Below are 56,782 nucleotides of genomic sequence, written 5' to 3' on the forward strand. Positions count from 1 at the left end.
GCCTGTCCACCGGTGATGGCAGCGACCTGAAGAAGTACCTCAAGGCACTGTCCGAGCAGAAGTTCCTGAGTGGCAACGCGCGTTCTGCATTTGCGAACCTGCTGTCGCAGGCCGATGAAACCTTCGCCTCGATCATGGGCACGTTCAAGGAGCCGCTGAACGCCTGGATCAACCCGGTACTGGACAAGGCCACCAGCGCCAACGATTTCCTGCTGACGGACCTGCGCAAGAAGAAGATGACCATCTACATCGGCATCCAGCCCAACAAGCTGGCCGAAAGCCGACTGATCATCAACCTCTTCTTCAGCCAGATCATCAACCTCAACACCAAGGAACTGCCCAAGTCCAATCCGGACCTGAAGTACCAGTGCCTGCTGTTGATGGACGAATTCACCGCCATTGGCAAGGTGGACATCATCGCCTCTGCGGTGTCCTACATGGCCGGCTACAACGTGCGCCTGCTGCCCATCATCCAGAGCATGGCCCAGCTGGACGCCACGTACGGCAAGGACGTTTCACGCACCATCATCACCAACCACGCGCTGCAGATCCTCTACGCGCCCCGTGAGCAGCAGGACGCCAACGACTATTCGGAGATGCTCGGTTACACCACCGTGCGCAGGAAGAACGTCACCCACGCCCGAGAGAAGACCCACAGCTTCACTGAGGAGCGGCGCGCTTTGATGCTGCCGCAGGAGCTCAAGGCGATGGGCAGCGACCACGAAGTGTTCCTCTACGAAGGCATTCCGCATCCGGTGAAGTGCGACAAGATCAAGTATTACCAGGACCGCTATTTCACGTCGCGTCTGCTGCCAAAGACGTCGGTGCCACTGCTGGATCTGTAACCGTTGTGTGTGAACGGATGTGACGCGCGTCAAAAAAAGACCCCATCGACGTTAAAAAATTGTCGCTTTTGACGTTGATTTGACGCGGATGTGTGGCATCGTATTTGTGATGGACGTTCTGTACGTCATGAATTTGTTGTGTAGACCAGTGCTGGAAGACATGCATTGGAGTAGTCAAGAGGAACAGGGATGGCTTTTCTCGGGTTGGGTGTGCGGGCGCAGGGGCCGGACAGGCGTTCGGGGCGTTCACACACCAGACGGGGCGGGGGCCCGGTTGCACCGGTGAACGGTGTTGCTGCTTGCATCCAACGTCGCCACATCCAGCCTGGCACCAGGCCGGGATGCGCCGAAGCATTGCCGTTTTTTCCGGGTTAAAGCCGCAATTCCGTACGTCATAGGGAAGTCCGTATGAAGCAAGCGTTTCTGTCAAAGGGATCCATCAGCGCCGCTACCGCTGTTGCCGTGTTGCTGCTCGCTGGCTGCGCCACGCCGCCGGCACCGGATTTCGGCGGTCGCTGGAAGCCGGTGAACCGCTTCGCCAGCACCACCATGGAAATACCGCTGTACACCAGCTACGTGTACCAGGCCTCGCCCATGGACGGGACCTTGAAGACCATGCTCGAGCGCTGGGCCAAGGATTCGGGGATGACGCTGGATTACCGCATCAGCTCCGATTACACGCTGTATGGGGCGGTTTCCACGATCGGCACCACCAATCCGCAACAGGCCATGATCGACCTCACTGCCGCGTATGCAGGGCAGGGTGTGTCCGTGTCCATCGTTGGCAACCAGATCGTCGTGCAGTCCGCCTCCGCTTCTTCGCCGACCGCTGCCGCCGGCAGTGTCGACGGGTCCAGCGGCAGCTGAGTCCCGCGCCCCCTTGATGTTCCAGCAGTACGGATAACCCCATGTTCCGAAAGAAGGACACAGGCAATACCCCCAAGGTCGACCAGGCAGTCGCCAAAGCGGTGAGCTACGAGTTGACCGTTGCCGATATGGCCCGCCGCAGCGAGCGTCGTGCCTGGTGGGTGGCGACCGGTTCGCTGGTGATGTCGCTGGCGTTGGCCGGCGGCTATTACTACATGCTGCCGCTGAAGGAGAAGGTGCCGTTCCTGGTGATGGCCGATGCCTACACCGGCAACGCTACGGTGGCCAGGCTGAGCGGCAATTTCGGCGCCGAATCGATCACCGCCAACGAAGCCATCAACCGCAGCAACGTCGCCCAGTATGTGATGGCGCGTGAGTCGTTCGATTCGGCGGTGATGGGCCTGCGTGACTGGGACCTGGTGTTCACCATGTCCTCCGAGCCGGTGGCCGCTACCCAGCGCCAGCGCTATGCGAACAACAATCCGCAGAACCCGGTGTACGTCTACGGCACCAACAAGGCGATCCGGATCAAGATTCTGAGCATCACGCCGCTCGCGGTGGAAGGCAATGGCAGCTTCCGCGGTGCCTCGGTGCGGATCCAGCGCAGCCTGCTCGACAAGACCACCGGCACCACGCAGTTCCTGGACAACAAACTGGTCACGATGCGCTTTGACTACCGGACCGATCTGGCGTTGAGCGAACAGGATCGCATCCTCAACCCGCTGGCCTTCCAGGTCACCGAGTACCGCGTCGACAACGACTATGCCCGTGGCGTGCCGGCCCCCGACGATGCCGACCTGGCCAGGCAGGCGAACCAGGCTGCGGCGGCGCAGGCGGCCCAGGCGGCAGCGGCAGGTCCGGTGTACGACCCGAACAATCCGGCCGCCGCCACCATGATTGATCCGGCTACCGGCCAGCCGGTCGCGGTTCCGGCCCAGGCAGTACCTGGTCAGATGACGGTGCCGGGCCAGCAGGTTCCGGGCCAGATGACGGTTCCGGGCCAGGCCGTTCCGGGACAGGTTCCCGGGCAGCCGATGCAGCAGATGCCCGGGCAGGCCGTGCCCGGCCAGGCGATACCAGGACAAGTCGCGCCGCGGCAACCGGCCACCGTGCCGGCACAGAACGTTTCCACCGGAACTGCTGAGGGAGCAAGCAACCGATGAGTAGTAGCAAATTTTGGTGGGCCGCATTGGCCTTGGCGCCGATGGTGTCTCTGGTCTCCGCGCCTGCGAAGGCCCAGGTGGTCGACCACTACGAATACGAGCAGGACCGCATCTATCCGGTGCGTACCGGCCTGGGTCTGACCACCCAGATCGAACTCAGCCCCAACGAGAAGATCCTGGATTACAGCACCGGCTTCAGCAGTGGCTGGGAGCTGACCCGGCGCGAGAACGTGTTCTACCTCAAGCCGAAGAATGTCGACGTTGACACCAACATGATGGTGCGCACGGAGACCCATTCCTACATCTTCGAACTGAAGGTGGTGGCTACCGACTGGCGCCAGCTCGAACAGGCGCGCCGTGCTGGCGTGCAGTACAAGATCGCCTTCAGCTACCCCAGCGATACCGAGTTCGGCACGGCCCAGCAGGCCGTGGATGAAGAGGTCAAGCCGCTGCTCAGCTCGGAGCTGGCCAAGGACCGCCAGTACAACTTCGATTACTCGTACTCCACCCGGCGCGCGAAGAAGATGGGCTGGCTGATTCCGGTCAACGCCTACGATGATGGACGTTTCACCTACCTGAAACTGCCGGCGTCTCCGGAGTACAAGACGGGAATTTTCCCGGCGGTATTCGGTCGAGAGAGCGAATACGGTGAGGATTTCGTGGTCAACACGACGGTGGAAGGCAATTCCCTCATCGTGCATGGCACCTATCCCTACCTGGTCATCCGTCACGGTGACAACGTCGTTGGTCTGCGAAGGAACGTGAAGAAATGAGCCAGCACAACACACCCGAGAACGAGCCGAACAACGGCCGCGACGACGGCGGCGCGCCGAGCAACCCGTACTACGGGCAGAACGTGGCCGACAACAATCCCAATCTCGATGCCGCCGCGCCCCGGCTGCGGTCGGCCGAGGAACAGCGCCTGAACCGCAAGGCGCTGGCCTTCCTGGGCGGCATCCTGGTGCTGATCATCGCCATGGGCTTCCTGTTGCTGCGCAAGAGCAGCGACGATCAGGACGGCCCGGCGAAGGTCAACGAGCAGGCCCGCGTGTCCACCCCGGAACTGCCGACCGCGCCGCCGGTGATGCCCCAGGCCCCGGTGGCCGACGCCCAGCCGATCGAGATGCTGCCCCCGCTGCCGCCTCCGGAGCAGGACAATCCGTATCGCACGCCGCCGGCCATCCCCAATGACGTGGGCATGTCCAACGAGCCGCGCCAGCCCTCGCTGCTGGATCGTCGCATGGCGTCCGGGAATGGCGTGGGCGGCACGGGTGGATCAGGTGGTGCCGAGGCACAGAGCGGTTTTGGCGGTCGCCCGGATGATGAGTACACCCGTGCCATGATGGCGCAGCTCCCGGGCGCGCAGCAGCCGGCGCCGGCCAAGGTCCGCCGCGGTCCCGATGTCGAAGACGTCTCCAGTGCTGCCTTCATCCGCAGCCCCGACGCCCTGCTCGTACGCGGCACCTACCTGCGCTGCGTTCTGGAAACCCGCATCATCACCGACGTTGCAGGCTTCACCTCGTGCCTGCTGACCGAGCCGGTGTATTCGATCAACGGCCGCAGCCTGCTGCTGCCGAAGGGCTCGAAGATCTACGGTGCCTACGGCGGCGGTCCGACCGGCCAGCGCGTGGAAGTGATCTGGGATCGCATCACCACGCCCAACGGCATCGATGTGGCCATGTCCAGCCCGGGCATCGACCAGCTCGGTGGCGCCGGACATCCGGGTGACTACAGCGCCCACTGGGGCAGCCGTATCGCATCGGCATTGATGATCAGCCTGATTGCGGACGCCTTCAAGTACGCAGCGGCCGAACACGGCCCGGAAACGACCACCGTCGCCAGCAATGGCTTTGCCGTGCAGTCGCCCTATGAAAGCGCGACCGCGCGGAGCATGGAGCGCCTGGCCAACGAAGCGTTGAGCGAGCGTCGCCCGCCCACCGTCACCATCAACCAAGGCACCGTGGTCAGTGTCTACGTGGCCAAGGACGTCGATTTCAGCGACGTGCTGCCGCGCCGCCGCTGACCGCCTGGACAGAACATGGACGCCGAAGTGGCCCCTGTAGCCGACGTTTCCAGTGAGTTCCTCAGGTACCAGTACGAGGTCCTGGGAATCCACCAGTACATGACATCGCCAGACGTGACGGAAATCTGCATCAACCGTCCTGGCGAGGTGTACCTGGAAACCCGCGACGGATGGCAGCGTGTGGAAGTGCCCTCGCTGACCTTCGAGCGCGCGCGTCAGTTCTGTACCGCCGTGGTCAACGAAAGCAACACCGGCCAGCGCATCACCGACGTCGATCCGGTGGTGTCGCTGACCTTCCCGACCGGCCAGCGCGCCCAGTTCGTCATCCCGCCGGCGTGCGACGCCGGCAAGGTGTCGATCACCATCCGTCTGCCGTCCAAGCACACAAAGACCCTGGAGCAGTACCAGACCGATGGGTTCTTCAACCAGATCCTGGAGCAGGGCCACACGCTGAGCGACCAGGACCAGGAACTGCTGGCGCTGCGCCAGAACCGCGATTACGCCGAGTTCTTCCGCAAGGCCGTGCAGTACCGCAAGAACATCGTGGTGTCCGGTGCCACCGGCAGCGGCAAGACCACCTTCATGAAGTCGCTGGTCAACCACATCCCGGCCAACGAGCGGTTGGTGACCATCGAAGATGCGCGCGAGCTGTTCATCAGCCAGCCCAATGTCGTGCACCTGCTGTATTCCAAGGGCGGGCAGAGTGCCAGCAACGTCACCGCCAAGAGCTGCATGGAAGCGTGCCTGCGCATGAAGCCGGACCGCATCATCCTGGCCGAGCTGCGTGGCGATGAGGCGTTCTACTTCATCCGCAACTGCGCCTCCGGCCACCCCGGCTCGATCACCAGCTGCCACGCCGGCAGCCCGGAACAGACCTGGGACCAGCTGGGCCTGATGGTGAAAGCCTCGGCCGAAGGCTCCGGCCTCGAGTTCTCGGTGATCAAGCGCCTGCTGAAGATGACCATCGACGTGGTCGTGCACATCAAGGCGCATGCCGGCAGCCGTTACATCACCGGCATCGATTTCAGCCCCGAACGTGCATTGGCTGCGGGGAGTGACGCCTGATGCTGCCCGGTCTTGAAGCGATGGTGTGTCCGGAAATGGCGGTGTCCATGGACGTGATGCAGCACGTGATCAACGTTGAATCCTCGCGCAACCCCTACGCGATCGGCGTGGTCGGCGGCGCGCTGGTGCGCCAGCCCAAGCAGCTGGACGAGGCCCTGGCCACGGTCCGCATGCTGGAAGAGAAGGGCTACAACTTCTCGGTGGGCCTGGCCCAGGTCAACCGCTACAACCTGGCCAAGTACGGGCTGGACTCGTACGAGAAGGCCTTCCAGCAATGCCCGAACCTGCAGGCCGCCTCACGCATCCTGGCCGAGTGCTATGGCCGCTCGGGCAAGGATTGGGGCAAGTCCTTCAGCTGCTATTACTCGGGGAACTTCACCACCGGCTTCCGGCACGGTTACGTGCAGAAAGTGTTCGCATCCATTGCGCGCCAGCGCGGCAGCATGGTTGCCGCCAACGGTGCCGCGCCGATCGACGTGGTCAGCCGTGCCCAGCGCCGTGTGGTCGATGTCGCCCACCACCCGCAGTTCAGTGGCCAGCCCCAGGGCGTGGCCGAAGCCCGCGTGCAGGCGATGCAGGCGCTGGCGCCCAGTTACGCGCAGGCCGCCGTGCCAGTGGATCCGGCGCGTGCCTACGAGGTGTACCCCTCCACCGGCGCGATGGTGCGCGGTGGCCTGGTCCGCACCGCCGACGCGGCGCTGTCGCGCGTGGTCATGGGTGCCATGGACCAGGTGATGCCGCAGCCACAGGGCACGCAGATGTCCGCGCCGCCGCCCGTCCCGCAACCGGTCGCACCGCAGCCCCTGCCGGCGAACAACAACGCCGGCCCGGTGGTGGTGCGCGCATGGAGTGAACGCAATGCCCCGGTGGCACTGCCCGCGCAGGCGATGCCTGCCCAGGCGGTGCCGGTACAGAACATCCCCGCTGGGGATGAAGCCTTCGTGTTCTGAAGGACCGATCCAGTCGTGTTAGACCATCCACAAGGAAAACCCACCATGAAGCGTAACAATCTCGATATCGCCAACGCCCAGCGCTCGCTGAAGACCGTCCTGATGGCCGTTGCCTTCGTTGCCGCGGTCTTCGTGCCGGACGTGTTCGCCCAGACCAACTTCGGCGGCACCGACAAGAAGGTCTGCGGCTTCTTCGACAACATCAACGGCCTGCTGAACATCACCTCGATCGCCGTGGTTACCATCGCGGTCATCTTTGCCGGCTACCAGATCGCCTTCGCCCACAAGCGCATCGGCGACGTCGCCCCGATCCTGATTGGTGGTCTGCTGATCGGCGCGGCCGGCCAGATCGCCAAGATGCTGCTCGGCGACGGCAATGCCAGCTCCTGCTCGGGCAGCGCCACCGCCGCCATCATGAATGCCGTCCAGTACTACAGTGCATAAGAACGTCCTGTTCCGTGGCTGCACGCGGCCAGCGATGTTCCTGGGCGTGCCATACGTCCCGTTCTTCCTGGTCGCAGGCGGCTTGTTGCTGTTGAGCATGTACATCGACATGCGGTTGTTGATCACCATCCCGATTGCCATCTTCATCCTGCGTCACATGGCCAAGCGCGATGAAATGATCTTCCGCCTGATCGGGTTGCGCCTGCAGTTCAAGTTCCGCGCGCGCAACCTGCAGCAGCACGACGGGATGTGGGTGTTCACGCCCAACCATTACCGCGACAAGCCGCCGCCGTCGGCCTGACCACGGCACGCTACAGGCCGGGCAGGCGATCACATCGCCTGCCCGGTGCAGGCACCGCACCATCCCCGCAGCACCCATTGGAAGCGCTCATGTTCAGTCCCGATACCTCGATCAGCGAATTCATTCCCCTGTCGTCCCACGTGGCGCCGACGGTCGTCAAGACCACGGGTGGAGATTTCCTGCTGACCTGGCACCTGGAAGGACTGCCGTTCGTGGGTCGTGAGGATTGGGAGCTCGAGCACCGCCACAACACTTTCAATCGACTGCTGCAGACCCTGCGCGCGCCGGATTTCGTCAATGTCGCCTTCTGGGTGCACGACGTCCGCCGTCGCCGCCAGCTCAAGGGCAGCAGCAAGTTCAGCCAGCGCTTCAACCAGGACGTGTCCGACCAGTACATGGGCATGTTGTCCTCGCAGCGCATCATGCAGAACGAGCTGTACCTGACCATGATCTACCGCCCGGTCGTGTCCGGTAAGCGCTTCATGGACAAGTCCTCCAGCATCAGCCAGCTGCAGGCCGAGCAGGACCAGTCCGTGGCCAAGCTGCTGGAAATGGCCGGGAATGTGGAAGCGGTCATCCGCGATTACTCGCCGTACCGCATGGGCATGTACGAAGCCAAGAACGGCATGGTCTTCTCCGAGACCCTGGAATTCTTCGGCTACCTGCTCAACCGGGTCGACGAGCCGGTGCCGGTGTTGTCCGCTCCGGTCAAGGACTACCTGCCGATCAGCCGCCACATGTTCTCGGCCAAGACCGGTGATTTCGTGATCAGCACGCCCAACGGCGTCAATCACTTCGGCGCCATCCTCAACATCAAGGAATATGCCGAGGGCACCTATCCGGGTGTGCTCAATGGCCTGAAGTACCTCGACTTCGAATACGTCATCACCCATTCGTTCAGCCCGATGGGGCGCCAGGACGCGCTCAAGGTGCTGGACCGTACCAAGGGCATGATGATCTCCTCCGGCGACAAGGCGGTCAGCCAGATCGTCGAGCTGGACCAGGCGATGGACCAGCTGTCCTCCGGCAACTTCGTGCTGGGCGAGTACCACTTCATCATGGCCGTCTATGCCGACAGCCAGGAAAAGCTGTCTCAGAACATCGCCACCACCCGCGCCGAGCTGTCCAACGCCGGGTTCGTCTCGACCAAGGAAGACCTGGCCGTCACCGCCTCGTTCTACTCGCAGTTCCCGGCCAACTGGCGCTACCGCACGCGCCTGGCCAACATCAGCTCGCTCAACTTCCTGGGCCTGTCGCCGCTGCACAACTTCGCCACCGGCAAGCAGCACAACAACCCGTGGGGCGACTGCGTGACCACGCTGCAGACCACCAACGGCCAGCCGTACTACTTCAACTTCCACGCCACCCACCCGTCGGAGAACTCGCTGGGCGAAAAGGCCATCGCCAATACCATGGTGATCGGCAAGTCCGGTACCGGTAAGACGGCGCTGATCAACTTCCTGCTCAGCCAGGTGCAGAAGTACGACCCGTCGCCGACCATCTTCTTCTTCGACAAGGACCGTGGTGCGGAGATCTTCGTGCGCGCCTGCGGCGGTAACTACCTGGCGCTGGAGAACGGCCAGGCCACCGGCTTCAACCCGTTCCAGTGCGAGAACAACGAAGCCAACGTGCAGTTCCTGGCCGATCTGATCAAGGTGCTGGCCAACAAGCACGAGTACAGCGCCCGCGAGGAAGAGGACATCTTCCGCGGTGTCGAGAACATGCTCGACACCCCCATGCACCTGCGCAGCATGACCAACTTCCAGAAGAGCCTGCCCAACATGGGCGACGATGGCCTGTATGCGCGCCTGCGCAAGTGGACCTCGGGCAACTCGCTGGGCTGGGTGTTCGACAACCCGGTGGACACCGTGGACCTGAGCCGCGCCAACATCATCGGCTTCGACTACACCGACATCATCGACAACCCCGAAGTGCGCGTGCCGGTCATCAATTACCTGCTGCACCGCCTGGAATCGCTGATCGACGGCCGGCCGCTGATCTACGTGATGGACGAATTCTGGAAGATCCTGGACGGCGAGGGCGGCCTGAAGGAATTTGCCAAGAACAAGCAGAAAACCATCCGTAAGCAGAACGGCATGGGCATCTTCGCGACCCAGAGCCCGGAAGATGCGCTCAAGAGCGACATCGCTGCGGCGCTGATCGAGCAGACCGCCACGCTGATCCTGCTGCCCAACCCCAATGCCAGCCGTGCGGATTACATCGACGGCCTGAAGCTGACCGAGTCCGAGTTCAAGGTCGTCACCGCCCTGGATGAGCGCTCACGCTGCTTCCTGGTCAAGCAGGGCCACGCTGCCAGCGTGTGCCAGCTCAACCTGCGTGGCATGGATGACATCCTGTCGGTGATTTCGGCCTCCACCGACAATATCGACGTGATGCACCGCGTCCTGCTCGACGCCGCCCAGCGCGAGAAGGTGTCGCCGGCCGACCTCACCCCGGACCAGTGGCTCAGTGAGTTCTACAGGAAGCGCAAGGGCTCTGGAAAGCCCGCCGGGACACGACAGGACGCCGTTGCCTGACGGTCCCCCGGCCGATCAGGGAGTGGCAATGCCCGCATTCGATGGAGAAAAATATGGATACCGCGATGAACCCGAAGAAGACGCGCCGCAGTCATTTCAGCTTCCGCCTGGCGGCCCTGTCGCTGGTGACCGTGCTGATGTGCAACGCGCCCGCACCGGCCTACACGATGCCCGTGGTCGAAGTTGGCCCGAGCGTCTACCAGCAGATCATGAACCAGATCAACACGTATAAGGCCGAGATCACCGCCTACGCCTCCAAGGCGCAGGACGCGGCCGAGTATGTGGAACAGCGCACCCGTTGGATCCGCACCCTGCAGCAGTATGCGCAGGCGCTGGTGGAGGTGCAGGCGGTACTGAACGACTTCGGTATGCCCCAGGGTGTTGAGCTGACCCCCGTAGGCGAGAACTATCTGGTGCGGGAATCCTGCGGAGGATCGACGGACTTCAGCCCCATGGGGCTGTTCAAGACCTTCGTGTTCAATCCGCAGGCCGACTTCAAGGAGCAGCAGACCCAGATCTGCGTGAACATCCGCATGATGCAGAACCGCAAGTACAACGAAGCGGTGATGTTCATGACCTACTCGGTGCCGAAGATGGAGTCCTCGCTGAACCGCATCTTCAAGCTGCGCATCCTGAACAACAACCAGGGCAACGTTCAGGGCACTGACAGCGAATCGCTGCGCATGGCCAACGATCTGGCCGTCCAGGCACAGATCTGGCAGTCGCGGATGCGCTCCTACGATGCCTACATCGAGGTGATGGAGGCCAACCAGAAGGTGGTGGCGCAGAACGCGCTGAAGGGCGACACCACCAAGAACATCATCGGCGACCTGGTCAAGACCGCCGCGTTGAAGGGCGCACTCAGCGTCAAGTAAGCACCCACGCAGGTACAGCGGGGCGGCAAGGTACTGCCGGACCCAATGCAGTAGCAGCATCACCAAGGGATTGTGGAAATGTCGATCAGGTCGATTGCCAACGTTTTTGATTTCTCAGGCGGATTGCAGGATCTGCTGGGCTACGCGGTGCGTGTCCAGTCGATCGGTGATTTCGTCTTCTTCAAACTGATTCTTGATTACCTGCGCGATCGCATCAACGACTTCGGCATCGAGATGATGGGCCGGATGATGGCCTGGGTAGGTGGCATCGCCCTGATCCTGATGACGCTGTGGGTGCTGATCCAGGGCTACCGTATCGTCACCGGCCAGAGCCGGGATTCGATGATGGTGCTGGTCACCAACATGGCCCGTGCGGCGCTGATCATCAGCGTTGCGACCTCGATGGCGATGTTTGGCAGCAGCGTCAGCGATTTCCTGACCAAGGATGTCGGCGGCCTGATCACCCGCGTTGTAACCGGCGAGGGCGGCACCGCTGAAGATCAGATCGACAAGAGCCTGGCTTGGATGCAGGTGGCGTTGTCCAGTATCGATGCGATCAAGGTGCTGGACGATGGCGGCCTCCGCGAAGAAAAGACGCGTGCCATGTGGTTCATCGGCATCGGAACCGGCGGTCCGGCGGTGACCGCTGGCGCGATGCTGCTGCTCTATCAGGTCGCCATTGCGCTGTTCATCGGTTTTGGACCACTGTTCATTCTGTGTCTGCTGTTTGACCAGACCAAGCAGTTCTTCCAGAAGTGGCTGTTCTACGGCATAGGCACGATGTTCTCGATGGCGGTGCTGTCGGCGATGGTATCGATCGCGCTGGACATGGTCATACGTGTTTCGGCCGCATTCTGGACCTCGTCGTTGATCAACAGCTTCTTCCTGAAAGACGCGATGAGCGACGGCATGACCAGTCAGGCCATGCAGCAGGGCGGCATGGGCTTGATCCTCACGACGCTGATCCTGACTGCGCCCCCAATGGCGGCGATGTTCTTCCAGGGGACCTTGGGCAGCTTCATGGCATATTCCCAGATAGGTGGCTCGGCAGCCGCCGGCCCGCAGGGCCAGCCGCCGGGTTCGTATACTCCACCGCCGCCAGCGCCTGCACGATCTGCAGAGAGTGATGGAGCAGGAACGCGGGTTTCAGCGCCGGTCTACGCCGGCTCAGGCGACGCGGGACCCACTCCAGGCAAACTTGGTGCAGCGAAATCAGAATGAGGATCAGACAATGCGCAGCTTCTGGGCAGGTCAGTTGAAAAGCCGCCTTGGAGAATCAATCCGGTCTCTGGCCTTTTTGATTCTGCTTGGCCCCGCGGGCTATGCGCTAGCGGAGGGCGCATGCCCTCCCGGTCAATATCCGATTGGAGGGCAGGGCGTTCAGGGATGTGCGCCAATCCCCAGTTCCGGATCAGGGTCCGGTTCGGGGTCTCCACGCCCCACTGGTGTCTGGCACAAGACGTGGGGCGCAATTGCGATCTCGACCGATGGCGCGGCGGGTGCGTCGACGGGCAAGCTCAGCAAATCTGACGCGGCGAAGGAGTCTGAGGCTAACTGCGCGAAGAGTGGGGGTCGTTCCTGCAAGGTCGCTTTCACATTCAAAAATCAGTGCGGTGCAGCGACGGTGCCAACTTCAGGGGATGGTGGCACAAGTTTCGGCCGCGCCGAAACCAAGGAGAAGGCCGAAAAGGTCGCGATGGACCGCTGCGCTTCCGATGGTGGTATTGGATGCAATGTGATCTACGCAGCGTGTGCGAAACCTGAGTTCGAGTCGTATTGACATTGCTCTGCGCGAACAATCGAGTGATCTCGCATTGAGTCAGGATTTTTCAGCGAGCTTCCAGGTCTTCTTCGATGCGCGCCTTCGGGCCCTTCGTCAGATAGGGAGCATGGAGTTCGGTAAGAATCGAGCCTTAGCTGTTCTGATTCTTGTGTTGATGGCTATTCCAACAACCTCGCTTGCAGAAGGTCGATGCCCTCCCGGCCAGTATCCGGTTGGCGGGCAAGGGACAGGTGGCTGCGCCCCCATCCCTTCGACGGGTGGTGCCGATGCGCGAGGGCCCGTTCCGACTGGTAAGTGGGAGACGCGTTGGGGGGCTATTTCGGAAGACCTGAACACGCTTGCTACTGGAGCAGCGGTTTCCATGAAGTCGAAGCGGCAGGCAATCGCAGCTGCTACCGCTGAGTGCGAAAAGTTGGGCGGGAAAGCGTGTAAGACGCGTTTGACCTACTTCAATCAGTGCGCGGCACTTGCCGATGCAACTGCGGAGAGCTTGAACGGCGGAACAGGAACTTCGATTGCTGCGCATGCAGAGACGGAGGATCAAGCGAAGAACCTGGCTCTCGCCCAGTGCGGCAGCGCCCAAGGTGGTCAAAAGTGCAGCATTGTCTACTCTGCTTGCAGCATGTCTGAGTTCAGATCATTCAGGTGAGGGGATGACTAGGTGGTCCGGACGCATAACCGAGCGATAGGGTTCATGTTGTTGGTAATCGTGCTTTCCACGGGCGTCGTTGGACGCTCAGTTGCCGAGGGACGATGCCCTCCAGGGCAGTATCCGATCGGCGGACAGGGGGTAGGGGGCTGTGCACCAACCGGTGCCGGTTCCGGCGGGAGTGGCGATCCGTTGCCGACAGGCCGATGGCACAAGACCTGGGGAGCGGTTGCCTTTTCCAAGTCCGGGGATGCTGGGGCAGTCGTCGGAAAGATGTCAAAGGCGGAAGCTGTCGCGGGTGCCGTCGAGAAGTGCTCTCAATGGGGGGGCTACTGACTGCAAGGAGGGGCTGACATTCAAGAACCAGTGCGCAGCGCTGATTCAGACGGACAAGTCGCTTGGGACACGACTCGATACGGGGCGGCGAAGGAGATCGCGCTTGAGCGCGCGACAGCGGCATGCAGGAACTCCGGCAGCGATAGCTGTACGACGATCTACGCTGAGTGCAGCATGCCGTATTTTGAGAGGTTCTGATTTATTGCCATTCGCGGAACGTAGTCGTCGAAACACGGCGCCCCTGCGGAGAGTGCAACGTGGCTGCTTGTGACGGAGTTCGCGTAATTGAAAGGCGCGGAGCGCGAACATGGTGGTATGCCGCAACGTCGAATCGTTGCGGTGTAGGCCTGACCTCTACAGTTCATTCATTAGTTCAAGGACGACATGATGCGTAAGAATTTGGTTATCTCCTGTAGCTTGGAAGTGGGCTTTTCGGCATCGCTTCTGCTGCTGTTGCCGCTTGCCACATTCACTGTGCAAGCTCAGGCGACACCAGAGGTTGTACCTCCCGCATCGGCGGTTAGCGAGGCAGTAGGTGTCGCCAGTCCGTCCAATGCGCCCGCAACAGCTGCTTCGATGAGTGATCACGAAGCGACGACTGTGTCTGGCCCTGCCTTGGTCAATCTGCCAGCGACTGTGACCCCGGGTATTGAGCCTCGGCCGGTTGAACCGGTTGAACCGGTTGAACCGCTGAGTCGAAGTCCTTCCGCTACGGTTGAGAAGATTGATGATGTGGCACAGACCGCCGGCGTTGAAGGCACAGTCGAGGCGCCGACGGCGGTGCCTGCAGCCACAGTCGATCCCGCGCCCGCCGTGGCGGCACGTTTCTCGGCTGCGGCGGCGCAACGTCCTGTGGTCCCTTCTGCTTCCGTGGATGCGGCGGCCTCAGCTGCAGCTGCATCGATGGAAACACCGTCGGTGAGCAGTCCGTCAGCCGGACCAGAAGCTCCTTCCGAACCGGTACCCGTCGCGCCACGGCCGCTGGTTATCCCCACGCTCGCCAATGACAACAACCAGATCGAGCGTCAGCTCGGTGCGCGTTGTCCGAACGACCTGGCAGCGCGTCTAGCCACCCAGGCGGACCTGCTGATCGGTGCCTGCCAGGGAACGCTGCCGGCGCACCTGTCGGCGTTGCTGGTGGCCATTCCGGAGCAGCAACTGCTTCTCCCGCGCGCCTGGCGCGAGCGCCAGGTCTCTCAGAAGGGCTGGTTCAAGGCCGTGCCCGGCTACGGGCTTCGCCCGGACTTCCTGGCGGTGCAGGGCGATGTCTGGGTGCGCTCGTTCGAAGGCGCCGACCCGTCCACCACGGTGTATCTGGTGTCCGGCCCATTCGCGTGTGCCGATAACCGCAGCCCCGACGCCGAGGCGGTCAAGACGGTGCGCCTGCCGGCCGGCAGCTGCCGCGAAGGGCTGGTGCAGCAGCGCGTCTATCGCGTGAGCGCGGGCGCGGCGCCGGTGGACATCACCCAGCAGGCGCTGCCGGCAGAGCCGCTGCTGTCGGATGCCGAACGGAAGCGTTATGGCGCCGACGGCGCACGCGTGCAGCTGGATGCGGGCAAACTTCAGTTTGGCCCGGCGGTGCGCTGGTACGTGGACGTCGGCACCACCGAGAAACCCGAGCCGCGCAGCTACGGCGAATGGGGCCGGTTGCACTTGGGCTTCGCGGTCTGGAATGGCGAGCGCTTCGAGCCACGCGATACCGTGCCGCGCGCGGTGTGGCCGTGCGATCCGGTCGCGCCGGGCGACCCCAGTTGCGGTGCCTACGCCGATGCCGGGCGCGACCCGTTCATCGTGGTCGGCGCCTCGGCCCAGGGTGTGACCGCGACACCTTGAGTCCCTGGCTTCGGCCGCGTAGCAAAAAAGCGCCCCCCCGGGGCGCTTTCTCTATGCGTGCGGCGGCGACTGCCCCTGCTTAGACTTGGTCCACCAACGCGAACCGTGGCCGCAGCACGCCATCGACCTCGACCTGCGCGGTGAACATGTCATACGGTCGCACCCACAGCCCCAGGTCCTCGTCCAACGGGCGATACAACACCATTGGCAGCAGGGTCTCGCTGTGGCGCACCACGTCGATCACCTGATAGTTGCCGCCCTTGAAGTGGCGGTAGTGGCCCGGGGCAAGGACGGGCAGGGGGGCAAGGTCGGACATGGGGGACGCAGGCGTTGGAAAGGTCGCATTATGGCAGCGACGGGGTGGACGCCGGACCTCAGGCGGTCATGCTGCGCGTGGCGGCCTGGCTTTCGGTCAGCTGACGGTTCTGCTGCTCCAACTGCTGGCTGGCGGCTGTGGCCTCCAGTTGGCGGCTGCTCTGCTCCAGCGGCGTGTTCATGGCAACCACGGTGTCGACGCTGACGCGCAGGTGGGCGGGGTCATCGGCATTGCCCTGCACGGCAAACGTGCGGGCCGCGTCGCCGCTCATCAGCACGGCATCGATGCGTGTGCCGCCGGCGGCATGCATTTCAGTGGCCAGACTGCCGGCAAGCTGGTCGCTGGCGTGATCAGGGGCGCGTCCTACGCGCGCGTCCTGGGCATGGACGCCACGTTGGGCATCCTGGAACAGGGAGTGCCCCGGGTGCCCAGCGTCATTCATGCGTGAACTGCTCTGGTCGTTGCGGTGTTGTTCCGTATCGCGGCGAGCAGGTTCGCCCGGTTCGAGCGGCCCGCGCAGTTTGTCGTAGGCATCCATCACGCCGCCCGGTGCACCCCGGGAGATCACGGTTGCACCGGTACGCAGGCCGTCAATGTCGCTGCGGTACTCCTGGATCATGCGCGCATTGCTGTCGGCCAGCTGCCGGGCACTGCCCATCGTGAGCACCGATCCGTCGCCGGTGAACTGGCCCATCTTGTGCGAGTCCAGCGAGGCTGCGGCGGCCATGAGAGGGTAGTCGGGAATCAGCAGATTCAGTGGGCTGTTGCTGTACTGGGCGTTGGCCAGCGTATCGATCTCCTGCTGCCGGGCATATACCCGCACCTCGCCAAAGTGAGGCGAGGCCGCGCTGACGGCATCGGCGGCCATGACGTGGTTGATCACACCGTGGCCACCTTCCGGAATGCGATAGCCGGTAAGGCTGACAGCGCCGTAGGCGTTGAAGGTCTCGCCCCTGAGCCCGTAATGGTGTGCGGAGATCTGGGCAAGCGATCCACCAAGAGAGTGGCCGGTGACCGTCACCGGGATGTCTCGCCCGGCGTTGTCGCTCAGGCGCTTGGCTTCGTCAACAGCGCGCTGGGTGAGGGTGATTGCCTGGACCGCTTGAGGGTTGCTGCGTGAAAGCACCATGGGTGCGTCGGTGAGTACCCCATCCTTGATCAACTCCGCCGTCCCGCGATGGGCAACGACGATTTCCTTGGAATCCACGCGCTGATAGATCGTTCCCTGATAGCCGGTTCGCGGATCGTTTACGTGCTCGCGAATCTTGTACTGATGGCCGTTGAGATAAACCTTTTCTTCCTGTCCAGCGTCCCGCCGTCCGACCTTTCTGTCGGTGTAGGCATCATCCGCAAGTGCGGCGTAGTCCTGGCTGGTGATGGTCACCGAGCTGTCTCAACCGCCGTAATCGAGATCGAGAAGAGCGAGTCGCGCAAACCTTCTCGATACTCCGTTGGGTTCTCTTCACCGCTGGACGCATAGTCGTCAATGGCAGGAACGTCCGATACGCCATCGACCTGGCCGGCCCGCGGATAGTCGCGCAGCGGGTAATACCGGGTGTACGTCTTCCCTGCCACCAGATCCGGCGCATCCACGAACGTCAGGAACCGCGTCTCCTCCTGTGCACCAGTGGCCTTCAGCAACGCACCTGCACCAGTGAACTCCCAGCGGCAGATGCCGCGTCCGTAGTAATCCTGGTCCTTCATGCGGTCCAGATACAGGGTGCCCTGGTACTCCTCGTCGGAGATGCGCGTTAGCTCCATCGGTTCCTGGCTGGTGATGCGCGACGCGGTTCCCGTGGCCGGTTCGATGTTGCCACACTGGTCTTCATTGATGACGTCGTACTGGGCCGTCCCACGCACAAGCTTGAACGCGCCAGGCGCTCCATGGATGCGCAGCGTGACCTGGTAGGCCTTGACCGGTTCGGGGTTGAGCGTGGCAAGGCCGCGCCCACCAGCTGCGACATCGGCTTCGGCGGTGGACAGGTCATGGCTCATGGCAGGCTCCAAACGGTTGCAGGCCGTCATCAGTACGGCGGTCAGGCAGAACAGGGTCAGTCGCTTCACGTTGGCACTCCAGCCGGGCGTTCGCGTACAGGGGCCGCGCAGCGCATCATCAGGGCGAACGAGACAGATCGCCGGTGCCCTGATGCTAGCAGGACAGGCGGATCTGCCTGTGTGCAATGGTCACGGTTCCACCCGAAGACTAGTCACCGTCTGCGTCCAAAGGCGGCCCCGCTCGACAGGCCAGCACCAACTGCGTGACCGCATCGGCACTCATCGGCCGCGCCAGGTAATACCCCTGCGCCTCATGGCAGTCCCACAGCCGCAGCAGCGACAGCTCGGACTCATGCTCAACACCCTCGGCCACGGTGCGGTAGCCCAGCTGCTGGGCAAGCCGGATGATGGCTTCCACCTTCAACCGTGCGGTACGCGAACGTGCCAGGCCGGTGACCAGGCTCTGGTCGACCTTGATGTGGCTGATCGGTACTTCGCTCAGGTACCCGAAGTTGCTGTAGCCACTGCCGAAGTCGTCGATGGCGATACGCACGCCCGCGGCGGCCATCGCGCGCAGCTGGGGCAGGGCGGCGGGGTGGCTGTGCAGCCACTGGCCTTCGGTGATTTCCACTTCGATCTGCGAGGGCACCAGCCCGTTGGCCTGCAGACGCTCGGCCATGCCGGTCCACAGGTTGGCATTGTCAAAATCGCGCGGGGACAGGTTGATCGACAGCGTGAATCCGGGCAGCTGCTGCTGCCACCGCGCTGCCTGCGCGAACGCGTGCTCGATCACCCATTGGCTGAGCGCGGGCATCAGCGCCGTGCACTCGAGCACGGGAATGAACTCGCCCGGCGTGATCGGTCCCAGCATCGGGTGGGTCCAGCGCAGCAGCGCTTCGGCGGACACCGGCTGGCCATCGCGCAGGTCGTAGCGCGGCTGGTAGACCAGGCTGAATTGCTCCTGCGCCAGCCCGCGCGCCGCATCGGAGGCGAGCCGGTAGCGGCGGCGCAGGTGCGCATCGCGGTCTGCCGAGTACCAGCACAGGCAGGCGTCGGTCTGCAGTGCGTGGTTCAGTGCCACCATGCATTTGCGCACCAGGTCGCCGGCTTCCTCCGGGTCGGCGCGGAAATCGCACAGCCCGGCGTGGAACTGCGGCGACATCGGAATGCTGCCCACCATCAGCGGCCGCCGCATGCGCTCATGCAGCCGCTTCATCAGCGCCTCCACCTGCGCATGCGCGTGGTCGCGCAGCACGAATGCAAACCGGGTGGAAGCCACGTGGTACACCTGCACATCTTCACCCAGCACTTCCTGCACGCGCAGCGAGGCCTGCCGCAGCAGCGATTCCACCGGTTTGAGTCCCAGCGCCTGGCCGGCGTCGTTGGCGCTCTGCAGGTCGAACACATCCAACAACACGCCGGTGAACGAGTTGCCGCCGTCCTGGCGGCCAAGCACGCTCAGGTCGGCCTGGAACTGCTGGCGGTTGGGCAGCCCGCTGATCGGCTCGCGCCGCCCCAGCGACATCTTCAGCTCCATCTGGTTCACCACAATCCGCGCCAGGGTCTGCAGCTGGCGCTGCTCGTCGGCGGTCAGCACGCGCGGGGTGCGGTCCATCAGGCACAGGGTGCCCAGCGCGATGCCGTTGCGGGTCACCAGCGGCGCGCCGGCGTAGAAGCGCATCTGCTCCGGGCCGGCCACCAGCGGGTTGTCGTGGAACCGGGGGTCCTGGCGCAGGTCTTCGATCTGCAGGATGCCGCTGGACTGCAGCGCGCACGAGCAGATCGAGTGGTGGCGGTCGGTGCGTTCCAGCGACAGCCCCACCCGGGAAATGAAGCGCTGCGAGTCAGCGTCGACGATGGAAATCAGTGCGATGGCGGTGCCAAAAGTAAACGCCGCCAGCTCGGTGACCGGGTCCAGCGAGCGCCCCAAGGCCGGATCCATCACGTTGAGCGCGTCGATCAGCGCAATGCGTTCCAGATCCTGGCTGCGGTCGAGCATTCCGTGCGTCCTGTCAAACGGAGTACTCAGGTACTATCCCGCCGTGTTTGCAGAGCCGGCGTGAAGTGGCCCGTTCAGGCATGAAGCGTTCACACCCGTGCTTCAGTTCGCCGACGGGGATTCCTTCAACAGAGACACCAACTGCTTGAGCCGGTAGGGTTTCGGCAGGAATTCAACATTGTCCGGAAGCGGCGGCAGCTGGGACCGTGCATAGCCGGACGACAGGATCATCCGGGCGTTCGGCAGGGCATTGGCGACGTGCGCGCTCAATTCCAGTCCGCTCATGCCCTGGGGCATGTTGACGTCGCTGAACACGACATCAAAGCCGCCGGTCGTATCGATCAGTTCAACGGCCTTCGGACCGTCGGTTGCCGTATGCACCTCGATACCGAAATCGCGCAGCGCCTGCCCGATCAGCTCACGCAGGTCGTCCTGGTCTTCGACCATCAACACACGAAGGGGCTCAGACATGCGCGACTTCCTCTAGGGCAGGTAACAACAAACGGACAGTGGTGCCGCGTCCAGGCGCGGTCTGGACATCGACGAAGCCGTCGCATTGGGACACGAAGCCAAACACCTGGCTCAGGCCCAGACCACTGCCCTTGCCGACTTCCTTGGTGGTGAAGAACGGTTCGCTGGCGCGCTCGGCCACATCCGGCGGCATGCCATTGCCCTGGTCTGTCACCGCGATGGCCACATAGCGGCGCTGCGTGGGGTTGGCCAGGTCCGGGGCCAGGCGGTGTTCGGCCGTGGCACTGATGGTGATCGTCCCGCCCTGCGGCATGGCCTCGCAGCTGTTGAGCAGCAGGTTCAATACAGCGGTATGCAACTGTACGCCATCGGTGGTGATTCGAGGTAGGTCGAAAGGCACTTCCAGACGCAGGCGGATGTTGTCCGGGCAGGCCCGCTGCAGCACGGGCAGCTCCTGTTCGAACAGCCGGGCTACCTGCAAGGGCTCGCGAACCAGGGTCTGGTCGGCCGAGAACGCCAGCAACTGGCGGGTCAGCAGCGAGCCCCGGTCGGCGGCGGCCTGGGCCAGTTCGGTCAGTTCACGGGTGCGCGCGTCGGCGGCGGGACGCAGCGAGATCAGGTCCAGCGCGTTGCCGATGGTGGTCAGCAGATTGTTGAATTCGTGGGCCAGCCCACGCGTGAGCCGGCCGACGCCCTCGAACTGCTGCAACTGCTCGCGCGCCCGCTGCGCATCCTGCAGCAGGCGCTGGGCGTGGTAGCGCTCGGTGACGTCCTGGGTGACCTTCACGAAGCCGAGGAGGGCGCCATCCTGGCGCACGGGTTCTATTACCTCGCTAGCGCGGAAGCATTCGCCGCTGCGGCGCACCCGCCAACCTTCGCCGGCATAGCGACCCTGCTGTTCGGCCTGGACGAGGGTATGTTCGGCGGCGCCGGACGCGCGCTCGTCGGGCGCATAGAAAAGCCGCACATGCTGCCCCATCACTTCTTCGGTGGAATAGCCCTTGACCCGCTCGCAGCCACGGTTCCAGCTGCGGATGCACCCTTGCGCGTCGAGCAGATAGATCGCGTGATCGGAGACGTGATCGATCAACAGCTGCAACTGCAGGCGATCATCGGCAAGCGGCGCAATATCGGTGACTGCCTTGACCACGGCGGCGGCTTTACTCCCCCTGTAAGGGGCTGAACCGTAGGAGTCGCGGTGTGAAGATAGTGTCAAAAACAGTTCTGAACACGCCGCCATCTGGCGTATAACGCCCGAATTCACAGTTCGGTTAACATCGAAGCCCTTTTCACGCTGGAACCGTGTGCATGAATGCAGCGCCCACCGCTCGCGACCGCTGGATCTGGCTGGCATCGGCCGGCCTGATGGGCTTCACCATCGCCTTGGAGCTGGTGGTGCCGCTGGGCTATGCGGTGTGGCTGACCTACTTCATGGCCGTAGGCGTCACCCTGTTCCAGCGCCGACTGGAGGCGCCGCTGCTGGTAGCGGTCGGCTCCTGCATCCTGCTTGCGGTGGGCTATCACCTGGCCCCGGCCAGCACCAATTCGGCATTCTCCTTCATCAACCGCACCATCGGCGGCATCTGTTTCCTGCTGATGGCGTTGACCGTCATCAAGGCCATCCAGGCCCGCCGCAGCGCCGCCGACGCGCTGTGGCTGCAGGAAGCCGAAAATGCCGTGACAGTCAGCCTGCGGGGCGACCCCGAACCGCGGGTGCTGGCCGATGAGGCCATGCGCACCCTGTGCGCGCGCCTCAACGCCGACGTGGGCGCCCTGTATCGCCTGCAGGGCGAACGGCTGCTGCTGGTGGGCGGGGCCGCGCTGCCGCCGCACTTGCCCGATTCGCTCCCGGCGTCTGCGGGGCAGTGGGGTGAAGTGCTGCGCCAGGGCCAGCCGCGCCGGTTGGAAGAAGGCGAAAGCCTGCTGGAAATTGAAACTGCGCTGGGACGAACCCCGGTTCACCAGCGCCTGCTCGGACCGATCACTGCCGATGGCGTGGTGATCGGCCTGGTCGAACTGGGCCGGGCCGGGGTGTCGCCGGCGCGCGCCCTGGAGCTGGAGCTGCTGCTGCAGTGCGCCGAACCGCTGGGCGTGGCCCTGCGCACCGCGCTGCTGCGCGCGCAGCTGGTCGAGCTTCTGGAAGAAACCCAGCGCCAGAGCGAAGAACTGCAGACCCAGCAGGAAGAGCTGCGGGTGGCCAACGAAGAGCTTGAGGAACAGAGCCGCAGCCTGCTGCACTCGCAGGCCAGCCTGGAACAGCAGCAGGCCGAGCTGGAGCAGACCAACGTACAGCTGGAAGAGCGCACCCATGAGCTGGAAGCCCGCCAGCAGGCGCTGCTGATCGCGCAGGGCCAGCTGGTCCAGAACAGCCGCGAGCTGGAGGCCAGTTCGCGCTACAAGTCCGAATTCCTCGCCAACATGTCGCACGAGCTGCGCACGCCGCTCAACAGCGCGCTGATCCTGGCCAAGCTGCTGGCCGACAACAAGGACGGCACGCTGACCGCCGAACAGGTCAAGTACGCGCAGGCGATCCACTCGTCCAACAACGACCTGCTCGCGCTGATCAACGACATCCTCGACCTGTCGCGCATCGAAGCCGGACATGTCGAACTGGCCGAGGAGAACCTGGCGGTATCGAGCGTGCTGCAGCGCCTGAAGGAAACCTTCGAGCCGCTGGCCGCGCAGAAGGGCCTGGCGCTGGACATCCGCGCCGACACCGACGCGCCCAGCCAGCTGGTGGCCGATGGCCAGCGCCTGCAGCAGATCCTGAAGAACCTGCTGGCGAACGCGGTCAAGTTCACTGAACACGGCAGCGTCTCGCTGGTGGTGCGCGGCAACGGGGCAGGGCGCGTCCAGTTTGCGGTGACCGATACCGGTATCGGCATTCCGCAGGCGCAGACCGAAGTGATCTTCGAAGCGTTCCGCCAGGCCGACGGCAGCACCCGCCGGCGCTACGGCGGCACCGGTCTGGGCCTGTCGATCTCGCGCGACCTGGCTTCGCGCATGGGCGGCAGCATTTCCGTGTCCAGCGAACCGGGCCGCGGCAGCTGCTTCATCCTGGACCTGCCGCTGGCGGCGGGTACCGCGACCGCAGCCCCGATGGCGGCGCCCGATGTACGCCCTGCACCGGCCGCCAGGCCGGCCGCTCCGGCCCCGCTGTTCGGCAGCGCCCACGGTACGTCCGCGGCCACCCAGTCACCGCGCGTGGTCGATGACCGCGGCCGCCGCAGCCGCGCTGGGCGCATGATCCTGGTAGTGGAGGACGACGTGGTCTTCGCCGAGGCGCTGGTGGGCATGGCCCATGAGCTTGACTTCGACTGCGTGGTCGCGCAGACCGCCGAAGAAGCGCTGGCACTGGCCGCCGAGCTGCGCCCCAACGGCGTGCTGCTGGATATCGGGCTGCCCGATGTGTCAGGCCTGAGCGTGTTGGAGCGCCTCAAGCGCGACCCCGCGACGCGGCATATCCCGGTACACGTGGTGTCGGGGCTGGAACGTTCGCAGGTGGCGATGGAGCTGGGTGCGATCGGTTATGTGATCAAGCCGGCCACGCGCGAGCGCCTGGTCGAGGCGATTCAGCAATTGGAAGCCACCAGCGAGCGGGATGTGCGCCGCCTGTTGATCGTCGAGGACGACAGTGCCCTGCGCTCCAACCTGCAGCTGCTGCTGGGTCGCGACCAGCTGGAAATCACCGCGGTGGGCACGCTCGCCGAGGCGAAGGCCGAGCTGGCCGATTCAACCTTCGACTGCATGGTGACCGATCTGGCGCTGCCGGACGGGACCGGCTACGACCTGCTCGAACACATGGCCGGCAACGAGGCGGTGGCCTTCCCGCCGGTCATCGTCTACACCGGGCGTGCGCTGACCCGCGACGAAGAGCAGCGCCTGCGCCGCTATTCCAAGAGCATCATCATCAAGGGCGCACGCTCGCCCGAACGCCTGCTCGATGAAGTAACCCTGTTCCTGCACAGCGTGGAAGCCTCGCTGCCCAGCGACCAGCAGCGCCTGCTGCGCGAAGCGCGCCGTCGCGATGCGGTGCTGGACGGGCGTACCGTGCTGCTGGCGGAAGACGATGTACGCAACATCTTCGCCCTGTCCAGCGTGCTGGAACCGCTGGGGGTGAAGCTGGAGATCGCCCGCAACGGCCGCGAGGCGCTCGAACGCCTGGGGCCGGACATCGACCTGGTGCTGATGGACATCATGATGCCGGAGATGGACGGGCTGACCGCGATGCGCGAGATCCGCCGCGACAACCGCTGGCGCGATCTGCCGATCATCGCGCTGACCGCCAAGGCCATGCCCGATGACCGCGAGCATTGCCTGCAGGCCGGTGCCAACGATTACATCGCCAAGCCGATCGACGTGGACAAGCTGGTTTCGCTGTGCCGCGTGTGGTGTTCCCGCCGATGAACGAGGCCGATCTGTTCGACCTGGAGCTGCGGCTGCTGCTGGAGGCGGTATACCAGCGCTACCACTATGACTTCCGCGACTACGCGCTGGCCTCGTTGCGCCGGCGCATGCGCCACGCGATGGCGCGGTTCGACTGCGACAACATGGGCGCGCTGCAGCACCGGCTGCTGCATGAGCCGGAGACCTTCGCGCTGGCCATGCAGTATTTCACCGTGCAGGTCTCGGAGATGTTCCGTGACCCCGCCTACTTCCGCATGCTGCGCGAGCATGCCATCCCGGTGCTGCGCACCTATCCGTCGATCAAGCTGTGGATCGCCGGCTGCAGCACCGGCGAGGAAGTGTGGTCGCTGGCGATCCTGCTGCAGGAAGAGGGGTTGCTCGACCGTGCCATCATCTACGCCACCGATATCAACCCCGATGCGCTGGAGGCGGCCGAAACCGGCGCGTTCGCGCTGGACCGGCTGGCCCAGTTCAGCCGCAACTACCTCGAAGCCGGTGGCAGCGGTTCGTTGTCGGATTACTACACCACCGGGTACGGCAGCGTGGTGTTCGATCGCCGGCTGAAGCGCAACATCGTGTTTGCCGACCACAGCCTGGCCACCGACACGGTGTTTTCCGAAGTGCACCTGGTGTCGTGCCGCAACGTGCTGATCTATTTCCAGCGCGCCCTGCAGGATCGTGCCATCGGGCTGTTCCACGAAGCGCTGGTGCACCGCGGCTTCCTGGGCCTGGGCAGCAAGGAGTCGCTGCAGTTCGGCGAGCATGCCGATGCGTTCGAAGCCTGCGCACGCGAGCAGCGCCTGTATCGGAAGCTGGCCTGATGAATGCCGCGGTGGAGCAGCCCCTGTTCGAGCTGGTGGTGGTCGGTGCCTCCGCCGGCGGTGTGAGCGCGCTGCAGCAGCTGCTGGCTGCGCTCCCGGCAGACCTGCCGATGCCGGTGCTGGTGGTGCTGCACCTTCCACGCGACCGCCCCAGCCGGATTGCCGGCCTGCTCGATGTGCGCTGCCCGTTGCCGGTGCGCGAGGCCGAGGACAAGCAGCCCCTGGTGGCCGGCACCGTTACGTTCGCGCCGCCGGACTACCACCTGCTGGTCGAAGACCGCCGCAGCCTGGCGTTGTCGGTGGATCCGCCGGTGCTGTATTCGCGGCCGGCGATCGACCCGCTGTTTGAAAGCGCCGCCGAGGTGTTCGGCAGCAGCGTGTTGGCCATCCTGCTCACCGGGGCCAGCAATGATGGCAGCGCCGGCGTTGCCGCGGTGCGCCGTGCCGGGGGCCAGGCTTGGATCCAGAGCCCCGATGATGCCTATTCCCCGATCATGCCAGCCGCTGCGCTGGCCCATGCCGGCGCCGACGCGGTGCTGACGCTCACCTCCCTATGCATGCGCATGAAAGGCCTTACCCGATGAATCTGATCGAGCCCACCACGTCGCCGGCCACCGAGCGTGTGAACCTGCTGATCGTCGATGACGTGCCGCAGAACCTGGTCGCCATGGAGGCGCTGCTGCGCCGCGACGGCCTGGACATCCTGTGCGCGGCCTCGGGTGCCGAAGCGCTGGAACTGCTGCTGGAGCACGAAGTGGCGCTGGCGCTGCTGGACGTGCACATGCCCGAGATCGATGGCTTTTCGCTGGCCGAGCTGATGCGCGGCTCGCAGCGCAGCCGCGATGTGCCGATCATCTTCCTGACCGCCTCGCCGAACGATCCGGTGCGCGCGTTCAAGGGCTACGAAAGCGGCGCGGTGGATTTCCTGCACAAGCCGATCGAGCCGCAGGTGATCATGAGCAAGGTCAACGTGTTCATCGAGCTCTACCAGCAGAAGCAGCTGCTCAAGGCGCGCAACCACGCGCTGGAGCACGCGCTCAAGCTCAATGAAACCATGATGGCGGTCCTCACCCACGACCTGCGCACCCCGCTGTCGGCGATCCTGCTGTGTGCCGACAAGTTGTCGCTGGACCTGCCCGACGACCCGTCTGCGCAGCAGACCCTGGTCCACCTGGAAAACAGCGCGGTGCGCATGGCGCGGATGGTCGAGCAGCTGCTGGACTTCTCGCGGATCCGCAGTGGTGGCCTGCGTCTGCAGACCGAGGAATGCGACCTGGCGGAAGTGGCCGCGGTGGTGGTCAACGAGATCGGCCGCGCCCACCCGAAGGCCAGGATCGAACTGCAGGTGGAGGGCGATACCCGTCTGCAGGGCGACCCGGACCGGTTGGCGCAGCTGCTCTCCAACCTGATCGGCAACGCGGTGCTGCATGGCGGCGACGCACCGGTGCAGGTCCAGGTGCGCGGTTTGCCCGGCGATGCACTGCGGCTGCAGGTGCGCAATGCCGGGCAGATTCCGGAAGCGTTGCTGCCGCGTCTGTTCGAACCGTTCAAGGCCAGCTTCCACGACAGCCGGGGGTTGGGGCTGGGGCTGTTCATCGCCCACGAGTTCGCACGGGCACATGGCGGCCTGCTGGTGGCGCGCAACCTGGAAGGGGCGGTGCTGTTCGAAACCCCGCTGCAGCGGCAGGTTCGCTAAACTGGGCGCATGTCGCCCACCCGAGCCAGGACGCCCACCCCACTGATCGATGCCCAGGTGCATGTGGAGGGGTTCGTGCAGGTGCGCGAGGCGAGGCGCTCGGAGCTGGTGGAAGATTACGTGGAGCTGATTGCCGACCTGATCGCCGACGGCCGCGAGGCGCGGCAGGTCGATATCGCCACCCGGCTGGGCGTTGCACAGCCGACCGTGGCCAAGGCGCTCAAGCGCCTGGTGAAGGAAGGATGGGCGGTCCAGCGCCCCTACCGGGGGGTGTTCCTGACCCCGGCCGGCGAACAGCTTGCCGTGGAAATGCGGGCCCGACACCAGACCGTGGAGCGCTTCCTGCTCGCCCTGGGCGTGGATCCCGATTCGGCCCGGCGCGACGCCGAAGGCATCGAGCACCACGTCAGCGAGGCCACCTTGGCCGCCTTCGACGCGTTCCTCCGCAAGGCCGACGGCGGTGGTTGAGCGCCTGCCACCGCCGCCGCCGCTGGGCGTGCCGGTGCACGACCAGGACGAGTACTGGATGCAGCACGCGCTGCGCCTGGCCGAACGCGCCGAGCGCGAGTTCAACGAGATTCCTGTGGGGGCCGTACTTGTCGGCAGCGACGGCACGGTGCTGGGTGAGGGCTGGAACCTCAACATCGCCGACCACGACCCCAGTGCCCATGCCGAGATCGTGGCGATGCGGCAGGCGGGCAGGGTGCTGGCCAACCACCGGCTGCTTGGCAGCACCCTGTACGTGACGCTGGAGCCGTGCGCGATGTGCGCGATGGCGGTGGTGCATGCGCGGGTGGCGCGGCTGGTGTACGCGGCCACCGATCCCAAGACCGGTGCCTGCGGCAGCGTATTCGACCTGCTGGGTGACGCGCGCCACAACCACCGCGTGGAGCTGCACGGCGGGGTGCTGGCGAAACAGGCCAGCACCCGGCTGACCAATTATTTCCGGGCCAAGCGCGGCAAACCGCCGCTGCTGCTGGAATGAATTCACGGCAGGGCCGCGCCGCAGAGGCGGTATCATGTCGCATTACACTCTGCACAAGGGAAGGACATGGCGGACAACGGTGCTGAAGGCGAACGACTGATCTGGATCGACCTGGAGATGACGGGTCTGGATACCGACAACGATTCGATCATCGAGATCGCTACCGTCGTCACCGATGCGCAGTTGAACGTGCTGGCCGAAGGCCCGGAGTTCGCCATCCACCACCCGGTGGAGCGTCTGGAAGCGATGGACGAATGGAACCGCAACCAGCACCGCCGTTCCGGGCTCTGGCAGCGCGTGGTCGACAGCCAGGTGACCTTGGCTCAGGCCGAGGCGCAGACGGTGAATTTCCTGGCGCAGTGGATCAAGGCCGGCGCATCGCCGATGTGTGGCAACTCGATCTGCCAGGATCGTCGTTTCCTGCACCGTGAAATGCCGCGGTTGGAGAAGTATTTCCACTACCGCAACCTGGATGTGTCCACGGTGAAGGAGCTGGCCCGGCGCTGGGCGCCCAGCGTCGCCGCCGGCGTGGGCAAGACCTCCAGCCATACCGCGCTGAGCGATGTGCATGATTCGATCGCCGAACTGCGCCACTACAGGCAGTACATGGGCGCTCTCTCAGGGCTTCCGGCAGCCTGACGATGGCGCCGGCCTTTGGCCGGGGCTACCGTGGTGCTTCATTCAATCTGCGGGCGGTATGATCCGGGCATGAGCCATATCGTCCGTATCGTGCCGCCGCCGCTGGAAGCGCAGATCCTGCCTACCTCGCAGGACTGGGCCGACCTGCAGCGGGCGGTCGGCCTGCTGGAATCGCCCACGCTCACCGCCAAGATGGCCAACCTGATCGGTTCGCCGCTGGAGTTCGCGGTGAAAAAGCTGCCGCAGTCGGTGTCGCGGCGCATCCACGGGGCGGTCGAGGCGGCGCTGTTCAAGTCGGCGCAGGCCGCGCTGTGGAGCATGGACAACACCCCGGGCAAGGCCGCGTCCACGCGCTGGCACAAGGTGGCGGCCGCCACCACCGGTGCCCTGGGCGGTGCGTTCGGCTTCACCGCGCTGTTCCTCGAACTGCCGGTGTCGACCACGATCATGATGCGCTCGGTCGCCGACGTGGCGCGCAGCGAAGGCTTCGACCTGAGCGAGATGGGCACCCGCCACGCCTGCCTGGAAGTGTTCGCGCTGGGCGGCAACTCCGGCCAGGACGACGCCAGTGAGACCGGCTACTACATCACCCGCGGCTTCACCGCCGAAGTGATGCGCCACCTGTCGGCCGAACTGGCTGGCGCGGCGGTCGGCGGTGGTGGGGTGATGATCGGCTTGACCCCGAAGGAAGCCGGCAAGTGGCTGGCCAAGATCGTCGAGAAGGTGGCCGCGCGCTTCGGCGTGGTGGTCACCGAGAAGTTCGCCGCCCAAGCGGTGCCGATCATCGGCGCGGTGGCTGGCGCCACCCTGAACACGATGTTCACCGACTACTACCAGGACATGGCCCGCGGCCACTTCATCGTGCGCCGCCTCGAACGCCAGTACGGCTACGAAACAGTGCGTGCCGCCTACAACCAACTGGCAGGCGAGATTCCGTAGCGACACGCCGCGCGCGTCCCGGGCGGTCCGTTCGCAGCCGATGCGCCTGCACCGGCCGGTTGGCGTGGGACACGCATGGCATGTCGCTACGATGTCGGGCCCCGATCATTGCATTCACGGCACAACACTATTGCCGCCAAAGGCCTGTTCCCAACAGCCTGTGATCCCCATCCTTGCCACAGTCTCCAGCAAGGAACCCCCATGCTCTTCACCCCCTACCGCCTCGGTCCGCTGACCCTGCCCAACCGCATCGTCATGCCGCCGATGACCCGCTCACGCGCCGCCACCGGCAACGTCGCCACTCCGCTGATGGCCCAGTACTACGCCCAGCGCGCCTCGGCCGGCCTGATCGTCAGCGAAGGCACCCAGATCAGCCCGCAGGGGCAGGGCTACGCCTGGACCCCCGGCATCCACGACGACGCCCAGGTTGCCGGCTGGCGCGGCGTCACCGACGCCGTGCACGCCGCCGGTGGCCGCATCTTCGCCCAGCTCTGGCACGTGGGCCGCATCTCGCACGTGGACCTGCAGCCCAACGGCGCAGCGCCGGTCTCGTCCTCGGCCCTGCAGGCCGACGGCGTCAAGGTCTTCGTCGACGTCGCCGGCACCGGTCCGCAGGGCGGGGTAGGCGAGATGGTCCAGCACTCCATGCCGCGTGCGCTCGAGATAACCGAGATCCCGCAGATCGTGCGCGACTACGCGCTGGCCGCCCGCCGCGCCATCGACGCCGGCTTCGACGGCGTTGAACTGCACGGGGCCAACGGTTACCTGATCAACCAGTTCATCGATTCCCGGGCCGACCAGCGTACCGACGGCTACGGCGGTTCGCTGCAGAACCGCCTGCGTTTCCTGCGCGAAGTCGCCGAAGCGGTCGCCGCCGAAGTGGGCGCCGACCGTGTCGGCGTGCGCCTTGCCCCGCTGACCACCCTTCAGGGCGCCGTCGACGACACCCCGCAGGCCACTTACCTGGCCGCCGCGCACATCCTCGACAGCATCGGCGTGGCCTATCTGCACATCGCCGAAGCGGACTGGGAAGACGCCCCGATGATGCCGGTGGCGTTCAAGGAAGCGCTGCGGATGATCTATCGCGGCACCCTGATCTATGCGGGCAAGTACACGGTTGAACGCGCCGAGGAAGCACTGGCCAAGGGCTGGGCCGACCTGATCGGTTTCGGCCGACCGTTCATCGCCAACCCCGACCTGCCGGCTCGCCTGCAGCAGGGCCTGGCGTTGAACGCTCCTGACAAGGCCACGTACTTTGGTGGGGCTGAGGCCGGTTTTACCGACTATCCGATCGCGGAAGGGGTGGAGGCCTGATCCACGAAAAACCCCGCCGAAGCGGGGTTTTTCGTTATCAGCCCTTGGCCTTGAGCTTGGCCAACCGCAGCCAGGTATCGACCACGGTGTCCGGGTTCAGCGACACCGACTCGATGCCTTCCTGCATCAGCCACTCGGCCAGGTCCGGATGATCGGACGGGCCCTGACCGCAGATGCCCACGTACTTGCCCTTGGCGCGTGCGGCCTTGATCGCCATCGACAGCAGCTTCTTGACCGCAGGATTCCGCTCGTCGAACAGGTGCGCCACGATCGACGAATCGCGGTCCAGGCCCAGCGTCAGCTGGGTCAGATCGTTGGAACCGATCGAGAAGCCGTCGAAGATCTCCAGGAACTCATCGGCGAGCAGCGCGTTGGACGGCACCTCGCACATCATGATGATCTTCAGCCCGTTCTCGCCCTGCTTCAGGCCGTTCTGTTCCAGCACCTCGACGACCTTGCGGCCTTCTTCCAGCGTGCGCACGAACGGAATCATCACCCACAGGTTGTCCAGGCCCATCTCGTTGCGCACGCGCAGCACGGCCTTGCATTCGAGCGCAAAGGCAGCCGAGAAGCTCGGATCGACATAACGGCTGGCGCCGCGGAAGCCGATCATCGGGTTCTCTTCGTGTGGCTCGTAGCTGCTGCCGCCGATCAGGTTGGCATATTCGTTGGACTTGAAGTCCGACAGGCGCACGATCACCGGATTCGGTGCCACAGACGCGGTCAACGTGGCGATGCCTTCAGCCAGGCGGTTCACATAGAAGCTGACCGGATCGGCGTAACCGGCGATCTTCTCGTCGATCTTCTTCTTCGTGGCCGCATCCTGGCGGTCGTATTCCAGCAGCGCGTTGGGATGGATGCCAATGTGGCTGGCAATGATCATCTCCAGGCGGGCCAGGCCGATGCCGGCGTTCGGCAGCTGGCCGAAGTCGAAGGCACGTTCCGGGTTGGCCACGTTCATCATGATCTTCAACGGCGCCGGCGGCATGTTGCCCAGGTCCGTGGTGGTGCGCTCGAAGTCCAGCTTGCCTTCATAGATGAAGCCGGTATCGCCCTCGGCGCAGCTGACCGTCACTTCCTGGCCATCCTGCAGCACCTGGGTGGCGTTGCCCGAGCCGACCACGGCCGGCACGCCCAACTCACGCGCGATGATCGCGGCGTGGCAGGTACGACCGCCACGGTTGGTGACGATCGCCGAGGCGCGCTTCATCACCGGCTCCCAATCGGGGTCGGTCATGTCGGCAATCAGCACGTCGCCCGGCTGGACGCGCGCCATGTCTTCCAGCGACTTGACCACACGCGCCACGCCCGCGCCGATCTTGGCGCCCACCGCGCGACCCTCGGCCAGCACCTTGCCGTCCTTCTGGTTCAGTGCGAAACGCTCGATCTGGGTGGCATGGCCGCGCGACTTCACCGTTTCCGGGCGCGCCTGCACGATGAACAGCTTGCCGCTCACGCCGTCCTTGGCCCACTCGATATCCATCGGGCGGCCGTAATGCTTTTCGATGATCAGCGCCTGCTTCGACAATTCCTGCACGTCCTCATCGCTGATCGAGAAGGTGTTGCGGATCTCGACAGGGGTGTCTTCGATGCGGACGCGCTCGCCCGGGACATCCGAATACACCATGCGGATCGCCTTGCTGCCCAGTGATCGGCGCAGGATGGCCGGCTTGCCGGCGTTCAGCGTGGGCTTGTAGACGTAGAACTCGTCGGGGTTGACCGCACCCTGTACGACCATTTCGCCCAGGCCGAAGCTGGAGGTCACGAACACCACGTCACGGAAGCCCGATTCGGTGTCCAGGGTGAACAGCACGCCGGACGAACCCACGCCCGAGCGCACCATCAGCTGCACGCCCGAGGACAGGAACACGTCTTCGTGCTTGAAACCGTGGTGCACGCGGTAGGCGATGGCACGGTCGTTATACAGCGAGGCGAACACTTCCTTGACCTTGTGCACGACATCGTCGGCACCGGTGACGTTGAGGAAGGTTTCCTGCTGGCCGGCGAAAGAAGCATCGGGCAGGTCTTCGGCGGTGGCCGACGAACGCACCGCCACGGCCACGTCGCCGCCGCCGTTTTCGTCGCAGAGCTGCTGGTAGGCGCTGCGGATGTCCTGGTCCAGCTGCGGCTGCAGCGGCGCGTCGATCACCCAGCCGCGGATTTCCTTGCCGGCAGCCGTGAGCGCGGCGACATCTTCCACGTCCAGCGTGGCCAGCCTGTCGAAAATGCGCTTGGACAGATCTTTGTGCGCGATGAAGTCCTTGAAGGCTTCAGCGGTGGTTGCGTAACCGCCGGGGACAGAAACCCCCAGACCGGCAAGGTTGCCGATCATTTCGCCCAGCGACGAATTCTTGCCGCCTACGCGGGCCAGGTCGGCCAGGCGCAGTTCGTGCAACCACAGGATATTCTCGTTCAAGCGCGATGCTCCGTTTGGCCATCGCCCGAGGCGGGCTTGGATGGCCACGTCCGTAGGAAGAAGCCGATATGATGCCGGGCATACCGCCGTCGGCACAAGCTTGTATCGTCGGCCTTTTTAAGCTTCAGAGGGGGTAAAAGGCGCATGTCGACCATCCGTCCGGTGTTTTATGTATCCGATGGAACCGGTATCACCGCTGAAACCATTGGGCATAGCCTGCTGACCCAGTTCTCCGGGTTCAGCTTCATCACCGACCGGATGTCGTTCATCGACGATCCGGAAAAGGCCCGCGAAGCGTGTGAAAGGATCCGGGCGGCGGGGGAGCGCTACCAGGTCCGGCCGATCGTGGTGAGCTCCTGCGTGGACAGCGGGCTCAGCATGATCCTCGCCGAAAGCGGCGGGCTGATGCTGGACGTCTTCGCCCCCTTCATCGAGCCGCTGGAGCGTGAGCTGGCCGTGAACCGCCATTCCCGGGTGGGCCAGGCGCACGGCATGGTGGATTTCGAGACCTACCATCGCCGCATCAACGCGATGAACTTCGCGCTGACCCACGACGACGGCATCGCGATCAACTATGACGATGCCGACGTGATCCTGGTGGCGGTATCGCGGGCTGGCAAGACCCCGACCTGCATCTACCTTGCCCTGCATTACGGGGTGCGGGCGGCCAACTACCCGCTGACCGATGAGGACCTGGAGCAGGACCGCCTGCCGGCCCGGCTGCGGCCTTACCGCAAGAAGCTGTTCGGGCTGACCATCGACCCGGACCGTCTGCAGCAGATCCGTCAGGAACGCCGCCCGAACTCGCGCTACGCGAACCTGGAGACCTGCCGGCGCGAGGTCGCCGCGGCCGAGACCATGTTCCGGATGGAGCGCATTCCCACCCTGAGCACCACCCATACCTCGATCGAGGAAATCTCGAGCAAGGTGTTGACCACGTTGGGGTTGCAGCGGGAGCTTTATTAGGGCTCACGACCAACGGTCGTGAGCTACCCGGCGCGGGGCGCCCCTTTTGGACGGTCGCTGCCGTCCCCACGTTGGATTCTTCAACGTGTAGGATCGGATACATGGCCCAGGCATCGCCCCGCATCGAACGCATTCCCCGGCTCAGCCGCCTGAGCTGGCTCATGGGCCTGTACGCCGAGAATTACCGCCACCTGGTGCGGCTGTTCGAACCGGCCGGGCTGGAACCGGGCAGCTACGTGTCCTCGGTGGGGGATGGGCTGGATGTGCGGCTTGACGTCATCGAATGCCATCCCTACACGGTCGAACTGCGCCTGACCTACGACTTCGCCGACCCGGTGACCGGCCAGCCCGACCCGTCGGCCTACGTGCGGCTGTACCGCGATGCGCGCCAGGCCGAGACCACCCATTGCTACGTGGGCCGCCGCTGGCAGGATGTGGTGGGCATGTACCCACCGCCGGCCGAGCTGATCAGCCACCGCATGCGCATGAACACCTTCCTCGGCAAGTGGCTGGAATACCTGGCCGAGCGTGGGCATGGGGTGGCTACGCTGCAGCGTGACCCCGATGCGCTGCCGGCCCCGGCCGACACCCGCCGCGCCCAGATCGCCGGCTGAGCGACCGGCCCGGCACGGATCGCGCATAATCGGCGATCGTGTCCTGTGAGCTGTTGCCTCCATGCCCTATACCCCGATCGTGGCCACGCTGGGCTACGTGCTGTCGCCCGATGGTCGCCAGGCCCTGATGATCCACCGCAACGCACGGCCGGGTGACCAGCACCTGGGCAAGTACAACGGACTGGGCGGCAAGGTCGAGCGCGACGAGGACGTGGCCGCCGGCATGCGCCGGGAAATCCTGGAGGAAGCCGGGATCGAGTGCGGCACCATGCGCATGCGCGGCACCATCAGCTGGCCCGGGTTCGGCAAGCACGGCGAAGACTGGTTCGGTTTCGTGTTCGTCATCGACGACTTCACCGGCACGCCGTTGACCTCCAATCCCGAAGGCACCCTGGAATGGGTGGACGTGGACAAGCTGGAGACCCTGCCGCTGTGGGAGGGCGATCGTCAGTTCCTGCCGCTGGTGTTCGACGACGACCCGCGCCCGTTCCATGGGGTGATGCCCTACCGCGACGGCACGATGCAGTCCTGGTCGTACACCCGGCTTTAACGATAGGCTGGGCTTATCCACAGGGGGTGTGGATGACCGGTGCGTAAGTTTGTGGATAACGCGCGGCACCGACCGGCCCCCATGGCTGTCAAGATGGGTGGCGAAAAATTCGCCGCCCGTCAGCGTCGCGTGAGCCCGGCGCGAAGGTCGGCGTACGTGAAGGCTGTCCCGGTTCGGCCCGGTCGCGGTACTCTTTCGGCATTGCCGCCCACCGAGCTTCCATGAAACGTCACTTCACGATGCTGCGCGAGTTCCAGCTGGCCGACTGGTTCACCCTGGCCAACGCGTTCTGCGGTACCGGTGCGGTGTTTGCGGCCATGCGCTTCCTGCAGGATGGCGAACGCAGCTACCTGCTGTTCGGCATGGCGCTGATCCCGCTGGCCTTCATCTTCGATGCGCTGGACGGGCGGATCGCGCGCTGGCGCAAGTCCAGTTCCACGCTGGGCCGCGAGCTGGACTCGCTGTCGGACGTGATTTCCTTCGGCGTGGCCCCGGCCGCGCTGGCCTATGCCTGCGGCATGCAGGGCGGCTGGGACTGGCTGGTGCTGAGTTATTTCGTGTGCTGCGGCGTGAGCCGGCTGGCCCGCTACAACGTGACCGCCGAAGCGCTGGCGGGCGAAGGCGACAAGGTGCCGTACTTCGAGGGCACCCCCATCCCCACCAGCCTGGCGCTGGTGGTGGTGCTGGCCGTCGCCGCCAGCATGGGCGCCATCGGCCAGGACCTGTGGCTGGGGCGCTGGCAGCTGGGGCCGTGGCAGCTGCACCCGCTGGTGCTGCTGTTTGCCTTGTCGGGGTCGTTGATGATCAGCAAGACCCTGCGCATTCCCAAGCCATGAGTACCGCGGGCGGCGGCCACGACGCAGGCGACTTCGAGGCGCTGGCCCGGCAGTACTTCAGCGCCTGGGGCGATGCGCTGCGACACGCCGCGGGGCCGCCCGGGGCCGACACGGCCGGCGCCGCGCCGGGCACCTGGCAGCAGACCATCGAAGGCTGGGCGCAGCTGATGTCCAACCCGGGCAACCGCCAGTCCGAAGACGCCGTGCACCGCTTCCGCGAACAGGCCGGCGGCTGGTACGGCACCATGCAGCAGGTCGCCGCGCGTTTTGCCGGCCGGGACAGCAGCAGTGCCGATATCGCCCAGGCGTGGCGTGAAGCCGTGGAGGGGCAGGGCGACGGCCTGCTCAAGTGGATGCTGCAAGGTGCACGTGGGCACACGCAGGCCGGCGGTCCCGACCTGCTGGCGCTGCTGGAGCGGCTGCAGCAGGACTTCGAGCCGTGGCTGCAGAGCCCCGCGTTCGGCCCCGGCCGCGAACATCAGGCACGCTGGCAGGCGCTGCTGCGCGCCCAGCAGGAGTACCAGGGTCACGCCCGTGACTACGTGGACCAGATCAAGCGGGCGCTGGACGAGGCGTTCACCCTCTTCGAGCAGCGCCTCGCCGAGCATGAGCAGCCAGGCAACCAGCTGACCAGCGCGCGCGCGATGTTCGACCTGTGGATCGAGGCGGCCGAAGAGGCCTACGCCAAGGTCGCGATGTCCGAGCCGTTCCAGCAGGTTTACGCCGCGCTCGGCAACGCGCAGATGCGCCTGCGCGGCGCGGCCCAGCAGGAAGTGGAGCGGATCAGCGAGGCGTTCGGCCTGCCGACCCGCACCGAGATGGATGCCGCGCACCGGCGCATCACCGAACTGGAACGGCTGGTACGGCGCATGGCTGCGGCAACCAGGCCGTCGCCGTCGCCCGCTGCGGAAAAGCCGGCAAGGAAGGCTGCGAAGAAGGCCGCGCCCAAGCCGCGTGCGCGCAAGGCGGCACCATGAAGGGACCACTCGGTTTCAACGCCGAAGACCTGCTGCAGGAAACGCTGTCCATGCAGCGCAAGCTGATGGACGGCCTGAAGCTGTTGCCGTCGGTGGAGGACGTGGACTACGGCGCCACCGCGCGCGAGGAAGTCTGGCGCGACGGCAAGGTCACGCTGTACCGCTTCGTCGGTGGGCAGGCGCCGGTACAGCGCACTCCGCTGCTGATCGTGTACGCGCTGGTCAACCGCCCGTACATGGTGGATCTGCAGGCCGACCGCTCGCTGGTCCAGCGCCTGCTGGCGCTGGGGCACGACGTTTACGTGCTGGACTGGGGCTACCCGGACCGCTCGGAGCGCTACCAGACGCTCGAAGACTATCTGCTGCGTTATGTCGATGGCGCCGTCGACCAGCTGGTGGCCGCCAATGACGGCGCACCAGTCAACATGCTCGGGGTCTGCCAGGGCGGGGTGTTCGCACTGTGCTACGCCGCGTTGCGCCAGCCCAAGCTGGCCAACCTGATCACCATGGTGACCCCGGTGGATTTCCAGACCCCGGACAACATGCTCTCGCACTGGGCGCGGCAGGTGGACGTGGACCTGCTGGTGGATACGCTGGGCAACATCCCGGCCGACCTGATGAACGCCAGCTACCTGATGCTCAAGCCATTCCGGCTCAACATCCAGAAATACGTGGGGTTGCTGGATATTCTCGACGACAAGGCCGCGCTGCAGGATTTCCTGCGCATGGAGAAGTGGATCTTCGATTCGCCGGACCTGGCCGGTGAGGCCTTCCGTGACTTCATCAAACAGTTCTACCAGGGCAATGGCCTCATGCATGACGGGGTGACGATCGGCGAAGAGCACGTCGACCTGCGCCAGGTCACCCTGCCGGTGCTGAACATCTACGCCGAGCAGGATCACCTGGTGCCGCCGGATGCGTCGCGCGCGATGGGCGGGCGGATCGGCAGCAGCGACTACACCGAAAGCAGCTTCCGCGGCGGCCATATCGGCATCTACGTCTCCGGCCGCGCGCAGCGCGAAGTGCCAGGTACGATATCGGCCTGGCTGGCGGAGCGCAGCTGATGGAGATCCAGTGGAGCGCGGTCCTGGCGGTCGCGCTGGGTGCCACCGCCGGCAGCGTCACGGCAGCGCCCAGCGAAGCGGCCCGCCGCGAGATCGCCGCCCTGATCGGCGCGCTGGACGGTTCGTCCTGTCGCTTCCAGCGCAACGGCAGCTGGCACGATGCCACCGAAGCGCGGGCGCACCTGCAGCGCAAGTACGATTACCTGCTGAAGAAGGACAAGGTCGATACCGCCGAGCAGTTCATCGAGCGGGCCGCCAGCCAGAGCAGCATGAGCGGCAGGCCGTACCGGATCGCGTGCCCGGGTCAGCCCGAGCAGACGGCGGCGGCATGGTTCGGTGCGCGCCTGCAGGCGCTGCGGAAGCCGCGCTGAACCAGGGACGCGGGATTTTTCCATCAACGCACCGGCTACACACCCGCTGCGCTACTGTTCCCCGCACTACTGCTGGAGGATCCCGCCATGAATACCACCGCCCCCCGCACGCTGTCGCGCTCGCTCAACGACCGCATGATTGCCGGGGTGATGGGCGGCATTGCCCACCGTTTCGGCTGGAGCCCGACTCTGCTGCGGGTCCTGTTCGTGCTCGTGTCGCTGGCGTCGGCCGCGTTCCCGGGCATCCTGGTGTATCTGGTGCTGTGGCTGCTGATCCCCAACGAGGCCGATTGAGCCTGCCGCCATTGGCGCTGCGCGCGCTGCAGGGACTGGGCGCGGTCTGGACCTCGCCCAACACCCTGATCGGCGTGCTGGGCGGACTGGCCGGGATGCTGGCCGGCGCACGCCCGTACTGGAGCCGACGTGACGTCGCCCTGGTGTTCCGTGAGTACCCTTGGGGACCGGGTGGCGCGATCACCCTGGGCAATGTAATTCTGCACACCGGCGCCAGCCTCGACATCCCCTGCCGGACCTATGCGCACCAGGCCGGGCACTGCACCGAACCGGTCATCGGCCTGCACGACCACGAGCGCGCACATGTCTACCAGTACCTGGTGTTGGGGCCGTTCTACCTGCCGGTGTACCTGTTGTGCGGCGGGGTGAGCGCCCGCAACCCGTTCGAGCGGGCGGCGGACCTGTACGCGCTGAACGGCCACGGCTGGTGGCCGTTGAAAAGACGCTAGACAACGCGCCCGCAACGCGAGGTCATCTGCATGCAAAGAAACGTCATTAGCCTTCTGACAAACCACTCGGGTTGAGCGCGCTAAGCTGTGCGTCGAAGGACATGCACGACGTTTCTGGAGGAACACATCACATGGCAATCGTTCTTTATGTCGGTGGTAGCAAGGATGGCGACAAGGGCCTGGTGCCCTACGGTTTCAGCAAATCACGCGCCGATACCGACATTGGCCCGGAGATCTACACCGAGCGCTTCATGGAACTGCAGGGGCTGGGCAGGATCCGGGTCATGGCGCTGGAATCGCTGCAGGACGAAGCGGTGAAGGCGCGTGCGGCGCAGCATTACCGATGACGCCTGCCGCCCCGCGGTCGGTACCTGCGGGGTAGGACAATGTCAACGGGTTTCCCCCGCCGCCGCGCGTTGCCACAATCGGTGTTTTCCGCATAGTGGCTTCGGCCGGACGCAATGCCAGACCTCAAGCTCGCCCAGCAGATCGCCCAGACCATCGCCGACGAAATCGGTGCCCAGCCTGCCCAGGCGCACGCCGCCATCGCCCTGCTCGACGAAGGCGCCAGCGTTCCGTTCATTGCCCGCTACCGCAAGGAGGTCACCGGGGGCCTTGACGACACCCAGCTGCGCAACCTGGAAAGCCGGCTGACCTACCTCCGCGAGCTGGAAGAGCGCCGCGCAGCGGTGCTGGCCAGCATCGACGAACAGGGCAAGCTCAGCGACGAACTGCGCCATGACATCCTGGCCGCAGACACCAAATCGCGGCTGGAAGACCTGTATCTGCCGTACAAGCCCAAGCGCCGCACCCGCGCCCAGATCGCACGCGAGGCCGGGCTGGAACCGCTGGCCGACGGCCTGCTGGAAGACCCAACGCTGGATCCGCAGGTGTTCGCGGCCGGCTTCGTCGACGCCGACAAGGGCGTGGCCGACACCAAGGCGGCGCTGGAAGGCGCGCGCGCGATCCTGATGGAGCGCTGGGGTGAAGACGCCGCGCTGGTCGGTGAGCTGCGCGCCTGGCTGGGCGAGCACGGCGTGATCCGTGCACGCGTGGCCGAAGGCAAGGAAGAGCAGGGTGCCAAGTACCGCGATTATTTCGAGCACGCCGAGGGGCTGGCCAGGATTCCCTCGCACCGCCTGCTGGCGCTGTTCCGCGCCCGCCGCGAGGAGATTCTGTTCCTGGAACTGGACCCCGGCAGCGATGCGGAAGCCGGCCACGTGTATGCCGAAGGCCGCGTGGCGTTCAGGGCCGGGATCCGCGACGCGGGCCGTCCGGCTGACCGCTGGCTGCTCGACGCCTGTCGCCTGACCTGGCGCGCGAAGCTGCACATGCACCTGCTGCTGGACCTGTTCAACCAGGCCCGCGAGAAGGCCGAGGCCGAGGCCATCGCGGTGTTCGGCGACAACCTGAAGGACCTGCTGCTGGCCGCGCCGGCAGGGCCCAGGACGGTGCTCGGACTGGACCCCGGCATCCGCACCGGCTGCAAGATCGCCGTGGTTGATGCCACCGGCAAGCTGGTGGCCACCGATACGATCTACCCGCACGAACCCCGTCGCCAGTGGGACCAGTCGCTGCAGACCATCAAGCAGCTGTGCATGAAGCACAACGTGGAGCTGATCGCGATCGGCAACGGCACCGCCAGCCGCGAAACCGACAAACTTGCCGGCGAAGCGATCCAGGCGCTGGGCGACGCGAAGCTGCAGAAGATCGTGGTCAGCGAAGCCGGTGCCTCGGTGTATTCGGCGTCTGAGTTCGCGGCCAGGGAATTTCCGGACCTGGACGTATCGATCCGGGGTGCGGTCTCGATTGCGCGGCGCCTGCAGGATCCGCTGGCCGAACTGGTGAAGATCGAACCGAAGGCGATCGGCGTGGGCCAGTACCAGCACGACGTCGACCAATACCGGCTGGCGCGGGCACTGGACGCGCGCGTGGAGGACTGCGTCAACGCCGTCGGCGTGCACGTCAACACCGCCTCGGCAGCGCTGCTGTCGCGGGTGTCGGGGTTGTCCTCCACCGTGGCCGAGAACATCGTGCGCCACCGCGACGAGAACGGTCCGTTCAAGCGCCGCAAGGACCTGCTCAAAGTGCCGCGGCTGGGCGACAAGACCTTCGAACAGTGTGCAGGCTTCCTGCGCATCGCCGACGGCGACCAGCCGCTGGATGCCTCCTCGGTACACCCGGAAGCCTATCCGGTGGTGGAGCGTATCGTGGCCGCGACCGCGCGCCCGATCAAGGCGCTGATCGGTGATGGCAGCTTCCTGCGCGGGTTGCAGGCCGAACAGTTCACCGACGCCACCTTCGGCCTGCCGACCGTACGCGACATCCTCAAGGAACTTGAAAAGCCCGGTCGCGACCCGCGCCCGGAGTTCAAGGCCGCGCGTTTTGCCGACGGTGTGGAAGAGATCAAGGACCTCAAGCCGGGCATGGTGCTCGAAGGCGTGGTCAGCAACGTGGCCGCCTTCGGCGCGTTCGTGGACATCGGCGTGCACCAGGATGGCCTGATCCATATTTCGGCGTTGTCCGACACCTACGTGAAGGACCCGCGTGACGTGGTCAAAGCCGGCGACATCGTCAAGGTGAAAGTGCTGGAGGTCGATGTGGCACGCAAGCGGATTGCGCTGACCCGGCGGCTGGACGACAGCCCCACCCCGGCGAGGCCCCCGGGCGAGCGCGCCCCACGCGCGGCCGGCGGCGGCCGGCGCGAGGGCGGCAGTGCCCGGCCGGGCGGTCGTGGCGCGGCCGCTGGCCCACGCCCGGGCAGCAGCGTACCGCCGGCCAACAACGCCTTGGCTGACGCCTTCGCGCGCGCCAAGCGCGGAGGCTGAGACGGGCCCCTGCGGGGCCGTGAGGAAGGCTTGACCCCGTTTCCCGTTGAATGCCGGTACGCTAGGCACGCGGTGGGAGGCCAGATGACAGATCAGCAGGCGGGGCAATGCGGTCCAGGCCAGTACGATGGCGCCATCCGTGGCGCCCTGGGGGTGCGCGCATGAATTCCGTGCCGACCCCCGCCGACGCACTGCAGGAGGCATTGGAGCAGCGCCGCCGGCTGGAGATGATCATCGACGGCACGGCGATGGGCACCTGGGAGTGGAACTGCCAGACCGGTACGATGTGGGTCAACGAGCGCTGGGCGCAGATCGTCGGTTACACCCGCGCGGAACTGGCGCCGATCACGCCCGAGACCTTCTTCCGGCTGGTGCATCCCGACGATCTGGCGCGCTCCAATGCACTGCTTCGTGAGCACCTCGAAGGCCGCTCACCGCATTACGACAGCCTGTGCCGGATGCGCCACAAGGAAGGGCGCTGGATCTGGGTGCAGGACCGGGGACGGGTCTACGAGTGGGATGCGCAGGGCCAACCGCTCAAGATGGCCGGTGCGCATGCCGACGTCAGCGACCTGCAGAACGCTCTCGAAGATGCGGCGGACATGCGCCAGCGCCTGCAGGCGCTGGTGGATGCGTCCGACGAAGTGGCGGTGATCGCCACCGATCCCGACGGCGTGGTCAACCTGTTCAACAGCGGGGCGCAGAAGCTGCTGGGTTACCACCCCGATGAGGTCATCGGTCGGGTCAATCCCGGGCTGTTCCACGAAGTGCATGAGATGGAGGAATACCTGCGCCCGCTGGCGGATGCCGAGGGCCGGGTGCCCACCATCTTCGAGGCGCTGATCACGCGCGCCGCGCACGGCACCTGGTCGCACCAGTGGACCTTCGTACGCAAGGATGGCGAACACCGCCAGGTCCGGCTGTCGATCAGTCCGCTCGACTCCGGCAACGGCCAGCGTCTGGGCTACTTGGGCATGGCAGTGGACATCACGCCGTTGCTGGAGATGCGCGAGCAGGCGTACGTCGCCGCCGAGAAATTCGCAGGTGCCTTTTCGTCCGCCGCTCTGGGCATGGCGCTGGTGTCGCTGGAAGGGCGCTGGCTGGACGTCAACGACGCGCTGTGCGGCATCCTGGGCTACAGCCGTGCCGAACTGCTGGAGATCGATTTCCAGACCCTGACCCATCCTGATGACCTCAACACCGACCTGGCGCTGGTCGGCGACCTGCTGGCCGGCCGCCGGGACCATTACCACATGGACAAGCGCTATCTGGGCAAGGGTGGCAACGTGGTCTGGGGCCGGCTGTCGGTTTCGCTGGTGCGGGCCCCGCATGGTGAGCCGTTGCATTTCGTGTCGCAGATCCAGGATGTCACCGCCCAGCGGCTCAGTGGCCAGCAACTGCGTGAATCCGAGCATCGCACCCGGGTAACCCTCGACGCGGTGGCCGACATGGTGCTCACCCTGGATCTGCAAGGGCGCATCCAGTACGCCAATGCGGCGGCCACGCGCGCGCTGGCAGGGGAGGGGGCCGCGCCGGTCACCGGCAGCCAGGTCCAGGACGTGATGGAACTGACCACCGAGTACGCGCCGCGCTCGCCGCTGGATCTGGCAGTACTGCTGGATGCGGAAAGCAATGCGGTGGACCTGCATTCGGACCTGCTGTTGTCAGTGGGCGCCCAGCTGTTGCCGGTTGACCTCACCCGGGCCTGGCTGCAGGCTGGGGACGGACAGGTCACCGGTGCGGTGTGGGTGATCCGTGATGTCACCCAGCAGCGTGCGCGCCAGCGCGAGGCCCGTCACCTGGCCGAGGTGGACCCGCTGACCGAGCTGAGCAACCGGCGCGGTTTCGAAGCGCACCTGCAGGAGGCCATTACCCGGGTGGCCCGGACCGGGCAGTCCGCCTCGCTGATGTTCATCGACCTGGACGACTTCAAGCCGATCAACGACAGCCACGGCCACCTCGCCGGAGATGCCATGCTGTGGGCCGTCGCGGCGGTGCTCCGGCATGGCGTGCGCGATTCGGACATCGTGGCTCGCCTGGGTGGCGACGAGTTCGCGGTGATCCTGGCCGGTTGCTCCCTCCGGCGTGCGCGGCGCATTGCCAGCGACCTGCTGGAGGCAGTGCGCACGCTCAGCGTGCCGTGGGGCGCGGAGCGCCTTGTGGTCGGAACCAGCATCGGCATCGCCGCGATCGGCGGCCACATGAGCGTGGATACGGCTGTGGCTGCGGCCGACGCACAGTGCTACCGGGCCAAGGCACTGGGCAAGAACAATGTGCAGGTGGAAGCGCCCGTGCATGGGGGCCCGGATCCGCTGGACACAGGCGATGGCGACATCGACCTGGACAGCAGTGAGGGCGGGCCGGGCTGAACCGGTCAGCACGTGCCGGTTCCGCCGCGACCCGGTTATCTCAAACGCAGCCGCGAAGCGTCGACCGCCACATCCCGGCCGTTGTGAAGGCATTATCTCCTGATATATACCTGCGCCATTTGAAGGAACCTGGTGGCGCGTTCAGGCGGTAAAAAACGCGACGCGCTTCGCATTATCAGTCAGGTTCGCCCAGGCGCCGTGCGATCAAGTGTCGGACAGTCCCCACCGTCCGGGCGTCGCATCGCGCGGCGGGTCAATTCTTACTGTCGGGTTTTCCCTTGCGCTACGTAAAGTTAGCCAAATTCGTCAGATTCCTACATGACCAATTGCGGTTCACGCCCCTGTTCATGTGAAGTAGAGTGCGTCGATTCTCTCAATATCTTCAGATTATGCCGTCGCTGATTTACCCGGATTTTGAGGCGTATTCCAATTCCATCAAGGGAATCGACGGCGAAATGCGCATTGCCGGTCGCGGCGACGGGGCGTGGTCGCTGAATATGCTGGACCTTGATGGGGTCATTCTCCTGCACGGCAGGGATGGTGCCCCGGTGCTGTATCGCGGTGCGCCGCACGCCGGGCGATTTGGTGTGTATCTGTCGCTGCCGGGCAGCCAGACGGCGTTGGATGGACAACGGGTGGGCGAGGACAGCTTTACCTGGCTGGCGCCGCAGGTGGAGGTGCACGGCTTCAGCCAGGTCCCGGCGCGCTTCCTGGGCATCGACTTCGCCGAACACGTGCTGCTGGATCAGGTGGCGCAGGTTGAGCGCCTGCAGGTCGCCTGGCTGTACCGTACCGGCACCATCACGGCCACTGCGCCGAGGGTGGAACGGATCGGCGCCCTGGTCCAGCGCGCATTCGACGTGCACGAAGGCGATCCGGACGCGTTCCAACGGCCGGGCGCGCGCGCGGCCTTCGTCAGCCAGCTGGCCGCTGCGGTCCTGCAGTGCCACCTGCTGGCGGGGCACGGGCAGGCCTCGCCCAGGCGCGGACGCCCGCCGCTGTCGCGACGAGAGATCGTCCGGCGCGGGATCGAACATATCCAGCGCAGCCTGCGGGGGGAGGCTGCGTTCGCGGACATTCCGTCCGCGGTGGGGGCCTCGCAGCGCTCGCTCAATCGTGCATTCGACGACCTGTTCGGCATGGCACCGCACCAGTTCTATCTGGTCGAGCGCCTGCATGCGATCCGCGCTGCGCTGCGCTCGGCGGCCCCGGGTGACACCGTCACCGGTATCTGCTCGCGCTTTGGGGTGTGGGACCTGGGCCGGATGGCCGCGCAGTATGCGCGGATGTTCGATGTGCTGCCGGCCCAGGAGTTGTCCCGGGCCCTGGCCGGAAAATCGGCTGCCGCCGTGGTGGGTACCGTGCGGCGGCGTTGACGCGACACCGCCCTAAAGTTTCGCCAGCGCGTGCCGCTCACAGGGGTGCAGGCGGTAACGGTCTGCCCCACGGAAGGGACGTCATGCCCATGACGGTCTTCGTGAGTCCCCAAGCGTTCTGCGCACTACATCGGGCATGGGGCCCGGCGTAGCCCATTGAGCTTGTTGGAACCGAGGAAACAACGATGTCCATCGCAGCTGTTCAGCCGCCGGCGTCCGCTCGACCTGGCGCATCCACACCGTCCCTGCTGCGCCTGTTGGGTGCAGTGACGTTCTCGCCACGCGCTACGCGTCAGGCCCACGTGGCCATTGCACAGCGCAATGCCGAGCTGGAAGCCCAGGTGGCCGCCCTGCACCGCGTACAGGCGGTAATCGAGTTCGACCTGGAGGGCATCATCCTCGAGGCCAACGACAACTTCCTGCAGACCGTGGGCTACACGCTGGAGGAAATCCGCGGACGCCACCACTCGATGTTTGTCGACCCCGAGCACGTGCGCAGCACGACCTACCGCGACTTCTGGGCGCGCCTTGGCAAGGGCGAGTTCGATGCCGGTCAGTACCGGCGCGTGGGCAAGGGCGGCCGTGAGATCTGGATCCAGGCCTCCTACAACCCGGTGTTCGACAGCAGTGGCAAGCCCTTCAAGGTGGTCAAGTTCGCGACCGACATCACTGCCCAGCAGATGCAGGCGGCCGATTTCGCCGGCCAGCTGGCAGCGATCAATACGTCGCAGGCGGTCATCGAGTTCGGCCTGGATGGCCGCATCCTGTCGGCGAACGGGAACTTCCTGGCGGCGACGGGTTACACGCTGGACGAGATCCGCGGGCAACACCATTCCATGTTTGCCGAGCCGGAATATGCCCGCAGCGAGGCGTATCGCGAGTTCTGGCAGAAGCTCGGTCGTGGCCAATTCGATGCGGGGCAGTATCGACGGCTGGGCAAGGGCGGGCGCGAGATCTGGATCCAGGCCTCCTACAACCCGATCTTCGACATGAACGGCCGGCCGTTCAAGGTGGTCAAGTACGCAGCCGATGTCACCGCGCAGGTTCGCGATGCACAGGCACTGGCCAATGCCGTTGCGCAGACCCGTGAAGTGGTCGCCGCCGCACAGACCGGCGACCTCAGCAGGCGTATCGATGCCGGCAACGCGACCGGCGCCATCGCCGAGCTGTGTGAGGGCGTCAATGCCATGGTGGCCACCATGGGCAGCATGATCGGCCAGATCCGCGTGGCAGCCGACGCGGTGGCCCTGGGTGCCAGCGAGATCGCCGTGGGCAACGCGGACCTGTCCCAGCGGACCGAGCAGCAGGCCGCGTCGCTGGAGGAAACAGCGGTGTCGCTGCAGGGATTGACCGGCGCGGTGCGGCAGAGCGCCGACAATGCGCGCCAGGCCAGCCAACTGGCCGGTGGCGCGGTGGACGTGGCCGCGCAGGGGGGCAGGGTGGTCAGCGAGGTGGTCACCACCATGGCCCTCATCAACGCCTCCTCGCGCCGCATCGTCGACATCATCAGCGTGATCGACGGCATTGCCTTCCAGACCAACATCCTGGCCCTGAACGCGGCCGTGGAAGCGGCGCGTGCCGGCGAACATGGGCGCGGCTTTGCGGTGGTGGCCGGCGAGATCCGTTCGCTGTCGCAGCGTTCGGCCAGCGCCGCGAAGGAGATCAAACAGCTCATCGACGACTCGGTGGACCGCGTCGGCACAGGTACGGCCCAGGTCGAAAGCGCTGGACGCACCATGGAAGAAATCGTGGAGAGCGTGAAGCGGGTGGAGGCGCTGATTGCAAGGATCAGCACCGGTACGCAGCAGCAGAGCGAGAGCATCGTGCAGATCAACCAGGCGGTGGAGCATATCGACCAGAGCACCCAGCAGAATGCGGCGCTGGTGGAAGAGGCGTCGGCCGCTGCGCGCAGCATGGAAGATCAGGCAACCCAGCTGCTGCAGACGGTGTCTGCGTTCCGGGTCGATGGCGCAGTGGCGCAGGTCCTGCGCCAGGCAGCGCAGTCGGGCAGTCCCGGTGGGCCGCCGGTTCTCCGCCTGGTGTAAACGCGCCCCAAAGCAAAAGGCCAGATCCTGCGATCTGGCCTTTCGGGTTCCATGGTGCCGAAGGTGGGACTCGAACCCACACGCTTTTAAGGGCGGCGGATTTTGAGTCCGCTGCGTCTACCGATTCCGCCACTTCGGCTGGCTGGCCGCGTAGTGTATACAAACCGGATCCGATTGGGGAGGTCTGAATCGTTCAGTCGGGTCCGGTCCTTCATTTTTCCGCGACGCTATACTCATTGCGCTGAACCATACAGGGAACGGTGATGAGCGCGTTGCAGGGTCTGCGGGTATTGGTGGTGGAAAACGACGCGATGAGCGCGTCGCTGCTGGAGATGCAGCTGATGCACGCGGGCGCGGTGATGCTTGGCCCGGCGTCGTCGGTGGCCGAGGCGTTGCGCCTGATCGAGGAGGCTGCCCCGCAGATCGTGCTGCTCGATTACCGGCTCGCCAATCACGAGACCAGCGACCCGGTCGCCGCTACCCTGACCGCGCTCGGCATTCCCTTCGTCGTTGCCACTGGCATGGCGAATTTCCAGCTGCCCGAAGCGTTCCGCGCGGGCAGGGTGCTGACCAAGCCCTATCTGACCGCTGAATTGAACCAGGCGCTGACCGCTGCCCTGCAGGGTCACGCCGCTTCGGCGTAAGCGAGCTCGACCGGCTCGCGGTCGTCCAGGATGCGGTAAAGGGCGGCCAGGTCCTGCGGATCCGGGTTCAGCCAGGCATCCAGGTTTTCGCGCCGGATCGGCACGATGCAGCGGTCATGGCCGGCGGCGGCCACGTCATGCGGGGGGTCGTCGGTGATGGCGGCGAACGAGAGCAGCCGGCCTTCGGGTCCCTCCCATTCCGACCACAGGCAGGCGATCAGCAGGTCGCGGGGCGGCTGCGGGCGGAACTCGAGCACCACGTTCTGTGGATTCTCGCCCGGGGCCAGGCGGCGCTGTTCAAGTGCATGGCGCGAGACGTTTTCGTAGAACGACTGCACCACGACCACGCCGTGATGGTGGCCGAATGCGTTCTTCCAGTAAGCCTCGAGGCTGTCGCGTCGCGCGTTGTAGGTGCCGGGATAGAGCGCGTCACTGCGCGCGGGCTTGTCGGGAAGGCGGCACTGGTAGCGCATCGGCTTGATCAGGCGTTGGCCGTGTTCGGACACGATCACCGGGGCGTATAGGCCGGGGAAGATGCGACTGTCGCGCGGCAGCAGACCGGTGCGGTGCAGGTCGGCCAGGCGTGCCTGGGCGCGGTCAATGCGGTTGCCGGCAATGCGGATGTCATTGCGGGCCTTTTGGGTGGGGCGCTGCGCCAGGCTTTCTTCGGCCTGCTTCAGGCGCGCGGCCTGGACGCGTATTTCTTCGTCCAGCGCCTGCATTTCTTCGGCGTGCCATTGCTGGATCTTCGCCACGATGTCCTGGCCCTGCGCGGTGCGCGCACCGGCAAAGCCATCGTCCATGGCCTTGGGCGTCCTGGGGCGCTGCTTGCCGGCATCATGCGCATAGAGTTGGGCGAACTCGTCCAGCGACAGGGTGGCGCCGAACTCACGAACCAGCTTGGTGTAGTCGGCGCGGATCTGGGCGGAATAGCACATGGACCTGGACCGGGAGAGATATCAATCGGGGGTTGATACGCTACCAAACAAAAAGCCCCGGCATGGCCGGGGCTTTCTGCGTTGTATTGGCGTCCCCACGGGGATTCGAACCCCGGTCGCCACCGTGAAAGGGTGATGTCCTAGGCCTCTAGACGATGGGGACGCACGAAAAACTCCAAATTGTGTTCACTACCTTCCGATCGGCCTAATGATCGGAGTGGTGGAGCCAGGCGGGATCGAACCGCCGACCTCCTGCATGCCATGCAGGCGCTCTCCCAGCTGAGCTATGGCCCCACGTTGATGCTGCGAGCCCGCTATCATATCGGCGTTTTCCGGAAATGGAAACACTTTTTCGGCGGAATACAAAAAACCCCGGCATTGCCGGGGTCTTCTGCGTTGTATTGGCGTCCCCACGGGGATTCGAACCCCGGTCGCCACCGTGAAAGGGTGATGTCCTAGGCCTCTAGACGATGGGGACGCACGAAAAACTCCAAATTGTGTTCACTACCTTCCGATCGGCCTAATGATCGGAGTGGTGGAGCCAGGCGGGATCGAACCGCCGACCTCCTGCATGCCATGCAGGCGCTCTCCCAGCTGAGCTATGGCCCCACGTTGCTGCTGCAAGCCGACCATCATAGCGTTGATTTGCCTGAATGGCCAGCCTTACACCGGTTGATGAGTGGCGTCCCCACGGGGATTCGAACCCCGGTCGCCACCGTGAAAGGGTGATGTCCTAGGCCTCTAGACGATGGGGACGCACGAAAAACTCCAAATTGTGTTCACTACCTTCCGATCGGCCTAATGATCGGAGTGGTGGAGCCAGGCGGGATCGAACCGCCGACCTCCTGCATGCCATGCAGGCGCTCTCCCAGCTGAGCTATGGCCCCACGATGCTGGAGGCGGAATTCTACGCGTGTGAAGACGATTCGCCAAGTGTTTTTGTGCGTTTTTCTTACAGCAAGAGCCAGAGCCTTTGTCTGCGCGGTTCACTGCGTGGGGCCGGCGGCCATGGAAGATCAAAGGCCGGCGTCGATCACACACGCGTTACCGGATGTTGGTGCGGTACGTGCGGTCGTTCGGGAATCGACCCTACCTTCCGCGCACGCCTCCCGGCTCGCAGCAATTGAAACGCTGCCCTGCTTTCGACCTGATGAAGCACAAAAACAAAAAGCCCCGACCGAAGTCAGGGCTTTTTGTTTTGTAACTGGCGTCCCCACGGGGATTCGAACCCCGGTCGCCACCGTGAAAGGGTGATGTCCTAGGCCTCTAGACGATGGGGACGCACGAAAAACTCCAAATTGTGTTCACTACCTTCCGATCGGCCTAATGATCGGAGTGGTGGAGCCAGGCGGGATCGAACCGCCGACCTCCTGCATGCCATGCAGGCGCTCTCCCAGCTGAGCTATGGCCCCACGTCGTGAGGAGCGAGATCATAGCGATGCTGTTTTCGAATGGCAAGAAAAAACTGTCATGACGTGGGCAATCGTTGGTGACGAAGACGCAGGGCGTTGCTGATCACCGACACCGAACTCAGGCTCATCGCCACTGCCGCCAGCATCGGCGACATCGTGATGCCCAGCGGATACAGCACACCGGCTGCTACCGGAATGCCCAGGCCGTTGTAGAGGAACGCAAAGCCCAGGTTCTGCCGCATGTTGCGCACGCTCGCGGAAGACAGCTGGCGTGCGCGCAGTATTCCGCGCAGGTCGCCCTTGACCAGCGTCACCTGCGCGCTGGACATCGCCACGTCCGTGCCATTGCCCATCGCGATGCCGACGTTGGCGCTCGCCAAGGCAGGCGCATCGTTGATGCCATCGCCGGCCATCGCCACCGTGCGGCCCTGCGCCTGCAGCGTGCGGATCAGTTCGGACTTGTCCGCAGGGCGCATTTCACCGTGTACCTCGTCCAGGCCCAGCTCGCGCGCTACTGCTTCAGCGGTGGCCTTGCCATCGCCGGTGGCCATCACGATGCGCAACCCATCGCGGCGCAGCTGTGCGATGGCTTCGGCGGTGGAGACCTTGATCGGATCGGCCACGGCGATCAGCCCCGCCAGCGCGCCGTCGACAGCCAGGAACATCACGCTGGCTGCCGCCTGGCGCAGCCGTTCCGCATCGGCGTGCAGGGGCTGCAGGGAGATGCCGTGGTCGCTCATCAATGCCGCGTTGCCGAGCAGCAGTGCCTTGCCTTCAATCGTGCCGCGTACGCCCAGGCCGGTGAGCGAATCGAAGTCCTCCACCGCCGCGAGAGGGCGGCCTTGACGGCGCGCTTCGGCGACGATCGCCGCCGCCAGCGGGTGTTCGCTGCCCTGGTCCAGGCTGGCCGCCCAGTGCAGCACGTCGTCGGCCACGTATCCGGGCATCGCCTGCACACTGCGGAACGCGGGCCGGCCTTCGGTCAGCGTGCCGGTCTTGTCCACGACCAGCGTATCCACCGCGCGCAGCGCCTCAATGGCCTCGGCGTCGCGGAACAGCACACCGTGCTGCGCCGCGCGTCCGGTGGCGACCATGATCGTCATCGGCGTGGCCAGGCCCAGCGCGCAGGGGCAGGCGATGATCAACACGGCCACGGCGCTGAGCACCGCATGGGTCCACGAGGGTTCCGGTCCGAACAGGCCCCAGCCGAAGAAGGTCAGCACCGCCACGCCAAGCACCGCCAATACGAACCAGTAGGCGACCTTGTCGGCCATCCGCTGCATCGGGGCACGTGAGCGCTGCGCCTGCGCCACCAGCTGCACGATCTGCGCCAGCATGCTGTCTTCGCCCAGTCGCTCGGCGCGGATCAGCAGGCTGCCGGTCCCGTTGAGGGTGGCGCCGATGACAGCGTCGCCCACGGCCTTGGCGACCGGGACCGCTTCGCCGGTCAGCATGGACTCGTCCACCGTGGAGCGACCCTCCAGCACGCTGCCATCCACCGGGACCGTTTCACCGGGCCGCACCCGCACGCGGTCGCCGGGCTGCAGTGCCGCGATGGCGACGTCTTCCTCGTGGCCGCCATCGCGCAGTACCCGCGCGGTTTTCGGCGCCAGCCCCAGCAGTGACTTGATCGCCGCCGAGGTCTGGGCACGGGCACGCAGTTCCATCAACTGGCCGAGCAGGGTGAGCGAGATGATCACCGCCGCCGCTTCGAAGTACACGCCGACGTGGCCGTGCTGCTGGAATGACGGCGGGAACAGCCCGGGTGCGACCGTCGCCACCACGCTGTAGCCATACGCGGCCAGCACACCGGTGCCGATCAGAGTCCACATGTTCGGGCTGCGGTTGCGGATGGACTGCGCCCAGCGCTGCACGAACGGCCAGCCCGCCCACAGCACTACCGGCGTGGCGAGCACCAGCTCGATCCACACCCGCACGCCCGGTGGCACCCCATGCAGCAGCGGGGTCATGGCCAGCATCGCCAGCGCCATCGTGGCGATGCTCAGTGGCAGGCTCCACCAGAAACGCCGGCGGAAGCCGGTCAGTTCCGGGTTCTCGCCCTCGTCCAGGCGGGGCATCATCGGCTCCAGTGCCATGCCACAGATGGGGCAGGTACCGGGGCCTTCCTGCACGATCTCCGGATCCATCGGGCAGGTGTACAGCGTGCCGGCTGGAACGGGGTCGGCGGCGTGCGGGGCCGGGTCCAGATACCGCCGCGGCGCGGCAATGAACTTCCGCCGGCAGCCGTCGCTGCAGAAGTGGTAGTCGCGGTCGGCATGGCGGGCATGGTGCGGGGTAGTGGCCGGGTTGACGTCCATGCCGCAGACCGGATCCTTGACCGTGTTGCCAGCCGTGGCGCCGACGCCACCGCCGTGCGCGGAACAGCAGCTGCCTTTGGATGCGGTCATTGGCGCGGCTCCGTCAGTGCGCCCAGGATCGGGCACTGTTCCAGTTCGCCGTGGCCGGGGCAGGCATCCACCAGCTGTTCGAGTGCCGCATGCATGCGCTGCAGTTCGGCCACGCGCTGCTCGATGTCCTGCAGCTTGAGCACTGCTGCCTCGCGCACCTGGGCCATGTCCTGGCCGCGCTGGTCGCTCAGGGCGAGCAGCTCGCCGATTTCCTCCAGGGTGAAGCCGAGCGCCTTGGCCCGGCGGATGAAGCGCAGGCGGGTCAGGTCGGCGTCGGTGAACACCCGATAGCCGCCGGCACTGCGCTGGGCAGTGGGCAGCAGGTGCTGGCGCTCGTAGTAGCGCACGGTGTCGATGGGCACGCCAGCGTGGCGTGCAAGTTGTCCGATGTTCACGGCGACCTCTTTGGGGGAGCAGGGGCCCAGTGTGAACCCTGGAGTCTGGTCAAGAGTCAAGGGTTTGCCGCAGAGATCTGGAATGTCGTTACCGGGCCGGATTTGCAACTTGTTTCATAGCTGCCGTGTAAGGTGCTCCGTACGCTCCATTGGAATCGCCGTCAGGCCTTGATCCAGCAGGGTTTGGCGGTTTCAGCAGCCGTTCCAGGAGCGCCGCCATGGAAGCACTTTCCCCCTCTTCATCGCCGACCCACAAGCCCACGTCACCCACCCTGATGGAAGTGGCCGTGCTCGAATACCCGGGCAGCCTGCGTGCCGCCGCGCCGGTGCTGTCCGAACTCGCGCAGCGCTGCAATCGGACTGCTGCCGCGGGAAAACGCACGTGCGCGCGCATGCTGGTGACCCGCTGGACGCTGTCCCCCCGCGGGCATGGCATGCAGCGGGTGGCCGGCGCCGAGCTGTTTGGCGACGCCCCGCCGGCCGTCATCGTGGTGCCTGGAAACGAGCCCAGCTGGCCGTTGATGCAGGCCGATGAACGCATGTTGACCTGGCTGCGCGACTGCCATGACGCCGGCAGCCTGCTGGCGGGCTGCGAAGAGGGTGGGTTGCTGCTGGCGTCGGCAGGGGTGATGACAGGGCGCTCGGTCAGTGTCCCCGATCTGTCGCGGTGTCCGTCGCTGGCGGCGGTGGTCCCGGGCTGGCAGCCAAGCGAGCGCGCGCTGGTGGATGACGGCGACCTGCTCACCGCCTCCGGCCCGGATGCGTGGAAGTACCTCAGCCTCCGACTGCTGGCTCGGATCTATGGGCAGAGCGTGATGAGCGCAGCAATCCAGCAGCTGCAGCTGGTCATTCCGCGTGGCGTGCAGGAAGACCTGGAGCGGTTCAGTCCGAACTTCGCCCATGGCGACCGCGGCATCCTCAAGGCACAGCGGTGGCTGCACGGCATTGCCGCGCGTGGCGTGACCCTGCAGGACATCTGCGATGCGGCCGGGCTGGAGCCGCGCACGCTGCAGCGGCGGTTCCTCAAGGCCACCGGCCTGCGCCCGATTGCGTACTGCCAGCGTCTTCGCATTGCCAAGGCGCAGTTGCTGCTGCAGGCCGGCGGTGCGGTCGATGAAGTGTCCTGGGCGGTCGGCTATTCCGACCAGAGCGCATTCCGCCGACTGTTCCTGCGCATCGTCGGGGTGACGCCGGCGCGTTACCGGCGGCAGATCTTCGCGCAGCGGCGCGAACGCCCGCGCGGTGCGCTTTCGCCGCCGCAGGGCGAACCGCTGCGGCCTGCTGCCTGAGCAGCGTCCAGGCGGTGGCTGCAGGGTCAGGCAGATGCGTCTACCCTGTGGGTCATTCGCCGTTCGCGTGCATCCCAGGAGTTGCCATGTTGTTGAAGACCTCGCCCGCGCTGGGCTCCGTGCTGACCGCTGCCTTGCTGCTGGCGGCAGCCGGCTGCAGCCAGGCCCAGCAGAGTTCCACCGCGCCGAAGACGACCGCCCAATCGGCGAAGATCGCCGACCGGCCGGTCGTGCTGCAGGGCATCGAAAAGCAGGGCTTCGAGGTCATGGGTGAGTTTGACGCGCCCGGCGGCCTGCGTGGTTTTGCCGGTGTGGTCGGCGGGCAGCAGCCGGCAGCGGCCTATGTCACGGCCGACGGCAAAAACGTGATGGTGGGCACGCTCTTCAATGAGAAGGGTGAGGATGTCGGCGCCGCGCCGCTGGACAAGCTGGTCGCCAAGCCGATGTCGGACCGGATATGGAAGCGGCTGGATGGCAGCGCATGGGTGCGCGATGGTCGCGCCGATGCGCCGCGCGTGGTGTACACCTTCAGTGACGCCAACTGCCCCTACTGCCATCGCTTCTGGGAAGCGGCGCGCCCGTGGGTGGACAGCGGCAAGGTGCAGCTGCGCCACGTCATGGTGGGCGTGATCCGCGAAGACAGCCCAGCCAAGGCCGCCGCGATCCTGGGCGCGCCCAATCCGAGTGCGGTGTTCCTGCAGAACGAACATGACTTCAGCAAGGGTGGCATCAAGCCAGCTGCGACGATCACCCCGGCGCTTGCCAACACGCTCGATGCCAACCAGGTGCTGATGGTCGAGCTGGGCTTCCAAGGCACGCCCGGCATCCTGTTCCATGATGCGCAGGGCATGGTGCAGCGGGTGTCCGGCATGCCACAGGGCGAGGACATGGAAAGGGTGATGGGCCCGCGTTGATCTGAATCAAGGTCCAGACGCATGCGCGCGGTCACCCTGCGCGCATGACTTTCAAGCGTTTTCCTGCTGCATCCTGGCCGCGTCATCGTACCGACGCGCAGACTTCACGACCCACTCACTTCCGGCTTGGTACTCAAGGCGCTGGCGCGCGCAGCTTCTGCGCGTCACCCGGGATGAGGAGGGAATCCCACGCGGGTGCACTGCCGATGGCAGTTCGGCGACTGCAGCGTGTCGCCGGGGTAGCTGTCGTCGGCGTTCTCCTGCGGAGCAGTACCGGGTTGCCGTTGTCGGCGCTGCGCGTGAGCGCGGCTGACGGCGGCAGTATCGTCTGCAGTTCAGGGAGGACGTGATGCGTTGCTCTGTCGTGCTGCTGT

52 protein-coding genes and 9 tRNA genes (2 of these 61 running past the window's edge) are annotated in these 56,782 nt (G+C 65.3%); 42 read left to right on the top strand and 19 right to left on the bottom strand.

Features of this window, described 5'->3' with window-relative positions; translation table 11 throughout:
- From ACTJI4_RS11120 to ACTJI4_RS11190, 15 genes are all read left to right on the top strand, one after another.
- On the top strand, positions 1–845 hold the 3' portion of the coding sequence (locus tag ACTJI4_RS11120) for a type IV secretory system conjugative DNA transfer family protein (RefSeq protein ID WP_440869376.1). It extends 829 nt beyond the left edge of the window; 845 of the gene's 1,674 nt are visible here — the last part of the coding sequence; its start codon lies off the left edge, out of view; it ends in the stop codon at positions 843–845.
- Between the two features lie 408 nt (positions 846–1,253).
- Positions 1,254–1,712, top strand: coding sequence for a hypothetical protein (locus tag ACTJI4_RS11125; RefSeq protein ID WP_392921778.1), 459 nt, complete (start codon positions 1,254–1,256; stop codon positions 1,710–1,712).
- Between the two features lie 41 nt (positions 1,713–1,753).
- Complete coding sequence (locus tag ACTJI4_RS11130; RefSeq protein WP_440869377.1) at positions 1,754–2,875, top strand: VirB8/TrbF family protein; 1,122 nt, start codon at positions 1,754–1,756, stop codon at positions 2,873–2,875.
- Positions 2,872–3,648: a TrbG/VirB9 family P-type conjugative transfer protein gene (locus tag ACTJI4_RS11135; protein ID WP_392921783.1), complete on the top strand. Its 777-nt coding sequence runs from the start codon at positions 2,872–2,874 to the stop codon at positions 3,646–3,648. The genes ACTJI4_RS11130 and ACTJI4_RS11135 overlap by 4 nt, the downstream gene beginning before the upstream one ends.
- Positions 3,645–4,898, top strand: coding sequence for a TrbI/VirB10 family protein (locus tag ACTJI4_RS11140; protein WP_440869378.1), 1,254 nt, complete (start codon positions 3,645–3,647; stop codon positions 4,896–4,898). The genes ACTJI4_RS11135 and ACTJI4_RS11140 overlap by 4 nt, the downstream gene beginning before the upstream one ends.
- Before the next feature lie 15 nt (positions 4,899–4,913).
- Positions 4,914–5,963 carry a P-type DNA transfer ATPase VirB11 gene (gene virB11 / locus ACTJI4_RS11145; RefSeq protein WP_392921787.1) on the top strand — a complete coding sequence of 350 codons (1,050 nt, stop codon included), beginning with the start codon at positions 4,914–4,916 and terminating at the stop codon, positions 5,961–5,963.
- Positions 5,963–6,913: a lytic transglycosylase domain-containing protein gene (locus ACTJI4_RS11150; protein ID WP_440869379.1), complete on the top strand. Its 951-nt coding sequence runs from the start codon at positions 5,963–5,965 to the stop codon at positions 6,911–6,913. The genes virB11 and ACTJI4_RS11150 overlap by 1 nt, the downstream gene beginning before the upstream one ends.
- A gap of 45 nt (positions 6,914–6,958) precedes the next feature.
- Positions 6,959–7,357 carry a TrbC/VirB2 family protein gene (locus tag ACTJI4_RS11155; RefSeq protein WP_440869380.1) on the top strand — a complete coding sequence of 133 codons (399 nt, stop codon included), beginning with the start codon at positions 6,959–6,961 and terminating at the stop codon, positions 7,355–7,357.
- Positions 7,350–7,658, top strand: a complete 309-nt coding sequence (locus ACTJI4_RS11160; protein WP_339449309.1) for a type IV secretion system protein VirB3 — start codon at positions 7,350–7,352, stop codon at positions 7,656–7,658. Before ACTJI4_RS11155 ends, ACTJI4_RS11160 begins: the two co-directional genes overlap by 8 nt.
- A gap of 89 nt (positions 7,659–7,747) precedes the next feature.
- Entirely contained in the window at positions 7,748–10,195 is a 2,448-nt protein-coding gene (locus ACTJI4_RS11165) for a VirB4 family type IV secretion/conjugal transfer ATPase (protein WP_440869381.1), read from the top strand.
- A 53-nt stretch (positions 10,196–10,248) separates the two neighbouring features.
- Positions 10,249–11,070 carry a hypothetical protein gene (locus ACTJI4_RS11170; protein WP_392921799.1) on the top strand — a complete coding sequence of 274 codons (822 nt, stop codon included), beginning with the start codon at positions 10,249–10,251 and terminating at the stop codon, positions 11,068–11,070.
- A gap of 78 nt (positions 11,071–11,148) precedes the next feature.
- A complete protein-coding gene (locus ACTJI4_RS11175; protein ID WP_440869382.1) occupies positions 11,149–12,291 on the top strand; it encodes a type IV secretion system protein in 1,143 nt (380 codons plus the stop codon).
- A 10-nt stretch (positions 12,292–12,301) separates the two neighbouring features.
- Positions 12,302–12,850, top strand: a complete 549-nt coding sequence (locus ACTJI4_RS11180) for a DUF4189 domain-containing protein (protein ID WP_440869383.1) — start codon at positions 12,302–12,304, stop codon at positions 12,848–12,850.
- Positions 12,851–13,007: 157 nt separating this feature from the next.
- Entirely contained in the window at positions 13,008–13,502 is a 495-nt protein-coding gene (locus ACTJI4_RS11185) for a DUF4189 domain-containing protein (protein WP_440869428.1), read from the top strand.
- A 1,254-nt stretch (positions 13,503–14,756) separates the two neighbouring features.
- The gene (locus ACTJI4_RS11190) at positions 14,757–15,671 is read left to right on the top strand and encodes a hypothetical protein (protein ID WP_440869384.1); all 915 of its coding nucleotides are present in this window, start codon (positions 14,757–14,759) and stop codon (positions 15,669–15,671) included.
- Positions 15,672–15,750: 79 nt separating this feature from the next.
- On the opposite strand, the gene ACTJI4_RS11195 is transcribed toward ACTJI4_RS11190, so the two are convergent.
- The 6 genes from ACTJI4_RS11195 to ACTJI4_RS11220 all read right to left on the bottom strand — a co-directional run bounded on the left by ACTJI4_RS11195 (position 15,751) and on the right by ACTJI4_RS11220 (position 21,602).
- The gene (locus ACTJI4_RS11195; protein WP_440869385.1) at positions 15,751–15,987 is read right to left on the bottom strand and encodes a DUF1653 domain-containing protein; all 237 of its coding nucleotides are present in this window, start codon (positions 15,985–15,987) and stop codon (positions 15,751–15,753) included.
- A gap of 58 nt (positions 15,988–16,045) precedes the next feature.
- Positions 16,046–17,371, bottom strand: a complete 1,326-nt coding sequence (locus tag ACTJI4_RS11200; RefSeq protein WP_440869386.1) for an XVIPCD domain-containing protein — start codon at positions 17,369–17,371, stop codon at positions 16,046–16,048.
- Entirely contained in the window at positions 17,368–18,051 is a 684-nt protein-coding gene (locus ACTJI4_RS11205; protein WP_440869387.1) for a hypothetical protein, read from the bottom strand. The genes ACTJI4_RS11200 and ACTJI4_RS11205 overlap by 4 nt, the downstream gene beginning before the upstream one ends.
- Positions 18,052–18,190: 139 nt before the next feature.
- Positions 18,191–19,981 (bottom strand): putative bifunctional diguanylate cyclase/phosphodiesterase, encoded by a 1,791-nt coding sequence (locus tag ACTJI4_RS11210; protein ID WP_440869388.1) that lies wholly within the window; start codon positions 19,979–19,981, stop codon positions 18,191–18,193.
- A 102-nt stretch (positions 19,982–20,083) separates the two neighbouring features.
- Complete coding sequence (locus ACTJI4_RS11215) at positions 20,084–20,452, bottom strand: response regulator (protein ID WP_440869389.1); 369 nt, start codon at positions 20,450–20,452, stop codon at positions 20,084–20,086.
- Entirely contained in the window at positions 20,445–21,602 is a 1,158-nt protein-coding gene (locus ACTJI4_RS11220) for a two-component system sensor histidine kinase NtrB (protein ID WP_440869390.1), read from the bottom strand. The genes ACTJI4_RS11215 and ACTJI4_RS11220 overlap by 8 nt, the downstream gene beginning before the upstream one ends.
- 158 nt (positions 21,603–21,760) lie before the next feature.
- Between ACTJI4_RS11220 and ACTJI4_RS11225 the strand changes: the two genes are divergently transcribed.
- From ACTJI4_RS11225 to ACTJI4_RS11265, 9 genes are all read left to right on the top strand, one after another.
- Positions 21,761–24,859 carry a response regulator gene (locus ACTJI4_RS11225; RefSeq protein ID WP_440869391.1) on the top strand — a complete coding sequence of 1,033 codons (3,099 nt, stop codon included), beginning with the start codon at positions 21,761–21,763 and terminating at the stop codon, positions 24,857–24,859.
- Positions 24,832–25,680, top strand: a complete 849-nt coding sequence (locus ACTJI4_RS11230; protein WP_392921821.1) for a CheR family methyltransferase — start codon at positions 24,832–24,834, stop codon at positions 25,678–25,680. The genes ACTJI4_RS11225 and ACTJI4_RS11230 overlap by 28 nt, the downstream gene beginning before the upstream one ends.
- A complete protein-coding gene (locus tag ACTJI4_RS11235; protein ID WP_440869392.1) occupies positions 25,680–26,264 on the top strand; it encodes a chemotaxis protein CheB in 585 nt (194 codons plus the stop codon). The genes ACTJI4_RS11230 and ACTJI4_RS11235 overlap by 1 nt, the downstream gene beginning before the upstream one ends.
- On the top strand, positions 26,261–27,376 hold the full coding sequence (locus ACTJI4_RS11240; RefSeq protein ID WP_392921826.1) for a hybrid sensor histidine kinase/response regulator: 1,116 nt from the start codon (positions 26,261–26,263) through the stop codon (positions 27,374–27,376). Before ACTJI4_RS11235 ends, ACTJI4_RS11240 begins: the two co-directional genes overlap by 4 nt.
- A gap of 9 nt (positions 27,377–27,385) precedes the next feature.
- On the top strand, positions 27,386–27,844 hold the full coding sequence (gene mntR / locus ACTJI4_RS11245; RefSeq protein ID WP_440869393.1) for a manganese-binding transcriptional regulator MntR: 459 nt from the start codon (positions 27,386–27,388) through the stop codon (positions 27,842–27,844).
- Positions 27,837–28,361 (top strand): tRNA adenosine(34) deaminase TadA, encoded by a 525-nt coding sequence (gene tadA, locus ACTJI4_RS11250; RefSeq protein ID WP_440869394.1) that lies wholly within the window; start codon positions 27,837–27,839, stop codon positions 28,359–28,361. The genes mntR and tadA overlap by 8 nt, the downstream gene beginning before the upstream one ends.
- Positions 28,362–28,427: 66 nt before the next feature.
- Entirely contained in the window at positions 28,428–29,000 is a 573-nt protein-coding gene (gene orn, locus ACTJI4_RS11255; protein WP_440869395.1) for an oligoribonuclease, read from the top strand.
- Between the two features lie 69 nt (positions 29,001–29,069).
- A complete protein-coding gene (locus tag ACTJI4_RS11260) occupies positions 29,070–29,939 on the top strand; it encodes an EcsC family protein (protein ID WP_392921836.1) in 870 nt (289 codons plus the stop codon).
- 201 nt (positions 29,940–30,140) lie between these two features.
- Entirely contained in the window at positions 30,141–31,253 is a 1,113-nt protein-coding gene (locus ACTJI4_RS11265) for an alkene reductase (RefSeq protein WP_440869396.1), read from the top strand.
- Positions 31,254–31,290: 37 nt separating this feature from the next.
- On the opposite strand, the gene ppsA is transcribed toward ACTJI4_RS11265, so the two are convergent.
- The gene (gene ppsA, locus ACTJI4_RS11270; protein WP_440869397.1) at positions 31,291–33,669 is read right to left on the bottom strand and encodes a phosphoenolpyruvate synthase; all 2,379 of its coding nucleotides are present in this window, start codon (positions 33,667–33,669) and stop codon (positions 31,291–31,293) included.
- Positions 33,670–33,813: 144 nt separating this feature from the next.
- On the opposite strand from ppsA, the gene ppsR reads away from it, so the two are divergent.
- From ppsR to ACTJI4_RS11340, 14 genes are all read left to right on the top strand, one after another.
- Positions 33,814–34,635, top strand: a complete 822-nt coding sequence (ppsR, locus tag ACTJI4_RS11275; protein ID WP_068852678.1) for a posphoenolpyruvate synthetase regulatory kinase/phosphorylase PpsR — start codon at positions 33,814–33,816, stop codon at positions 34,633–34,635.
- Between the two features lie 101 nt (positions 34,636–34,736).
- Positions 34,737–35,249, top strand: coding sequence for a DUF1249 domain-containing protein (locus tag ACTJI4_RS11280; protein ID WP_392921844.1), 513 nt, complete (start codon positions 34,737–34,739; stop codon positions 35,247–35,249).
- A 61-nt stretch (positions 35,250–35,310) separates the two neighbouring features.
- Entirely contained in the window at positions 35,311–35,799 is a 489-nt protein-coding gene (locus tag ACTJI4_RS11285) for an NUDIX hydrolase (RefSeq protein WP_392921846.1), read from the top strand.
- Between the two features lie 221 nt (positions 35,800–36,020).
- A complete protein-coding gene (locus tag ACTJI4_RS11290) occupies positions 36,021–36,635 on the top strand; it encodes a CDP-alcohol phosphatidyltransferase family protein (RefSeq protein WP_392921849.1) in 615 nt (204 codons plus the stop codon).
- Entirely contained in the window at positions 36,632–37,612 is a 981-nt protein-coding gene (gene phaE, locus ACTJI4_RS11295) for a class III poly(R)-hydroxyalkanoic acid synthase subunit PhaE (protein ID WP_440869398.1), read from the top strand. The genes ACTJI4_RS11290 and phaE overlap by 4 nt, the downstream gene beginning before the upstream one ends.
- Complete coding sequence (gene phaC / locus ACTJI4_RS11300; protein ID WP_440869399.1) at positions 37,609–38,676, top strand: class III poly(R)-hydroxyalkanoic acid synthase subunit PhaC; 1,068 nt, start codon at positions 37,609–37,611, stop codon at positions 38,674–38,676. The genes phaE and phaC overlap by 4 nt, the downstream gene beginning before the upstream one ends.
- Positions 38,676–39,047: a YfeK family protein gene (locus ACTJI4_RS11305; RefSeq protein WP_440869400.1), complete on the top strand. Its 372-nt coding sequence runs from the start codon at positions 38,676–38,678 to the stop codon at positions 39,045–39,047. Before phaC ends, ACTJI4_RS11305 begins: the two co-directional genes overlap by 1 nt.
- A gap of 87 nt (positions 39,048–39,134) precedes the next feature.
- The gene (locus ACTJI4_RS11310) at positions 39,135–39,341 is read left to right on the top strand and encodes a PspC domain-containing protein (protein WP_068852656.1); all 207 of its coding nucleotides are present in this window, start codon (positions 39,135–39,137) and stop codon (positions 39,339–39,341) included.
- Entirely contained in the window at positions 39,338–39,790 is a 453-nt protein-coding gene (locus ACTJI4_RS11315) for a hypothetical protein (protein WP_392921859.1), read from the top strand. The genes ACTJI4_RS11310 and ACTJI4_RS11315 overlap by 4 nt, the downstream gene beginning before the upstream one ends.
- Before the next feature lie 131 nt (positions 39,791–39,921).
- On the top strand, positions 39,922–40,137 hold the full coding sequence (locus ACTJI4_RS11320) for a hypothetical protein (protein WP_392921862.1): 216 nt from the start codon (positions 39,922–39,924) through the stop codon (positions 40,135–40,137).
- A 114-nt stretch (positions 40,138–40,251) separates the two neighbouring features.
- Positions 40,252–42,618, top strand: a complete 2,367-nt coding sequence (locus ACTJI4_RS11325; protein ID WP_440869401.1) for a Tex family protein — start codon at positions 40,252–40,254, stop codon at positions 42,616–42,618.
- A 161-nt stretch (positions 42,619–42,779) separates the two neighbouring features.
- Positions 42,780–44,987 carry a PAS domain S-box protein gene (locus ACTJI4_RS11330; RefSeq protein WP_440869402.1) on the top strand — a complete coding sequence of 736 codons (2,208 nt, stop codon included), beginning with the start codon at positions 42,780–42,782 and terminating at the stop codon, positions 44,985–44,987.
- 389 nt (positions 44,988–45,376) lie between these two features.
- Positions 45,377–46,363 (top strand): helix-turn-helix domain-containing protein, encoded by a 987-nt coding sequence (locus ACTJI4_RS11335; protein WP_440869403.1) that lies wholly within the window; start codon positions 45,377–45,379, stop codon positions 46,361–46,363.
- Positions 46,364–46,548: 185 nt separating this feature from the next.
- Positions 46,549–48,408 (top strand): methyl-accepting chemotaxis protein, encoded by a 1,860-nt coding sequence (locus ACTJI4_RS11340; protein WP_440869404.1) that lies wholly within the window; start codon positions 46,549–46,551, stop codon positions 48,406–48,408.
- 52 nt (positions 48,409–48,460) lie between these two features.
- Here the strand turns inward: ACTJI4_RS11340 and ACTJI4_RS11345 are convergent.
- Positions 48,461–48,547 (bottom strand) — tRNA-Leu (locus ACTJI4_RS11345).
- A 124-nt stretch (positions 48,548–48,671) separates the two neighbouring features.
- Here ACTJI4_RS11345 and ACTJI4_RS11350 point away from each other — a divergent pair.
- Positions 48,672–49,052, top strand: a complete 381-nt coding sequence (locus ACTJI4_RS11350) for a response regulator (RefSeq protein ID WP_392921904.1) — start codon at positions 48,672–48,674, stop codon at positions 49,050–49,052.
- Here the strand turns inward: ACTJI4_RS11350 and ACTJI4_RS11355 are convergent.
- From ACTJI4_RS11355 to ACTJI4_RS11405, 11 genes are all read right to left on the bottom strand, one after another.
- The gene (locus ACTJI4_RS11355) at positions 49,034–49,990 is read right to left on the bottom strand and encodes an SOS response-associated peptidase family protein (RefSeq protein WP_440869405.1); all 957 of its coding nucleotides are present in this window, start codon (positions 49,988–49,990) and stop codon (positions 49,034–49,036) included. The genes ACTJI4_RS11350 and ACTJI4_RS11355 overlap by 19 nt on opposite strands.
- An 87-nt stretch (positions 49,991–50,077) precedes the next feature.
- Positions 50,078–50,153: transfer RNA gene (locus ACTJI4_RS11360), tRNA-Glu, on the bottom strand.
- A gap of 55 nt (positions 50,154–50,208) precedes the next feature.
- Positions 50,209–50,284: transfer RNA gene (locus ACTJI4_RS11365), tRNA-Ala, on the bottom strand.
- A gap of 108 nt (positions 50,285–50,392) precedes the next feature.
- Positions 50,393–50,468, bottom strand: a tRNA-Glu gene (locus ACTJI4_RS11370).
- Positions 50,469–50,523: 55 nt separating this feature from the next.
- Positions 50,524–50,599, bottom strand: a tRNA-Ala gene (locus ACTJI4_RS11375).
- A 71-nt stretch (positions 50,600–50,670) separates the two neighbouring features.
- Positions 50,671–50,746, bottom strand: a tRNA-Glu gene (locus ACTJI4_RS11380).
- Between the two features lie 55 nt (positions 50,747–50,801).
- Positions 50,802–50,877: transfer RNA gene (locus tag ACTJI4_RS11385), tRNA-Ala, on the bottom strand.
- A 318-nt stretch (positions 50,878–51,195) separates the two neighbouring features.
- A tRNA-Glu gene (locus ACTJI4_RS11390) sits at positions 51,196–51,271 on the bottom strand.
- 55 nt (positions 51,272–51,326) lie between these two features.
- Positions 51,327–51,402 (bottom strand) — tRNA-Ala (locus tag ACTJI4_RS11395).
- Positions 51,403–51,458: 56 nt separating this feature from the next.
- The gene (locus ACTJI4_RS11400; RefSeq protein ID WP_440869406.1) at positions 51,459–53,810 is read right to left on the bottom strand and encodes a heavy metal translocating P-type ATPase; all 2,352 of its coding nucleotides are present in this window, start codon (positions 53,808–53,810) and stop codon (positions 51,459–51,461) included.
- Positions 53,807–54,205 (bottom strand): heavy metal-responsive transcriptional regulator, encoded by a 399-nt coding sequence (locus tag ACTJI4_RS11405; RefSeq protein ID WP_392921913.1) that lies wholly within the window; start codon positions 54,203–54,205, stop codon positions 53,807–53,809. The genes ACTJI4_RS11400 and ACTJI4_RS11405 overlap by 4 nt, the downstream gene beginning before the upstream one ends.
- A gap of 218 nt (positions 54,206–54,423) precedes the next feature.
- On the opposite strand from ACTJI4_RS11405, the gene ACTJI4_RS11410 reads away from it, so the two are divergent.
- From ACTJI4_RS11410 to ACTJI4_RS11420, 3 genes are all read left to right on the top strand, one after another.
- Positions 54,424–55,494, top strand: a complete 1,071-nt coding sequence (locus ACTJI4_RS11410) for a GlxA family transcriptional regulator (RefSeq protein WP_440869407.1) — start codon at positions 54,424–54,426, stop codon at positions 55,492–55,494.
- An 86-nt stretch (positions 55,495–55,580) separates the two neighbouring features.
- Positions 55,581–56,408, top strand: coding sequence for a thiol:disulfide interchange protein DsbG (dsbG, locus tag ACTJI4_RS11415; RefSeq protein ID WP_440869408.1), 828 nt, complete (start codon positions 55,581–55,583; stop codon positions 56,406–56,408).
- A gap of 349 nt (positions 56,409–56,757) precedes the next feature.
- On the top strand, positions 56,758–56,782 hold the start of the coding sequence (locus tag ACTJI4_RS11420) for a DcaP family trimeric outer membrane transporter (RefSeq protein WP_440869409.1). 1,406 nt of this gene lie beyond the right edge of the window; the window shows 25 of its 1,431 coding nt (coding positions 1–25); it begins with the start codon at positions 56,758–56,760; the stop codon falls past the right edge of the window.

This window comes from Stenotrophomonas sp. 22385, from assembly GCF_052045085.1.
In the GTDB taxonomy this organism is placed as follows: domain Bacteria; phylum Pseudomonadota; class Gammaproteobacteria; order Xanthomonadales; family Xanthomonadaceae; genus Stenotrophomonas.

Bases quoted from the DNA above. Each gene is read 5' to 3' on its own strand.
- mntR (WP_440869393.1), top strand. From the start codon at position 27,386: ATGTCGCCCACCCGAGCCAGGACGCCCACCCCACTGATCGATGCCCAG.
- ACTJI4_RS11225 (WP_440869391.1), top strand. From the start codon at position 21,761: ATGAATGCAGCGCCCACCGCTCGCGACCGCTGGATCTGGCTGGCATCG.
- ACTJI4_RS11335 (WP_440869403.1), top strand. From the start codon at position 45,377: ATGCCGTCGCTGATTTACCCGGATTTTGAGGCGTATTCCAATTCCATC.
- ACTJI4_RS11355 (WP_440869405.1), bottom strand. From the start codon at position 49,990: ATGTGCTATTCCGCCCAGATCCGCGCCGACTACACCAAGCTGGTTCGT.
- orn (WP_440869395.1), top strand. From the start codon at position 28,428: ATGGCGGACAACGGTGCTGAAGGCGAACGACTGATCTGGATCGACCTG.
- ACTJI4_RS11265 (WP_440869396.1), top strand. From the start codon at position 30,141: ATGCTCTTCACCCCCTACCGCCTCGGTCCGCTGACCCTGCCCAACCGC.
- ACTJI4_RS11410 (WP_440869407.1), top strand. From the start codon at position 54,424: ATGGAAGCACTTTCCCCCTCTTCATCGCCGACCCACAAGCCCACGTCA.
- ACTJI4_RS11330 (WP_440869402.1), top strand. From the start codon at position 42,780: ATGAATTCCGTGCCGACCCCCGCCGACGCACTGCAGGAGGCATTGGAG.
- ACTJI4_RS11340 (WP_440869404.1), top strand. From the start codon at position 46,549: ATGTCCATCGCAGCTGTTCAGCCGCCGGCGTCCGCTCGACCTGGCGCA.
- ACTJI4_RS11130 (WP_440869377.1), top strand. From the start codon at position 1,754: ATGTTCCGAAAGAAGGACACAGGCAATACCCCCAAGGTCGACCAGGCA.
- ACTJI4_RS11280 (WP_392921844.1), top strand. From the start codon at position 34,737: ATGGCCCAGGCATCGCCCCGCATCGAACGCATTCCCCGGCTCAGCCGC.
- ACTJI4_RS11215 (WP_440869389.1), bottom strand. From the start codon at position 20,452: ATGTCTGAGCCCCTTCGTGTGTTGATGGTCGAAGACCAGGACGACCTG.
- ACTJI4_RS11170 (WP_392921799.1), top strand. From the start codon at position 10,249: ATGGATACCGCGATGAACCCGAAGAAGACGCGCCGCAGTCATTTCAGC.
- ACTJI4_RS11235 (WP_440869392.1), top strand. From the start codon at position 25,680: ATGAATGCCGCGGTGGAGCAGCCCCTGTTCGAGCTGGTGGTGGTCGGT.
- ACTJI4_RS11400 (WP_440869406.1), bottom strand. From the start codon at position 53,810: ATGACCGCATCCAAAGGCAGCTGCTGTTCCGCGCACGGCGGTGGCGTC.
- ACTJI4_RS11165 (WP_440869381.1), top strand. From the start codon at position 7,748: ATGTTCAGTCCCGATACCTCGATCAGCGAATTCATTCCCCTGTCGTCC.
- phaE (WP_440869398.1), top strand. From the start codon at position 36,632: ATGAGTACCGCGGGCGGCGGCCACGACGCAGGCGACTTCGAGGCGCTG.
- ACTJI4_RS11350 (WP_392921904.1), top strand. From the start codon at position 48,672: ATGAGCGCGTTGCAGGGTCTGCGGGTATTGGTGGTGGAAAACGACGCG.
- ACTJI4_RS11260 (WP_392921836.1), top strand. From the start codon at position 29,070: ATGAGCCATATCGTCCGTATCGTGCCGCCGCCGCTGGAAGCGCAGATC.
- ACTJI4_RS11210 (WP_440869388.1), bottom strand. From the start codon at position 19,981: ATGCTCGACCGCAGCCAGGATCTGGAACGCATTGCGCTGATCGACGCG.
- ACTJI4_RS11290 (WP_392921849.1), top strand. From the start codon at position 36,021: ATGAAACGTCACTTCACGATGCTGCGCGAGTTCCAGCTGGCCGACTGG.
- ACTJI4_RS11125 (WP_392921778.1), top strand. From the start codon at position 1,254: ATGAAGCAAGCGTTTCTGTCAAAGGGATCCATCAGCGCCGCTACCGCT.
- ACTJI4_RS11175 (WP_440869382.1), top strand. From the start codon at position 11,149: ATGTCGATCAGGTCGATTGCCAACGTTTTTGATTTCTCAGGCGGATTG.
- ACTJI4_RS11310 (WP_068852656.1), top strand. From the start codon at position 39,135: ATGAATACCACCGCCCCCCGCACGCTGTCGCGCTCGCTCAACGACCGC.
- ACTJI4_RS11325 (WP_440869401.1), top strand. From the start codon at position 40,252: ATGCCAGACCTCAAGCTCGCCCAGCAGATCGCCCAGACCATCGCCGAC.
- ACTJI4_RS11140 (WP_440869378.1), top strand. From the start codon at position 3,645: ATGAGCCAGCACAACACACCCGAGAACGAGCCGAACAACGGCCGCGAC.
- ACTJI4_RS11155 (WP_440869380.1), top strand. From the start codon at position 6,959: ATGAAGCGTAACAATCTCGATATCGCCAACGCCCAGCGCTCGCTGAAG.
- ACTJI4_RS11285 (WP_392921846.1), top strand. From the start codon at position 35,311: ATGCCCTATACCCCGATCGTGGCCACGCTGGGCTACGTGCTGTCGCCC.
- ACTJI4_RS11150 (WP_440869379.1), top strand. From the start codon at position 5,963: ATGCTGCCCGGTCTTGAAGCGATGGTGTGTCCGGAAATGGCGGTGTCC.
- ACTJI4_RS11320 (WP_392921862.1), top strand. From the start codon at position 39,922: ATGGCAATCGTTCTTTATGTCGGTGGTAGCAAGGATGGCGACAAGGGC.
- virB11 (WP_392921787.1), top strand. From the start codon at position 4,914: ATGGACGCCGAAGTGGCCCCTGTAGCCGACGTTTCCAGTGAGTTCCTC.
- ACTJI4_RS11135 (WP_392921783.1), top strand. From the start codon at position 2,872: ATGAGTAGTAGCAAATTTTGGTGGGCCGCATTGGCCTTGGCGCCGATG.
- ACTJI4_RS11240 (WP_392921826.1), top strand. From the start codon at position 26,261: ATGAATCTGATCGAGCCCACCACGTCGCCGGCCACCGAGCGTGTGAAC.
- phaC (WP_440869399.1), top strand. From the start codon at position 37,609: ATGAAGGGACCACTCGGTTTCAACGCCGAAGACCTGCTGCAGGAAACG.
- ACTJI4_RS11195 (WP_440869385.1), bottom strand. From the start codon at position 15,987: ATGTCCGACCTTGCCCCCCTGCCCGTCCTTGCCCCGGGCCACTACCGC.
- dsbG (WP_440869408.1), top strand. From the start codon at position 55,581: ATGTTGTTGAAGACCTCGCCCGCGCTGGGCTCCGTGCTGACCGCTGCC.
- ACTJI4_RS11180 (WP_440869383.1), top strand. From the start codon at position 12,302: ATGCGCAGCTTCTGGGCAGGTCAGTTGAAAAGCCGCCTTGGAGAATCA.
- ACTJI4_RS11305 (WP_440869400.1), top strand. From the start codon at position 38,676: ATGGAGATCCAGTGGAGCGCGGTCCTGGCGGTCGCGCTGGGTGCCACC.
- ppsR (WP_068852678.1), top strand. From the start codon at position 33,814: ATGTCGACCATCCGTCCGGTGTTTTATGTATCCGATGGAACCGGTATC.
- ACTJI4_RS11185 (WP_440869428.1), top strand. From the start codon at position 13,008: ATGGCTATTCCAACAACCTCGCTTGCAGAAGGTCGATGCCCTCCCGGC.